General features: G+C 44.5%; 45 protein-coding genes and 3 tRNA genes. 47 read left to right on the top strand and 1 reads right to left on the bottom strand.

Annotated elements, in window-relative coordinates:
• Positions 1 to 214: 214 nt before the first annotated feature.
• From Q8R38_06935 to Q8R38_06905, 7 genes are all read left to right on the top strand, one after another.
• On the top strand, positions 215 to 5758 hold the full coding sequence (locus Q8R38_06935; protein ID MDP3791758.1) for an inositol monophosphatase family protein: 5544 nt from the start codon (positions 215 to 217) through the stop codon (positions 5756 to 5758).
• Positions 5759 to 6166: 408 nt separating this feature from the next.
• Positions 6167 to 6415 (top strand): antitoxin, encoded by a 249-nt coding sequence (locus Q8R38_06930; protein ID MDP3791757.1) that lies wholly within the window; start codon positions 6167 to 6169, stop codon positions 6413 to 6415.
• Positions 6416 to 6584: 169 nt separating this feature from the next.
• On the top strand, positions 6585 to 7157 hold the full coding sequence (locus tag Q8R38_06925; GenBank protein ID MDP3791756.1) for a TMEM165/GDT1 family protein: 573 nt from the start codon (positions 6585 to 6587) through the stop codon (positions 7155 to 7157).
• 1 nt (position 7158) lies between these two features.
• Positions 7159 to 9870: a calcium-translocating P-type ATPase, SERCA-type gene (locus tag Q8R38_06920; protein ID MDP3791755.1), complete on the top strand. Its 2712-nt coding sequence runs from the start codon at positions 7159 to 7161 to the stop codon at positions 9868 to 9870.
• Positions 9851 to 11407 carry an amino acid permease gene (locus tag Q8R38_06915; protein ID MDP3791754.1) on the top strand — a complete coding sequence of 519 codons (1557 nt, stop codon included), beginning with the start codon at positions 9851 to 9853 and terminating at the stop codon, positions 11405 to 11407. Before Q8R38_06920 ends, Q8R38_06915 begins: the two co-directional genes overlap by 20 nt.
• A gap of 34 nt (positions 11408 to 11441) precedes the next feature.
• On the top strand, positions 11442 to 12059 hold the full coding sequence (locus tag Q8R38_06910) for a MotA/TolQ/ExbB proton channel family protein (protein ID MDP3791753.1): 618 nt from the start codon (positions 11442 to 11444) through the stop codon (positions 12057 to 12059).
• Entirely contained in the window at positions 12056 to 12472 is a 417-nt protein-coding gene (locus Q8R38_06905) for a biopolymer transporter ExbD (protein ID MDP3791752.1), read from the top strand. Before Q8R38_06910 ends, Q8R38_06905 begins: the two co-directional genes overlap by 4 nt.
• 12 nt (positions 12473 to 12484) lie before the next feature.
• Here the strand turns inward: Q8R38_06905 and Q8R38_06900 are convergent, their stop codons facing one another.
• Positions 12485 to 12643: a hypothetical protein gene (locus tag Q8R38_06900; GenBank protein ID MDP3791751.1), complete on the bottom strand. Its 159-nt coding sequence runs from the start codon at positions 12641 to 12643 to the stop codon at positions 12485 to 12487.
• A gap of 161 nt (positions 12644 to 12804) precedes the next feature.
• Between Q8R38_06900 and Q8R38_06895 the strand changes: the two genes are divergently transcribed.
• The 40 genes from Q8R38_06895 to Q8R38_06700 all read left to right on the top strand — a co-directional run bounded on the left by Q8R38_06895 (position 12805) and on the right by Q8R38_06700 (position 51479).
• On the top strand, positions 12805 to 15129 hold the full coding sequence (locus Q8R38_06895) for a sodium-translocating pyrophosphatase (GenBank protein ID MDP3791750.1): 2325 nt from the start codon (positions 12805 to 12807) through the stop codon (positions 15127 to 15129).
• 439 nt (positions 15130 to 15568) lie between these two features.
• Positions 15569 to 16009, top strand: coding sequence for a MarR family transcriptional regulator (locus tag Q8R38_06890; protein ID MDP3791749.1), 441 nt, complete (start codon positions 15569 to 15571; stop codon positions 16007 to 16009).
• Between the two features lie 8 nt (positions 16010 to 16017).
• A complete protein-coding gene (locus tag Q8R38_06885) occupies positions 16018 to 17379 on the top strand; it encodes a TolC family protein (GenBank protein ID MDP3791748.1) in 1362 nt (453 codons plus the stop codon).
• Positions 17366 to 20467, top strand: coding sequence for an efflux RND transporter permease subunit (locus tag Q8R38_06880; protein MDP3791747.1), 3102 nt, complete (start codon positions 17366 to 17368; stop codon positions 20465 to 20467). The genes Q8R38_06885 and Q8R38_06880 overlap by 14 nt, the downstream gene beginning before the upstream one ends.
• A gap of 42 nt (positions 20468 to 20509) precedes the next feature.
• Entirely contained in the window at positions 20510 to 21847 is a 1338-nt protein-coding gene (gene yvcK, locus Q8R38_06875) for a uridine diphosphate-N-acetylglucosamine-binding protein YvcK (GenBank protein MDP3791746.1), read from the top strand.
• The gene (locus Q8R38_06870; GenBank protein MDP3791745.1) at positions 21844 to 23220 is read left to right on the top strand and encodes a GDP-mannose 4,6-dehydratase; all 1377 of its coding nucleotides are present in this window, start codon (positions 21844 to 21846) and stop codon (positions 23218 to 23220) included. The genes yvcK and Q8R38_06870 overlap by 4 nt, the downstream gene beginning before the upstream one ends.
• A gap of 10 nt (positions 23221 to 23230) precedes the next feature.
• Positions 23231 to 23626, top strand: a complete 396-nt coding sequence (locus tag Q8R38_06865; protein MDP3791744.1) for a response regulator — start codon at positions 23231 to 23233, stop codon at positions 23624 to 23626.
• Positions 23627 to 23657: 31 nt separating this feature from the next.
• Positions 23658 to 24482: a YaiO family outer membrane beta-barrel protein gene (locus tag Q8R38_06860; protein MDP3791743.1), complete on the top strand. Its 825-nt coding sequence runs from the start codon at positions 23658 to 23660 to the stop codon at positions 24480 to 24482.
• Positions 24483 to 25718, top strand: coding sequence for a HEAT repeat domain-containing protein (locus Q8R38_06855; GenBank protein ID MDP3791742.1), 1236 nt, complete (start codon positions 24483 to 24485; stop codon positions 25716 to 25718).
• 4 nt (positions 25719 to 25722) lie between these two features.
• Positions 25723 to 27123: a glycosyltransferase gene (locus tag Q8R38_06850; GenBank protein MDP3791741.1), complete on the top strand. Its 1401-nt coding sequence runs from the start codon at positions 25723 to 25725 to the stop codon at positions 27121 to 27123.
• Between the two features lie 109 nt (positions 27124 to 27232).
• Positions 27233 to 28669 (top strand): NADH-quinone oxidoreductase subunit L, encoded by a 1437-nt coding sequence (locus Q8R38_06845; protein MDP3791740.1) that lies wholly within the window; start codon positions 27233 to 27235, stop codon positions 28667 to 28669.
• A gap of 2 nt (positions 28670 to 28671) precedes the next feature.
• Positions 28672 to 30537 carry a proton-conducting transporter membrane subunit gene (locus Q8R38_06840; GenBank protein ID MDP3791739.1) on the top strand — a complete coding sequence of 622 codons (1866 nt, stop codon included), beginning with the start codon at positions 28672 to 28674 and terminating at the stop codon, positions 30535 to 30537.
• A gap of 3 nt (positions 30538 to 30540) precedes the next feature.
• Positions 30541 to 31962, top strand: coding sequence for a proton-conducting transporter membrane subunit (locus Q8R38_06835; GenBank protein MDP3791738.1), 1422 nt, complete (start codon positions 30541 to 30543; stop codon positions 31960 to 31962).
• Entirely contained in the window at positions 31959 to 32447 is a 489-nt protein-coding gene (locus Q8R38_06830) for a hypothetical protein (GenBank protein ID MDP3791737.1), read from the top strand. Before Q8R38_06835 ends, Q8R38_06830 begins: the two co-directional genes overlap by 4 nt.
• A complete protein-coding gene (locus Q8R38_06825; GenBank protein ID MDP3791736.1) occupies positions 32444 to 32731 on the top strand; it encodes an NADH-quinone oxidoreductase subunit K in 288 nt (95 codons plus the stop codon). The genes Q8R38_06830 and Q8R38_06825 overlap by 4 nt, the downstream gene beginning before the upstream one ends.
• A gap of 3 nt (positions 32732 to 32734) precedes the next feature.
• Positions 32735 to 33073 (top strand): hypothetical protein, encoded by a 339-nt coding sequence (locus Q8R38_06820; GenBank protein MDP3791735.1) that lies wholly within the window; start codon positions 32735 to 32737, stop codon positions 33071 to 33073.
• 60 nt (positions 33074 to 33133) lie between these two features.
• A complete protein-coding gene (gene nuoB / locus Q8R38_06815; protein ID MDP3791734.1) occupies positions 33134 to 33610 on the top strand; it encodes an NADH-quinone oxidoreductase subunit NuoB in 477 nt (158 codons plus the stop codon).
• Positions 33610 to 34065, top strand: a complete 456-nt coding sequence (locus Q8R38_06810; protein ID MDP3791733.1) for an NADH-quinone oxidoreductase subunit C — start codon at positions 33610 to 33612, stop codon at positions 34063 to 34065. Before nuoB ends, Q8R38_06810 begins: the two co-directional genes overlap by 1 nt.
• Positions 34058 to 35278 (top strand): nickel-dependent hydrogenase large subunit, encoded by a 1221-nt coding sequence (locus Q8R38_06805; protein MDP3791732.1) that lies wholly within the window; start codon positions 34058 to 34060, stop codon positions 35276 to 35278. Before Q8R38_06810 ends, Q8R38_06805 begins: the two co-directional genes overlap by 8 nt.
• Before the next feature lie 7 nt (positions 35279 to 35285).
• A complete protein-coding gene (locus Q8R38_06800; protein ID MDP3791731.1) occupies positions 35286 to 36227 on the top strand; it encodes an NADH-quinone oxidoreductase subunit H in 942 nt (313 codons plus the stop codon).
• A gap of 73 nt (positions 36228 to 36300) precedes the next feature.
• The gene (locus Q8R38_06795; protein MDP3791730.1) at positions 36301 to 36684 is read left to right on the top strand and encodes a 4Fe-4S binding protein; all 384 of its coding nucleotides are present in this window, start codon (positions 36301 to 36303) and stop codon (positions 36682 to 36684) included.
• The gene (gene hycI, locus Q8R38_06790; protein ID MDP3791729.1) at positions 36647 to 37141 is read left to right on the top strand and encodes a hydrogenase maturation peptidase HycI; all 495 of its coding nucleotides are present in this window, start codon (positions 36647 to 36649) and stop codon (positions 37139 to 37141) included. The genes Q8R38_06795 and hycI overlap by 38 nt, the downstream gene beginning before the upstream one ends.
• 1 nt (position 37142) lies before the next feature.
• Positions 37143 to 39170 carry an APC family permease gene (locus tag Q8R38_06785; protein MDP3791728.1) on the top strand — a complete coding sequence of 676 codons (2028 nt, stop codon included), beginning with the start codon at positions 37143 to 37145 and terminating at the stop codon, positions 39168 to 39170.
• Positions 39171 to 39199: 29 nt separating this feature from the next.
• Positions 39200 to 39625: an archease gene (locus tag Q8R38_06780; GenBank protein ID MDP3791727.1), complete on the top strand. Its 426-nt coding sequence runs from the start codon at positions 39200 to 39202 to the stop codon at positions 39623 to 39625.
• Between the two features lie 14 nt (positions 39626 to 39639).
• Positions 39640 to 41076 carry an RtcB family protein gene (locus Q8R38_06775; GenBank protein MDP3791726.1) on the top strand — a complete coding sequence of 479 codons (1437 nt, stop codon included), beginning with the start codon at positions 39640 to 39642 and terminating at the stop codon, positions 41074 to 41076.
• A 9-nt stretch (positions 41077 to 41085) separates the two neighbouring features.
• On the top strand, positions 41086 to 42363 hold the full coding sequence (gene serS / locus Q8R38_06770) for a serine--tRNA ligase (GenBank protein MDP3791725.1): 1278 nt from the start codon (positions 41086 to 41088) through the stop codon (positions 42361 to 42363).
• Between the two features lie 29 nt (positions 42364 to 42392).
• Positions 42393 to 43049, top strand: a complete 657-nt coding sequence (locus Q8R38_06765; GenBank protein ID MDP3791724.1) for a hypothetical protein — start codon at positions 42393 to 42395, stop codon at positions 43047 to 43049.
• A gap of 13 nt (positions 43050 to 43062) precedes the next feature.
• A tRNA-Ser gene (locus Q8R38_06760) sits at positions 43063 to 43152 on the top strand.
• A gap of 16 nt (positions 43153 to 43168) precedes the next feature.
• Positions 43169 to 43259 (top strand) — tRNA-Ser (locus Q8R38_06755).
• Between the two features lie 27 nt (positions 43260 to 43286).
• Positions 43287 to 44261 carry a magnesium/cobalt transporter CorA gene (gene corA, locus Q8R38_06750; GenBank protein MDP3791723.1) on the top strand — a complete coding sequence of 325 codons (975 nt, stop codon included), beginning with the start codon at positions 43287 to 43289 and terminating at the stop codon, positions 44259 to 44261.
• Entirely contained in the window at positions 44262 to 45482 is a 1221-nt protein-coding gene (locus tag Q8R38_06745; protein ID MDP3791722.1) for a glycoside hydrolase family 5 protein, read from the top strand.
• Positions 45483 to 45531: 49 nt separating this feature from the next.
• Positions 45532 to 45619 (top strand) — tRNA-Ser (locus tag Q8R38_06740).
• Between the two features lie 186 nt (positions 45620 to 45805).
• Positions 45806 to 46480, top strand: a complete 675-nt coding sequence (locus Q8R38_06735; protein MDP3791721.1) for a hypothetical protein — start codon at positions 45806 to 45808, stop codon at positions 46478 to 46480.
• Between the two features lie 11 nt (positions 46481 to 46491).
• The gene (locus tag Q8R38_06730) at positions 46492 to 46650 is read left to right on the top strand and encodes a hypothetical protein (protein MDP3791720.1); all 159 of its coding nucleotides are present in this window, start codon (positions 46492 to 46494) and stop codon (positions 46648 to 46650) included.
• Positions 46637 to 47785: a phospholipase D-like domain-containing protein gene (locus Q8R38_06725; GenBank protein MDP3791719.1), complete on the top strand. Its 1149-nt coding sequence runs from the start codon at positions 46637 to 46639 to the stop codon at positions 47783 to 47785. Before Q8R38_06730 ends, Q8R38_06725 begins: the two co-directional genes overlap by 14 nt.
• A 91-nt stretch (positions 47786 to 47876) precedes the next feature.
• A complete protein-coding gene (locus Q8R38_06720; protein MDP3791718.1) occupies positions 47877 to 49319 on the top strand; it encodes a multiheme c-type cytochrome in 1443 nt (480 codons plus the stop codon).
• 38 nt (positions 49320 to 49357) lie between these two features.
• On the top strand, positions 49358 to 49906 hold the full coding sequence (locus Q8R38_06715; GenBank protein ID MDP3791717.1) for an HPP family protein: 549 nt from the start codon (positions 49358 to 49360) through the stop codon (positions 49904 to 49906).
• A gap of 49 nt (positions 49907 to 49955) precedes the next feature.
• On the top strand, positions 49956 to 50180 hold the full coding sequence (locus Q8R38_06710; protein ID MDP3791716.1) for a translation initiation factor: 225 nt from the start codon (positions 49956 to 49958) through the stop codon (positions 50178 to 50180).
• A gap of 174 nt (positions 50181 to 50354) precedes the next feature.
• Positions 50355 to 50873 carry an ORF6N domain-containing protein gene (locus tag Q8R38_06705; GenBank protein MDP3791715.1) on the top strand — a complete coding sequence of 173 codons (519 nt, stop codon included), beginning with the start codon at positions 50355 to 50357 and terminating at the stop codon, positions 50871 to 50873.
• Between the two features lie 24 nt (positions 50874 to 50897).
• On the top strand, positions 50898 to 51479 hold the full coding sequence (locus Q8R38_06700; GenBank protein MDP3791714.1) for a flavin reductase family protein: 582 nt from the start codon (positions 50898 to 50900) through the stop codon (positions 51477 to 51479).
• Positions 51480 to 51622 lie beyond the last annotated feature (143 nt).

Raw genomic sequence — 51622 nt, 5'->3', positions numbered from 1 at the left:
TTCTTTCGTAAACTATAGACTACACCGCTATCATTCATATCAGCACCTCCAATCAACTGCAATTATACACTATTATTATAAACGACTAAAAAACACAACTAAAAACTTCGATTCCAGTCACCACGAGTGGGAAACAATACATAAATATTAAGTAATAAAAAAGTAAGTTATTTAATCTTGCCCTGTATTTAGTGCGTGATATACTGTGTGTACTATGGTTGGATATAGAAAGAGATATAGCATTTTATTAAAGCCTATAGCAATGGTCTTGGTATGCCTATTTTACGCCAGCACAGTCGTTTTGGCTGATTCAGACATCCTCGCTCCTCTTGCCGGCAATCCAAAAGTCTACAAAGAAATGCACAATTTGATGGAAGAACGACTTGCCTCACATCAAGAACCTATCGATGAATTCATAAAGCAAAATTCCGGCAGAGCCAAAAGTCTCTCGGCTATCCCATATCTTGAAGAAGAATTTATGCGCTCTATAAATGCTTGTGGCGCTAATAGTATGCTCACTAGGCTTAAAACAACCCTTGCTTCCGCTGGCGGGAAGGTTCAAATAATATTCGTAAAAAATGAAAATGAACTGCCGATATTTGATGGACAAAAAGCATGGGGCCACGCAGGCACCTATGTTACCGTGTTCGCCTTAGAAAGTGAAAAAGATTCAAAAGAAGGAAGGAAGAAAATAATCGGCCGCTTACTTCATGAAATAAGGGCGCGGTCAACAAGGGCGAAGGAATTATTTGATGAGGAATTTAAAGGGCAAAAATTAACTACCGAGGAAGAAATAATCGCTTTTATAATATCGATGCGAGAAAGATTTGAAAAAGACAATCTCCAAATACAGCAACAAATAGAACAGAGCAATAATATCACAAACCAATCTTTAGCTAACGAATTTGCAAGCCTTACTTTTGCCATGCATCCAGATGTAATGAATAGAGATTATGCGATGGCACAAGAACCACAAAATACGGGGAGTCTTGCTCTTGAATTAGAGGAGCTCATTGCACATAAAACATCGAGCGATCTTTGGCGGCTAGCATTGAAAGATGGAAAAACGCATCCGGATTACAAGGATATTCTCGATATTTTGATTAAAGAATTATCCAACGATTTTGTATTCACGGAAGCTGAAATATCTGAAACAAGAAGAGAAGCCGAGGCATTAAAAGCTATTTCATCAGATGTAATATGGGGAATTCTTAGAAACAGGCTACATTTGGGTAATAGAAGACTAATAAGAAGGCGTAGCCAAGAAGACATTCAGCCAGAAAAATACGTTATTGCGCTGGGCATTCTTTTTAAAGAAGGCAGGGAATCGCCAAAGGCAAAGCCTTTCATTGAAAATATTATTCAGGGTATTTTCCGTGATAGTAATTTTGAAAATAATTTAATGTTAACAAAACCCAGCCAGTCTTATCGCATAAGGGGAGATCGATCAACCGCATCTTGGCCTATGGCTTATCTTTACAAAAGCAATGATTCAATATTCGCCAAGACTACAAGGCTAGGAGAGGGCAGATTAGTAGAATCACAAGCCCCGGGAGCCAAAGAAAAAATAGATAAAGCGCTTGGTATTATTGAGTGGTGGGTAGCCAAGAGAAAAGCCGATGGATTGACAGATGAGCTAAATACTTTCGTTGATAAGATCGGGTGGCTTAAAAGCCTGATTACTATAGTGGAAGTCGATTCTCCTATGCCGATTCTATTTGTAGATAGTCAAAATCAAGTCGCACGTCCCATCGGCATTGGTCGCTCACGATTAGTGGTGTATATTCCAAAACTCTTTTTGCAGGATTTTGATCTAGATAGTCCAGAGGATATGAATGAATTAGCAGCTAATTTGCTCCATAGACTAGAATGGAATTATAAGAACTATGTATTAATGGAAGAGAAAAAAGACGAGGCGACCATCCATGCTATCCTTGGAAATCATTCACAGCAATTTACTCAAACAAATAGATATGGACTTATAGCTCCTGAAAAAATCCGGAAAAGATTATCTCGTTTAGTTAGTTTATCCTTGGCCGTAGAATCAATGACGCTTATGCCTAAAATCCTCGATTTATATTCAGAAATTCAAAAAGATATATATACGATGGAAAGAAATTATCCTGATGTTTATACTCCTACGGTAGCAATAAGAGATAGCAGAATGCCATTACGAGAAATCGAAAAGAAGCTCAGGCTATTAGGTGGTTATTTTGATATCTTAGGAGCTCAAGATGTTTCAAATGTATTTTTTGCGGAAAGCGTAAACTGTATCCGACTCATTCAAAAGAATGACAGTGGCGTATTACCGGTTGGCTTACAATGGGACTTGGTAATATCAGATTTGAGGGAAGGAAATACAGATAAGTTTTTAGAAAATCTTAGAATGTTTTTGACAGGCGAAAACTTTCCAATAAGTCCCGAATTAAGTCAAACTGGCGCACAAGAGCAGCTTGAGTTTTTAAAAATTAGTGCCATGTTTGTCATTGGAGATTTTCGAAGAGAGATTGATAGGGTTTTTCGATCGCTACTATCCATTGAGAGTGACGAAGCAAAAAGATCAGTGATTCGCGACGCCCATTCAAAAGCAATTGCTTTAATCGATGCCTTTGAAAAGAAGCAGCAAGGTGTCCGTCCAGCGAAGGAAAGGAATGCTGAAATCCTGGGCCTAGACCTTGCCAAAGTTGAAGAGCTAACCAAGAAAAATGCAAAAACGAATTATGGAGCAACTGTTGTGGCTGGACATCCTATAACTGGGACATCTGGAAACATTCTTACGAGGTGGAGAGAAGAGATCCTCGCTGTTACTAACGGTAAATTTAGAATTAATAGCGATTTTTCGCATGCGACTGTGGGAGCTATGTTAAGGTCTCAAGATCAGCCTGTTAAGGAAGAGAATTTGTCAAAGGTTGATTTTGAAAAAGTTATTCAGGCCATTGAAATGGCTCAAGGTTACAAAATACATTTTAAGAAAGTTGCCTTTAGTGATGGATGCGAAGGTAACATCATTTTAGTAGGGGAGGTAGAAGGAGGCGGGTTAAGTCATCTTCAAAAGTCTTTCATGGAAGCAGGATTTGATCTGAAGTGGAAAGTTCCGGAAGCAGGAAAGGCCGCTAAAGTATTTGTTACCTTGGGGCAAATTAATGTGAATACGCTATCGGCTCTTAATGAAGAAGAAACGCAAAATCTGAAGCAATGGGTGAAAGAACATTCCGAGATAAAAGAACCAATGATCTTTGAGGTGAATGAGGTCAGACTCGCGCTTTACACCCAACGAATGTTGGAATTTACGGTTGCGCCAGATATTCATTTTGTATTGGGTAGCAAGTCCTCTATAAGTAAAGACGAACTTAAACAAGCAATTCTTAATGCGTTCAATCATCATAGCCGATTTGAAAATCTTAAGCAATGTAGCTGGTATGGAATCTTGACAGACATTGATTACTCGCTGACAGATGAAAACCGAATTGTTCCTGATGAGGCAATATCAAATATAGCAAAAAAATTGAAAGGACGGGTTCGCATTGGATTTACCACCTCCCGTGCTTATGAAATTAATCCAAGTCTTAGAAGATTTAATGCTTCAGGGAAGCAAGTCGGTGGTGCCAGAGATGTAAAAGAAGTGGTCGATAGAATTCGAGCAGCCTTAGGAGTTGACCAATGGGCCTTGAATTATATAGATGTTTTCCCCGAAGATTCTAGTTATGGATTTAATGTAGGCAACCCAAACATTATTTATGATTTTGGTGCTTCATCTCCAGTTGGATCGGCAGAATCTCAGCAGGCTTTTTATCAAACTATTTTCCCGATATTAAATGATTACTATCGAGATAAATATCAGGTGCGTTATCAAGATCTTGCTGCTATTATCTTCAAGTCGCGAACAATAACAGTTCAGATCCCACGTGCTAATGAAGTAGGATTAGACAAGGTCTTTATATCCCATTTGGAATCGCAGATTTTATCTTTCTTTACGTCTAGAAAAATTGAAGTAGAATTTTCTTGGTCGGGCGAGAGCATTGAAATTAAGCCAAAAGGTGCTAATAAGGGCCTCTCTATTCAAAAATTTGGTGAATTACTGGAAGGAAAGCCTTTCATTACGCTAGATGACCAAGGTCAAACAGGTGGAAATGGTGAAATACTGATTAATCGCGAAGGAGGAATTTCGTTGGACCGATTTGATACTGATAATCCACATGTGGTTGCTGCATCTTTGCTCTCAGGACAAAAAGGCGTAGGTGCGTGGTTGTTTGCGGTTAATCAATTAAAATTTTTAGCTTCTAATGAAAGTGCGCGTTTAACACCGCAAACCAGGTCTCGCGAAAAATTGCCTTCCGAGGTGATGGAAAAACTTGCTACAGCGATGCCAGTAATGAAAAAAACAATGCTAGATGTAGGAATGATTATAAATAAGTGGCGTGTTCAAGCTAACGTCAAGGTTAAATATAAGCCTGGGCAAGAATCTGCCAATCAATCAGTTGTTACTGAAGCTGATTTTGAAGTCCAGACTTATATTTTAGATCAATTAGAGAAACAATTAGGCTTCCCTTTTCGAGTTATAGCAGAGGAAACCGAAGGAAATTTAGGGAAAAGAATTGAAAGTATTAATCAAAGAAATCATAATTCACCATTTGAGATAGTTATTGATCCTATCGATGGTACCCGTCAGTTTATTAATCCTGCCAGTAATTATTTTGGGAGTGTCCTTTCATTAATATATCATGGTGATGTGATTGCAGCATTTTTTATTGCTCCAGAACAAGTTATTAGTGGTAAGAAAGGCGCTATCTTTGAGGCTTCTGAATTAGAGAACGGGTTCTTTGTTTCTGAAATTCGAGAAGGAGCCGCTTTTAATAGGAAACAAATAAGCTTTGATCAATCCGAAAATAATTTTAATGGGCGCACGGTGCTAGTCTATAGAGACATTACTGGATCGTTGAATATTGAAGGCTTGAAGTTAGATCGTATTGGTAAGTCATCAGGTATGGCCTTATCTATGGTTGCAATGGGAGGAAGAGAAAATCCAATGGCTTATGTTGATGCAAAACGTCCTATCTGGGATGTTTCAGCAGGTGCTTATTTTGTTGAAAAATCAGGAGGAGTAGCTGTTAAAATTAACGGGGAAAATATATTACCTTTCAGATCGGAAACTTTAAAAGATAACCAAGTTTTAGAAATAGTTGCTGGGCATCCAAAAGTCGTAGGACAGCTTTTACCCGGTACGCAATCATTAGCCACGGCCGTAAGAAAAGCCGTAGAAATACTTCCACAGGAGTGGCATGAGAATAATTCAAAAGTTGCCGATTTTGTCGCGGAGTTATTGCACCTTCTACAAATAGAGAATGTTATTGAGCAAGACAAGGCAACATTCATTTTTTCGGAACAAGTTACATTTGACAATGGATTAGGAGTGCTCCTACCAAAGCTGGTAAAATCCGGCATGAGAGTCGCTGTAATAGCTACCAATGATAGGCAAAGGGCATTAATAGATGAGTTAAATCAAGGTAAGCCAGAGAATGAAAGAATATTCTACGCTGACACAATCGCTGATATAAGAACTAAGGTTCATACGGCAAGATACTATTATTTCAAGGTCAACGGTGACCCTGTTACTGACTTACAAGGCGTTACTACTTTCGACATAACTGAAATAGTTAAAAAGATAATAGATGCTCTCGGCAAAGTTTGCGGTATAGTCGAGCGTGAAAGAATTGAACTTCTCCACGAAGCGGCACATAAGTTTGCAGAAGCCGCATAATTTCTTATTGTTCTGAAAAAGACATAAATGTCCGGCCTTACAAGCCGGACATTTTTTAAGCACACATGCATGTCCGGGTAGCTCTCTAAAATAAACCTCTCTTACTTTTCTCTTGACTTAAAGCAATTTTGTAATACAATATGTATATACAAATGAAACAACTTCAATGGAATACTCTTAAGAGCGAAAGACTGAAACGAACGCGAGGCGTTTCGTTTGAAGAAATTATCGCTTCTAAGCTAATTGATATACGTAAGCATTCCACAAAGGAAAATCAAAAGATACTTATTTATCAGCACAAAGGCTATTTATGGGCTGTGCCGTATGTTACAGAAGGAGAAACAATATTTTTAAAAACAATATATCCAAGTAGAAAATTAATGAAACTTTACAAGAAGGGGAGGCATTATGAGAAAGATTAAATTAACCAGAGAAGAGCAGGCCATCGAAGATAGTCTTGAGCATTTTGTTCCGGTAGAGAAGCAAGAATATGAGCAGATCATTAATGCTATAGCCGCAAGGAAGAAGGACGCGGTTTTAAACATCCGTGTAAATAGTCATGACCTTGTGAATATCAAACATAAAGCACGGCAATTGGGTATTAGATATCAGACGTTTATATCCGAAGTCATCCATCGGATCGCTCAGGCGAACTAGTGGGCCTCTCCAAAACAAGCTTTTGTCACTTAGCGTATTATATAAAGGCATAAATCAGCCCCTCAACAAAAACAAGAAATCCCGAAGTGAAATTCGGGATTTTTTGTTCCATATACTCTTGTAATAAATTCCCTTAAATGATAAAATAGCCGTCAATAAGGACATATTTATGACGGCATTTGTAGCATCTTTCATGCTTGTGCTTTTGGCGGAGATGGGCGACAAGACACAGCTTCTTGCGATGGCCTTCGCTGCCAAATACAGTATACAAAAAGTACTCATCGCGATATTTCTGGCAACCCTTCTGTGTAATGCGATAGCGGTTATTGCCGGCCAGATCCTGATCACGATCGTGCCTATAAAAGTCATCTCCCTTATCGCGGCGCTATCTTTCATAATATTCGGGCTATGGACTCTTAAGAAAGATAAAATTAAGGATGAGGATAAGAAGCGTTCCGGTCTTGGGCCGATTGCTACGGTCGGGATAGCCTTCCTTCTTGCCGAGATGGGTGACAAAACACAGCTTGCAACTATGAGTCTTTCAATCAAGTATAGAGATATGTTTAGTGTATTGATGGGAGCGACACTCGCGATGTTAGCCGCAAATATTATAGGAATAATCGTTGGTTCAGTGATGCGTAAACATGTGCCTGAAAAAGCTATTAAATGGTTTTCCGCGATAGTTTTTATATTGTTCGGCATTATCAGCGCGTACAGAGTCTTAATCCAGGAAGGCGCTTAATATGAGTATCGAAACAAAATTCTACAATATAACTTATCAGGAAGCAGCCGAAGTATTAAAAAGTAACTTTAGCGCAGGCCTTAGCGTCGCTGAAGCCAAGAAACGCTTATCTGATTTCGGCCCTAACCAGCTTCTTGAAAAAAAAGGCGTAGGGCCTTTTGCTATATTTTTAGAGCAATTTCAGGATTTCATCATCTGGATACTGATAGGGGCGGCCTTGGTTTCCGGATTTCTTCAGGAATGGGTAGACGCTTTTGCTATAGTAGCCATAGTCATATTGAATGCCATACTCGGCTTTATTCAGGAGTATCGCGCTGAAAAATCGTTGGCCGCGCTGAAAAAACTGTCGAGCCCTTCCTCTAAAGTCATTCGCGATGGTCAGCATGGCGTTATCCCTTCTTCAGAGCTGGTTTCCGGCGACCTTATAGAATTAGAAGCCGGGGACAGTGTTCCCGCGGACAGCCGTCTTATGTGGGCGACGGCCAATTTCAGCGTACAGGAAGCAAGCCTTACCGGAGAATCCACCCCTGTAGTAAAAACGATACATGTTTTAAATGAAAAGGAAGTACCGCTTGGCGATAGAGCCAATATGGTATATATGGGAACCTCGATATCGTCCGGCAAGGCAAGGGCGCTGGTTGCTTATACGGGCATGCGTACAGAATTGGGTAAGATAGCGGGCATGGTGCAGGGTGCCGCGCGGGAGACAACACCATTACAGAAAAAACTGGAAGAGTTTGGCAAGTGGATAGTGTTTTTATGCTTCGCGCTTGTTGGTTTTGTATTCCTGCTGGAATGGCTGCGCGGCGGCAAAATAATAGATGTATTTTTAACTGCTGTGAGCTTGGCCGTAGCGGCGATACCGGAAGGATTGCCGGCGGTGGTAACAATAGCGCTTGCGATGGGTGTCCACAGGATGGTTAAAAGACACGCTCTTATCAGAAAACTGCCCTCGGTAGAGACCTTAGGCTGTGCCACGGTAATATGTTCAGATAAGACGGGCACTCTTACAAAAAATGAGATGACCGTGCAAAAAGCATACACGCTTGGGAAACTGTTCGATATAACAGGCATAGGGTATGAGCCCAAAGGTAATATCATTTTTGACAAAAGAGAAGTGAAGATCTCTGAATATCGTGAATTGGAAATGTTACTGCGTTGTGGAGTGCTTTGTAACGGAGCCTCGCTTAATCAAAGCGAAGGCACATATAAAATTGTGGGCGATCCTACCGAAGGAGCGCTTTTAACCGCCGCGGCCAAGGCCGATATGTGGAAAGAGCGTCTTGAAAAAGAATTTTCCTTTGTTGATGAGATCCCATTTGATTCTGAACGCAAAAAAATGACGATGATCCGCAAGTCAGGCGGCGGGCTGGCCGCTTTTGTTAAAGGTGCTCCCGATATATTATTGGATGATTGTGCCGGTATAGAAGAGAACGGATTGTCCAGAAGGCTGACAGAACAGGATAAGACTATCATTCGTAATATGAATAATGAGCTGGCGAGCCAGGCGATGCGCGTGCTTGCGGTAGGTTACAGAAAATTGGACGGTATTCCGGATAAATTTGACTCACAAAGCATAGAGAGCGGCCTTACATTTGTCGGCCTCTTCGCTATGATAGATCCCCCGCGCGATGAAGTAAAAAAAGCCATACATGAATGTAAGACAGCGGGAATAAAGGCAGTGATGATAACAGGCGATCATAAAAATACAGCGGTCGCTATCGCAAAACAACTTGGGATCTTTGACGAAAGGCCCATAGCTTTAAGCGGCGAGGAGCTCGACAAATTAAGTGACGACGCTCTATATGAAAAAGTGAAGAGCATCTCTGTTTATGCCCGCGTATCTTCGGAGCATAAGCTAAGAGTTGTGCGCGCCTGGCGCAGGCACGGCGATATTGTCGCGATGACAGGAGACGGTGTTAATGACGCGCCGGCCGTCAAAGAAGCGGATATAGGCGTTGCGATGGGCATAACAGGAACAGATGTTACCAAAGAAGTCTCCGATATGGTAGTGACGGATGATAATTTTGCTTCGATAGTTTCGGCTGTCGAAGAGGGCAGGGGCATCTATGATAATATAAAAAAGTTTATCCATTATCTTCTTTCCTGTAACGCGGGTGAGATACTTGTGATGTTTACAGCTTCTATTATCGGTCTTCCGGTACCGCTATTACCTATACATATATTATGGGTAAATCTTGTTACCGACGGCCTTCCTGCTTTGGCGCTGGGGGTAGATCCGGTCGATCCAAAGATAATGCAGAAGCCTCCGCGCAAGAGCACCGAGGCTGTAGTTACCAAAGAGAAGGCGGTTTTGATATTGGGCCAGGGTTCGTTCATTGCATTTTGCAGTTTAGCCGCGTTTGCTTTTGTGTTGTTTATAGAAAAAGGGAGCATAGAGCGCTCAAGGACCGCGGCATTCATAGTGTTGTCCTGCAGTCAGTTATTCCATTCTTTTAATTGTAGAAGTATGACGGTCTCCATTTTTAAACTGGGGGTTTTTACAAACAAGAAACTTATATTGGCGGCATTTATCTCATTCCTGCTGCAGATGGCGGCAGTCTATGTGCCTATCTTGCAGAAGGTATTTAAGACGGAACCGCTGGGGCTGTTGGACTGGACCCTTGTCATAGTTATTTCATCATTTCCATTATGGGCAATGGAGATATGGAAATTTGCTATGGATAAAAATCATGAAACATCTTACAAATAAATTATTCAAAATAAAATCTCTTACTTCAATATTAGCCGAGACGCATGACCCTAAGACGAGGCTAAAGAGGGCTCTTAGCGCTTTTGATCTCGTACTGTTGGGCATGGGCGCTATAATAGGCGCGGGTATCTTCGCGACCGTCGGAACGGCGGCCGCAGGAGACGCGTTGCGGCCGGGCGCCGGGCCGGCGCTAATATTATCATTTGGCATTACGGCTATAGCGTGCACGTTTGCCGCGCTCTGCTACGCGGAATTGGCCGCGCTGGTTCCGATATCCGGAAGCGCATATACATATTCTTACGCCACATTTGGAGAGTTAGTGGCGTGGATAATAGGCTGGGATCTGATGATTGAGTATGGCGTCGGGGCAATAGCTGTCGCTATAAGTTGGTCGGGATATTTTGTCGGATTCTTAAAAGGTTTTGGCATTATACTGCCGGCGTGGTCTACGATAGATTTTAGGACAGCGTTAAAGGGTTTCGAAAAGGCATCGGCTCTGTTATGTCAGGGGGTGCCTTTTGAACAACTGGACCCCGGGCTACAGCGCACATGGCAGGCTGTGCATAACGCGCCCATATTTTTAGGAGTGCCCGTCATTTGCAACATACCGGCCTTCCTGATAGTAATATCACTTATGGCGCTTTTAGTCAGAGGCATCAAGGAGAGCTCCAGATTTAACGAGATCATAGTAGCGGTCAAGCTTATCGTCTTGGCATTTTTTGTTCTTGTAGGAGTGTTCTACGTAAAACCTCAAAATTGGATCCCATTTGCCCCTAACGGTTTTGCTGGGATAAAAGCGGGCGCGGCTATAGTATTCTTCGCGTACATAGGATTCGACGCGGTATCGACCGCGGCCGAGGAGACGAAAAATCCGAAACGCGACCTACCTATAGGTATTATTGGATCTCTGCTCGTTTGTACGGTAATCTATATGATCGTCGCGGGCGTATTTACAGGGTTAATACCGTTTAATACATTGAAAGATACACTGGCACACGAAAAGGCCGAGCCGCTTACGCTTGCTATGCAGCATATAAAATTAAATTGGGCGGCAGGCATCATAGCGTTCGGATCTGTCGCGGCGCATATAGCGGTATTGCTGGTACTGCTTATGGGCCAGGCAAGAATATTCTTTTCGATGTCGCGCGACGGGCTTTTGCCCAAGGTCTTTTCTCATGTCCATCCGAAATTCAAGACACCGCATGTCACGACGATGCTCACCGGCGCTGTAGTGGCGTGCTTTGCCGCGTTTACCAATATTGAGGAGATGGTCGATCTTACAAATATAGGGACGCTTTTTGCGTTTACCTTGGTCTGTTTTGGAGTTATAATATTGCGGGTAAAAGAGCCCCACAAGCACCGCGCGTTTAAAGTTCCGCTAAATCCTATTACGCCGTTATTGGGTGTTGCCGCGTGTATATTTCTTATGACGGGATTGCCGGGTGTGACATGGATCAGGTTTATTATATGGCTTATTGTGGGGTTGATAGTATATTTCACTTACGGTATAAGAAATAGTGAGCTTCATAAATCATAAAGTTTGCCTTATGGTGGACAAAGGAGAATAATAGATGACAGCGATCCAATTAATAATGGCGGGCGGGGTTACGATATATATTCTTATATTCTGCTCGGTATTATCTATAGCCATTATAATAGAGCGGTATATGTATTATCGCTCAAGATCCAGAATAAAACGCGCGGACCTTATGGCGCGAGTAAAGAAAGAGCTTGAAAAAAACGATCTTGAAGCCGCTTTGAAGATATGCGACAAAAAAAATACACCGTTTTCAAATGTTGTCCACGCGGGATTGAGTTTCGCCAAGCATACCGAAAAAGAGATATCAAATAATATGGAACGCACCATAGTAGTAGAGACCAATCTACTCGAGAAGCGCACGACAGTAGTTGGCACAATAGGAAGCATAGCGGTTTATATAGGGCTTTTCGGGACGGTATTGGGAATAATGAGAGCGTTTGGCGATATAGCTACAGCCGGCGCGGGTGGCATAAATGTGGTAATGAACGGTATATCGGAGTCGCTTGTGTGCACAGCGGCAGGCCTGTGTGTAGCAGTGCCTGCGGTCGTGGCATACAACTACTTTATCAAAAGAATAGATAATTTTATCACAGACATGGAATTGTGCGCATCCGAGACCATGGACCTGGTTAAGGTTAAAGCAAAATGAATGTGCGTCTGAGAAAACCCAGGGCAATAGCTGAAATAAATATAACACCTTTTACAGACGTCATACTTGTGCTCTTGATAATATTTATGATAACGACGCCTTTGATCGTTCAGACGAGCATAAAAGTAAACCTGCCAAATGCCAGGAGCGCGAAAACTTCCGACGTGTCAAATCAGGTGGATATAACGGTAAGCAGCAAGAGTATCATATATCTCGACGGCAATCTGATAACAAAAGAAGACCTAAAAGATAAGATGACAGCCCTGTACAAGAATAACCCGTCTCTTAAGGTGGTGCTTTTTTCGGATAGGCTCGCTCGTTTTAAGGATGTGGTGGCTGTGCTGGATATAATGAATGAGTTGGGTATTAAGAGCCTTAATATCGCGGCAAAAGCCGATTTTGCGGGTAAATAAAAGATAAATAGATTATATAAGCTTGCGTATTTTCTTCAGGGATTCGACAAATACTATTATGACAAGAGCTAGCATTATTGCGGAAAGGATAGCGTTTAAATTACCCTGGAAGGTATGCCTCGGCAGGTAGTTACCTATAATATTTTCTATTCCCGCCCAGACGGTTGTCATTCTCTCTATTTCCCGCGATGAACCTCTATAAGGGGTTGACAAATATAAGCAGCCATATTATAATCATTAACCAAGCTAAGAGACTAAGGTGTCTTCTGGCGATATTTGCTAGAGGGCATTTTTTGTTTGCAATAATATAGAAAAGGAGAGCAGTCATCATGATGTATGGGCTTAGTTTTTTTGAAATGGTCGCAATTTGGAGTGTTTTAGGAGTTTCCCTTTTGGGACTTCTTTACGCTCTCTTACTTCGCCACCAGATTTTGCGCGAAGATAAGGGCAGCGCAAAGATGCAGGAAGTATGGAATGCTATCCGCGAGGGCGCGAACGCGTACTTGCAGAAGCAGCTTAAGACGATACTTCCTCTTATAGGAGTCCTGGTATTTGCACTATTCTATTCTGTCTATATAGTTCCGCCATCATCGGAGGCCATGCAGAGGTTTGCAGGACAATCCGAATCGACAGTTCGTCTCATCATAGGATTAGGCAGGGCCGTAGCGTTTGTCATGGGCGCTATCTTTTCGCTACTCGTAGGGCAGCTCGGAATGCGTATGGCGGTTCAGGCAAACGTGCGCGTAGCGCATGCCGCGAAGACCTCGTTTAACACAGCGCTAAAAATAGCTTATCGCGCGGGAACTATCACAGGCATGCTTACCGATGGGCTCGGCTTATTCGGCGGCACAATAATATTTATAATATTCGGTATCGCGGCTCCCGATGCGCTATTAGGATTCGGATTCGGAGGAACATTACTTGCTCTATTTATGAGAGTCGGCGGCGGTATATATACCAAAGCGGCTGACGTAGGGGCCGACCTCGTAGGAAAAGTCGAAGCAGGTATTCCTGAAGATGATCCGAGAAACCCGGCGGTAGTAGCCGACTTAGTCGGAGACAACGTAGGTGATTGCGCGGGTATGGCAGCGGACATATTTGAATCATACGAAGTCACTATTGTAGCAGGTCTTATATTAGGATTGGCCTTATACCATATAACTCATCGCCTTGAATGGATAGTATATCCATTGCTTGTGCGCGGCATAGGAGTCCTGTGCTCTATAATAGGCACATACGCGGTTAAGGGAGATTCTTTAGGGACAAAGAGCGGCAACGCTATGAAGGCTATATTCAAAGGATATCTAACTTCTGCCGTAATATCGGTAGGCCTATTCGGCGCGCTCGCCTTCTTCTATATGACACAGATACCCGGTGGTTGGTGGAGGCCGTTTGCAGCGACAACTCTCGGAGTTTTATTGGCTATCGCTATAGACCGTCTGACAGAATATTTCACCGGCACGCACTATAAGCCTGTCAAAGAGATCAGTAAATCCACTCAGACAGGTCCGGCTACTACGATCCTCTCCGGATTGGCGGTAGGATATGAATCAAGTGTTTGGGCGGCTCTCGTAATAGCAGCGACGATATTTGGCTCGATATTGATATTCGGTACCATACCCAATATAACAAGCGTAGAGAAGGTCACATACGTCCTTTATGGCGTAGCAATGACCGGCATAGGTATGTTGACACTGACAGGCAACAACGTGGCGATGGATTCGTTCGGGCCCATCTCCGACAATGCTAATGGTATCGGCGAAATGGCATGGCACGGGGAGAATGGTCAGGACGTTAAGTCTGCTCGCAAGATCATGTCGGACCTCGACGCGGTAGGCAACACTACAAAAGCTATAACAAAAGGAGTTGCGATAGGTTCTGCGGTTATCGCGGCGGTGTCACTATTCGGTTCATATATGGTTGACGTCAGTAAAGTTCAGGCAGCGATGGGAGTGCCGTTGGCGGATCAGTTAAGTTCAGTCGGTATCCGCGTCTCCGTGCCTCAAGTATTTGTAGGCATGCTGATAGGTGGCGCTATACCGTGGTTGTTTTCATCGTTCTCTATACAGGCGGTCAGCAGGGCCGCCTCGCTGATAGTTTTGGAAGTGCGCCGTCAGTTTAAACTTGGCGTTCTTGAAGGAAAAGTCAAACCTGATTACAAACAAGCGGTGGCGATATCTACTACGGCAGCGCAGAAAGAGCTGGTAAGTCTTGCGCTTATATGTGTACTTTCGCCAATACTTGTAGGCCTGGTGCTTCAGGTCGAAGCGCTCGGAGGGTTTCTGGCGGGTATAATACTTTCGGGCCAGCTTCTCGCGGTATTCATGTCAAACGCCGGGGGAGCATGGGACAATGCAAAGAAGACGATAGAAGACGAGGTCAAGGATCTTGTGGCGAATACGGGCAAGGGTTCGGAAAGGCATAAGGCCAGTGTAGTAGGTGATACGGTTGGAGATCCTTTAAAGGATACGGCAGGCCCGGCCCTTAACCCGATGATAAAAGTCGTAAATTTGGTTTCCGTCATAATCGCGCCTATAGTAGTTCAGTATAATAAACTTGGCGTTACAGGCTGGATCATAGTGGCTGCGTTATGCGCGGTCGTGGTGTGGTCGATATTAAAGAGTAAAAGGCCGGCCAAGCAGATGGTAGCGGCGTAACAGATACAGCAGCACAGTTTCAAATCTTTAAAAGGGGGAGACGCAAGTTTCCCCCTTTTATTTTTACATCCGCTTCTTCTCGTAAGCGCCCCCCGAGGGATGGGGTACTTCGCGGGAACGCTTACTTTTCCCCTGCGAGGAAAAGTAAGCTCGGACTCATTGCTCGCTCTCCCGCCAAATAATGTAGAATAGCCCTATTATGTTATGCGGTAGCCTTGTTTTTAAAGGTATTTGGCGGGAACCATGCCCGCTCGCAATTCGTACGTCCCGCTCAATACCCCATCCCTCGGGGGATCCCTTCAATATGTGAGAAAATTTGACCCTTCGACAAAAGCTCAGGGTCAATCCCGAGCGAAGTCGAGGAATTGACAAATGCGCGGAGGTATGATATAGTTAACTATATTAACTATTAATAGAGCTTAATATTAGGAGGCTTAATATGACGGACATTAATCTCGCTGAATTTGCCGACAAGGTAACCGAGAATATGGCGGCCATCTGGAGAGATTTCTTAAAACAACAGACAGGCCAGTTCTATAAGGTAAAAGTAACTTTGCCGCAGCTTGCCATAATGGAGCTCATTCATAAGAGCGGTGAGTTAAATATGTCGGATATGGCGCGTTCCATGAATGTGACGACTGCCGCGATGACAGGTATAGTAGACAGGCTTGTGAGGGAAGGCTATGTTGCCAGGATCTCTGTGCCTAATGACAGGCGCGTGATAATGGTGAAGCTTACAGCAAAGGGCGACAAGACGATAAAGAACGTTATTGAACATAAGCGCCAGATGGTCATAAAGATATTTGCCGTGTTATCAAACACCGAAAGAGAAGATTATTTAAAGATATTAACCCGTATAAGGGAAGGCTTGAGCGCATAAAGTCATATATGAACAAGATGTTAAACAGATTTATTATAATTCTACTTGTATTAATCCTGGCTACCCCCGTTTCTTTTGCCAAAGATGTGCCTATTGTTTTGAATAGCATCGAGACGGATAAGGAAGCGAAAGAGATAACAATTAATCCCTCGATGCCTTTGAGCCTGGCGGATTGCTACCAGCTTGCGCTGAAGCAGAGTGAAGTGATAGCCATCAGCGCCGACGCAATAAAGGTGGCAGAGGCGAGGTTTTTGCAGGCCCTTTCTATCATGATGCCTTACATTTCATTTCAATCGACCGACCTGCAGGAGGCAACACCTAATAATACCGGTTCAACACTTAGTACTTTAAAGCCCGCTAAATTTTCCGAGCGCCAATTTCAAATAACACAAACACTCTTCTCGGGCTTCAAGGCGCTTGCCGCGATGTCCGGAAGCGGCCTTGAAAAAAAACAACGTACCTCGGAGAAGATCCGCGCCCAACAGCTGCTCTTAGTGGACGTATCCAATTCCTTTTACCTCTATGTAGAGAAGAGAAAAGATTTGGAAGCAACTTTAAGAGTTAAAAAAGCGTTAATTGATCGTATCAAGGAGCTTAAATTAAGAGAAGGCTTGGGCAGGTCACGGCAAAGTGAAGTTGTAAACGCCAAAGCCCAGCTTTACACCGTAGAAGCGGATTTAAAAGTCGTGAAAAGCCAGGAGACGGTAGCGCGGCAGTTATTGGAATTTCTTGTCGGTATTCCCATAGATAAGGTATCCGATTCATATGAGATTCCCACATTTCTTATGCAGGAAGATTACTATGTATCCAAGTTTATAAACAGGCCCGATATCAAAGCCGCGGATTACGCGTGGCAATTCGCGGAAAAAGAACTCGATGTAGTAAATAGTGATTTTCTGCCGACAGTCAGCTGGCAGGGTAACTTTTATACACAAAGGACGGCATTCGACAAAGGCACAGATTGGGATATAATGCTTAAGATAGATGTTCCGATATTTGAGGGAACGGAAATCCTGGGTAAATCCAAGGAATATAAATTAAGGGCGCATCAGAGAGAACTGGAATATATGAGGCTGAAAAGATACGCGCCATATGATATTAAGGACTCGTATGTGAAGCTTAATACCGCGCTTGCGGTTCATGAAAATCTTAAAAAAGCTTTTCATACGGCAAAAGTAAATTATTATCTGCAGAGAAAAGATTACCAGAGGAGCCTTGTCAGCAACCTCGATGTCCTGGCGGCGATACAGACGCTGCAGGGCGCCCAGAGAAATTATATACACGCGATATATGAAGCCAAGAGACTCTATTGGCAGCTGCGCGTTTCTATGGGAGAAGATATAGTGGAGGCATTAAATGACACTATCTGACATTTCAATTAAAAATCCGGTATTCGCGTGGATGCTGATGGCGGCCTTGATAATATTCGGCTTTATAAGTTATGACCGCTTGGGTGTCGGACAGCTGCCCGATGTGGATTTTCCGGTTGTTTCGGTCAATCTGACATGGGAGGGCGCCGCACCTGAAATAATGGAAACGGATGTCGTAGATATAGTGGAAGATTCTCTCATGGGTATAGAGGGTGTGCGCGAGATATCCTCCTCGATACGGCAGGGTTCAGCGGGCATAAGTGTAGAATTTGAACTATCAAGGAATATAGACGCGGCTTTGCAAGACGTTAAGGCGAAGGTGGACCAGGCACAGCGCTCGCTTCCCAAAGACATGGACCCCGCCGTTATCAGTAAAACAAACCCGGAAGATCAGCCTATAGTTTGGCTCGCGGTTTCGTCGACCACGATGCCCACCCGCGACATAATGACATATGTCCAGGACCATCTAAAGGACCAATTTGCCACAATACCCGGCGCGGGAGATATATTTTTAGGCGGATTTGTCGAAAGAAATTTAAGGGTATGGGTCGACGCTGAAAAGCTGGACAAATATCAGCTTACCGTAAAGGATATAGTCGATGCCGTCCAGCAGGAGCACGGAGAAGTCCCCGCAGGGCGCATAGAGACGTCCGAAAAAGAATATAATGTAAGAGTTATGGGTGAGGCCGCCACAGCGAAAGAATTTGAAAATCTGTTGATACCCAAAAGAAACGGCCAGCCTATATTTAAACCATTTTATCTCAAGGATGTCGCCACTATCGAAGACGGCCTCGCTGATGTGCGGCGCATAGCGCGTTCATCCGGAAAGCCTACCGTCGGCCTTGGTATACGAAAACAGCGTGGCGCCAATGAAGTAGAAGTAGGGCATAAAGTCCTGGAACGTTTTGAAGAGATAAAAAAGACCTTACCCAAGGAGATGGAAATAGCGGTCCGTTTTAACAGGACAAAGTTCAGCGAAGACGCGATAAACGAACTTATATTTATGTTGATACTTTCGGCCATTGTCACATCTTTGGTCTGTTGGCTCTTCCTTGGCTCATGGAGCGCAACCCTAAACATATTACTTGCCATACCGACATCCGTACTCGGAACATTTATAATCCTTTATTTTTACAAGTTTACATTAAATACATTTACCGTTCTTGGCCTATCACTTGCTATAGGTATAGTCGTCGACGACGCTATCATGGTATTGGAGAATATAGTCCGATACCGGGAAAAGGGCGTCGAAAAAGTCCAGGCCGCGCGAAAAGGCGCTAATCAGATCACATTCGCGGCGCTTGCCGCGACAATAGCTTTAATAGCCATATTCCTTCCTGTCGCGTTTATGTACGGCATAATAGGTAAATTCTTTTATCAATTCGGTGTAACGATATCTGTCGCGGTCGCGCTGTCATTATTGGAAGCGTTGACTCTTGCGCCTATGAGATGCGCGCAATTTTTGGAAGTAGGGAAAAGAATTACATTTATAGGTAAAGCGGTTGACGCAAGCTTTAAGATTCTTGCCAAGATATATCATAAGGCACTCGTATATGTTTTAAGGATGAAAACGTTAACGATAGTAGTTGCCATTTTGTTCTTTATCGGCTCACTTCTTTTTGTAAAGACACTGCGTAAAGAGTTCCTTCCTTCGCAGGACCAGAGCATGTTTATGTGCCGCCTGCAGGCGCCGGTCGGTTCATCAATAATGTTTACCGACGAGCGTTTTAAACAGGCCGAAAAATTTGTCTTAAGTCGTCCGGAGGTAGAAGGATGCTTTACTGTCATCGGCGGATTTGGCGGTGGCGAGGTCAATTCAGGCATGATATTCATTACGCTTAAAAAACCTAAAGCCCGTCCAGTCGTGCCGCCTGATAGATTCAGGCTTTCGCAGGGCCAGCTTATGGCATTATTCCGCAAAGAGCTTAATAAGATACCGGATGTAAAAGCTGCTATACAAGATCTGTCATTAAGCGGTTTTTCGTCGAAACGCGGTTTTCCGATAGAATTTTCTATAAGAGGCCCTAACTGGGAAAAATTGGCCCAATATTCCGAAAAGATAATGGACAGAATGTCGAAAAGCGACCTGATGTTGGACGTAGACACAGATTATCTCGCCAAGATCCCTGAAATACGTGTGCAGCCCGACCGCGTAAAGGCCGATGAAAGAGGCGTAAATATATCTACGATAGGCAGCACCATAAATGCGTCGATTGGCGGAGAGAGGATAGCCAAATATACGAAAGACGGCAGGCGCTACGATGTAAGGATCCGTCTGATCCCGTCGCAAAGGACCACAAGCGAGGATATGAATAGGCTTTGGGTTTGGAATAACAGGGGAGAGCTCGTCCGGTTAGGCGATGTAATAGATGTTATAAGGAAACCCACACCGCTTACCATAACAAGGCGCAACAGAGAAAGGGCTATATCTGTCTTCGCTAACGTCGCAACAGGCAAGTCCCAGGCCGATGCGCTTAAAGAAGTAGAAAAAATAGCCAAAGAGATATTACCCGAAGGATATCGCGCGGTTTTGAGCGGCAGCGCGCAGACATTTAAAGAGTCTTTTTCAAGCCTGCTGCTGGCGTTCTGGCTTGGCATCCTGATAGCCTACATGGTCCTTGCTTCACAGTTTAATAGTTACCTGCATCCGTTTTCAGTGCTCTTGGCGCTTCCATTCAGTATATCGGGTGCCCTCATCGCTTTATGGATGTTCGGTCAGTCGTTGAATATTTACAGTATTATAGGAATAATACTTTTAATGGGTATCGTAAAAAAGAATTCCATACTTTTGGTTGATTTTACCAACCAACAGCGCGAAAACGGCCTTGATGTAAACGGCGCGCTGCTTACCGCGTGCCCGATAAGGCTGCGCCCCATACTGATGACAAGTATTTCCACTATTGCGGCTGCGATCCCGCCGGCAATGGCTATAGGGCCGGGCGCGGAGACGCGCATACCCATGGCGCTGGCAGTCATAGGCGGCGTCATAGTGTCAACTTTCCTTACCCTTTTTGTAGTCCCGTGCGCGTATAGCCTATTTTCAAAGGTCGAGCGCAAAAGGTATAAAAAAATTAACTTCGAAGATTAGGTTGTATGATATAATACGCTCCTGTAGGGAGGGGGCCGTATCGTGTACAAAAAATTCCTGCTTATAGGCTCAGAGAACTTTGTCGATGAAATCAAACCTGCTTTATCCGAACTTGCCCTTGAAATCGAAATAGCGCAAGATTATCAAGAGATAGTATCTGTACTACGCAAAAAAAGCATAGATATAGTGCTTTTCGACGCAGACCATTACCCTTTAAAATCCAGTTCCCTGCAAAAAATCTTCAAACTTCTAAAACAGTCAAAAAAAGAGTTTGTAGTCTTTTCGGGCATAAAAAATATTTCCACTGTTCTAAAAGCCGGTGAAATAGGATCGTCAGATTACATATTAAAACCCTATAATTTCCGTGAGTTAAGCCTTCGGTTAACGGCAATACTTAATCATAGAAAAAAGATCGTTTGTCTGGGTGGAGGCACGGGCTTATTCAATCTTTTAATGGGACTAAAAAATTTGCCGGACGTGCTACCCATTTCAGTAGTCAGCACTACGGACGATGGCGGTTCATCGGGCAAGCTAAGGGAATCATTCGGGGTGCTGCCTCCGGGAGATGTGAGGCGCTCACTTGTCGCTCTTTCCACCGCGCCGGAAGCCATGAATGATATAATGACATATCGGTTTACAGAAGGAGGATGTTTTGTCGGGCACTCTTTAGGCAACTTATTATTAACGGCGCTTACAAAAATAAAAGGTTCCATGTCACTGGCAGTAAGCGGTCTTAGCGATATACTGAATATACAGGGTATAGTGCTTCCGGTAGCTATAACAAAATCAAAACTATGCGCTTTGTTCGAAGACGGGACCGTGATAAAAGGAGAGAGTAATATTGACCTGGGTAAGGGAAGGCCGCCGGATTTACGCATAAAAAAATGCTGGCACGAGCCGCCCCCGAAATGCAATCCTAATTCCTTCGCGTCTATTATTAACGCCGACATTGTTATAATGGGGCCTGGAGATCTTTATACCAGTGTTATAACAAATCTTCTTATAGGCGATATCCGGCAGGCTGTCACAGGAACAAAATCTAAAAAATTCTATATATGCAATATCATGACAAAGCCGGGTGAAACTTCTGATTTTACCGCTTTGGACCATATAAAAGAAATCGTGAAATATTTGAAACAGGATTGCCTCGATTATGTTATAATTTCAGATAACAGTTCCCTTTCAAAAGGGGCGCTTTTAAGATATTCCAGAAAAAAGCAATTCCCTGTTCAGGTGGGCGACATCTCTGAAATTAAAAGGATCACAAACGCAAAAATTATAATAGCGGATGTTGCGCACGAAACAGAGCTGATTCGTCACGACAACCAAAAAATAGCCGATTGTTTAATAAAAATAATAAGACAGGAGCATCTAAAATGAGTCAGGATCATATACTCATTGTAGACGATGAAAAATTTGTGGTAGACTTAATCTCAACCAGGCTTGCGGCCGAAGGTTTTAAAGTTTCTGGCGCAAACAGCGGTGAAGAAGCCCTTAACTTTTTAAAGACCGATAAACCGGACCTGGTGATTTTGGACTGTCTTATGCCAGGCATGGACGGGTATGAGGTTTTACGAAGGATGCGCGCCGATAAGAAGAATATGGACCTGCCGGTAATAATGCTTACAGCTAACTTAAAGCATTCCGACAAGGTTAAGGGCCTGGAGATGGGCCTGGATGACCACATGACAAAGCCTTATGAGGGCAAGGAGCTTGTTGCCAGGATAAACGCCGTTCTCAAAAGGGCAAAGGCTTCAACCAGGATAGTAAAGAATATTTTGGTTACCGGAGGCGCAGGTTTCATCGGTTCGGCACTTGTCAGAAAGCTTCTGGATAAAAAGTACAATGTTGCCGTCATAGATGATTTTTCTTCCGGCAGCCTTGAAAATTTAAAAGGTACGCTTGATAATAAGAATTTTCATCTTATAACTGGCTCTATAACCGATGAAACAATAATAGGCAAGGCAGTTGAAGAGTGCGATCTTATATATCATCTTGCGGCAACGGTGGGAGTAAAAAACGTTGTCGACAAACCCCTTGAAACCATCATATACGACACCATAGGGACTTCGATAGTTTTGAAATATGCGTCCGCAAGAGGCGTCAAGACATTGATTACATCTACATCAGAAGTATATGGAAAGTCGAAAAAGTATCCTTTCAAAGAAGGCGACGATGTTGTTATAGGGCCTCCGGACATAAATAGGTGGAGTTATGCATGCTCAAAATTGCTGGATGAGTTTTTTGCTATAGGGTACTATAAGGAGAGGGGCCTTCCGATTACAATAGTAAGGTTGTTCAATGTCGTCGGGCCGGGCCAGGTTGGCAGCTATGGCATGGTCATGCCGCGCTTCTTCAAATTCGCGCTTAAGAATGAACCCATACCGGTTTATGGCGACGGAAAGCAGGTTCGATGCTTCACTTATGTGGATGATGCCATAGATATAATCATAAAACTGGCAGGCCTCGACGCCGCGAACGGCGAAGTAATAAATTTAGGGGCCCATAATGAAATATCCATCAAGGATCTGGCGCAGGAAATAAAGAAGATTACGAAAAGTTCGTCGAAAATAGTCTTTGAGCCATACCGGAAATATTACGGTGCGAGTTTCCAGGATATAAAAAAGAGGGTACCCGACCTCGCCAAATTGAAGAGAATATCCGGAACTGTGCCGAAGACAACACTAAAGGAGATATTGGAAAAGATGAATCTATATTTTAAAGAGAATCCCGCCGAACTGGACAGGATTTAAGGAGTTTATTATGGCAAAGAAAAAAATATTGGTAGTAGATGACGAAATAGATTTTACCGAACTGATGAAACTCAGGCTCGAAGCAAGCGGCTACGATGTGATAATCTTGAATAGCGGCGAAGATGCCCTGAATACGGTAAAGACGGATAAGCCCGACGCAGTACTTTTGGACATAATGATGCCCGGCACAGACGGGATCGCAGTATTAAAACAAATCCGCGCACTTGATGCAAAACTTCCGGTATTCATGGTTACGGCTTTTTCCAATGAAGAGAGGATAAAATTGGCGGGAAAATTAAACGCCACGGGTTTTATAGTAAAGTCACGCCAGGATATTTCCGAAGAGATCAAAAATATAACGCGCGCGATAGAAATAGCCGATAAATACAGGGAAAAACGTGGTTAGATTGCTTCGTTGGCCTAAGGGCCTCTTCGCAATGGCGATATCTTTTTTAGTGGCGTGCTCTTCTGCTCACGCCGCTGAACAGGCCGATGTAGAGCAGCTGGTACAGAAACTAACCCCGCCGCTTGCTGTGACGGCAGCGAAAGAACCGGGGAAAGACAGTTGGTATTACGATGCCTATTACGAACCCGGCGACGTGCTTCAGGGCACAAAGAGGGGGCATTGGAATGAACTTGACTATACCTTCGGCTATACTCGCAAAAATATCACAGGCTACATGTTTATTTCTCAACAGGAGAGGTTTGATAATAAAAACAATGCGGCAAGTCTGGGCGCATATATAAATATGGATAAGGACCAATATGCGCATTTTGAAGGCGGCTTGGGTTGGGGCGGCAAGATGTTCTTATATCAATTGCAATCCATAGTCGAGTACGGTCACCGGATTTATGAAAATCTTTTCGGCCAAGTAGGCTATACATATCGTCTTTACAGAGGTCTGGGCGACGATACGCATCTGGTTACACCCGGCCTCATTTATTATTTTGGTGACAGCTACTTAAGCGCGAATTATGGCGCCAGCTACATGGAGAGCCACGATACCGCCTCTATCGGTGTATTCAAGGGCGATTTTGCGATAACTAAATTTTTACGCTGGAACTGCGGCATAGCTTTCGGCGGCAGATTGTACGATATAAACGGGTCCGATGCCGCCGATGAACAGGGGTACATACTCTTTACGGGGATTAGCATTAATTTATATAAAGGTATAAGCTGCAGGTTTGGGTACACTTACGGGACAGAAGACCCGAAATTTATAAAGCGCTCCATATATTACGCCGTATCGGCAAAGTTCTAAATGTATAATTATTATACTGATGTAGTTTGGCAGGTTAACATAGCGCTGTTCGCGATAATAGCGCTTACGTATATAGTTATACTCTTTACCATATTTTTCAAGGACCTTTTGTGGCAAAGGCGCCGCCGCGCCATCCTTGACTTAAAAAATAATATCTACGAAATAGTACTCGCCAATAAGGAAGCATCAAGCGCTGTCTGTTTGCCCTCAATTAGCGATATAACGCCGCAACAATACATAGATATCGAAACAAATAGAAACATAGATACCACATTTTTTAATGAAACAGAACAAAGATTCTTCAGGAATTGTTTTATAAAACCGGATAATATTGCCGCTCTGGAAAATATCATAACGAAGTCAGGGAATAAGTGGAAGAAGATAGAAGCGATGCTCTGTCTTGGATATACGCAGACAGCGACGTCCGTAGCTCTGCTTAAAAAGCTTATATACAGCAAGGACAAGGATATAGGGTATTTTTCGATGATTTCACTCGGGCAAATAAAAACGCCTGAATCTGCCGGGGTGCTGTTAGATCTTTTAAAGAAGGATCCGGCGAGCGGATATAAGATCATCTCTATACTTGAAGATTTCCCCAAAGAGATAGCCGATGATATTGCCGGATTGATAGATTATCACGATCCCAAAGTAAGATTATTTGCGCTTACCTTATTATCAAAGTTCGTTTCGTCCGCTCATATCAAGAAATTGGAAAAACTTGCGCATGATCAGTCTGCTCAAGTGCGCGCCGCTGCCTGTGATTGCCTGCGCCAGACCCGGAACATCGAAGCAAGACCGGCGCTTGTGGCGCGTCTTAAGGATGATAACTGGCTGGTGAGAAGCCGCGCGGTCCTCGCGTTGTCCAAGGTCATGGAGGACGCGGCCATACCCCAGGTGATAGGGCTTATTAACGATGCGTCATGGTCGGTGGTCGAGACGGTTAAGACCGTGATGACGGAACATATAAAGGCCTCGCTGCCGTATATAGAAAAATTTCTTGCCGGTGAAGACGAAGTGCCGAAAAAATATTCGGTTCTTGCCCTGCAGAATTCCGGCTATCTGGCAGAGTTATTAAATGAAGTAGTGTCAGGCAAAGCGAAAGATGCCGAAGTGCGGCTGTTACAGGGCGTGGTCAGATCAAGGGCCCACGCCGGGCTCGACGCGGTTTTGAGTGAACTCCAGCCTGAAGCGCGGACAAAGGCCCTTGAAATTTTGATGAAAATGGAAAAGGTATGACCTTATGATTCCTAAGATTATTTATACCGTATTTATCGCCTCAATCGGATACTTTTTGATCCTTACGGTTTATTACATATTTCTCGCCCTCGTCGGCTCCATCGAAGAAATGAAAAGAGCGCTGCAGGGCGAAGATGAGAATTATTCGTTATTTTATCTTTCCCCTCTAAAGCTTCCGGTCTCCATAGTGGTGCCCGTTCACAACGAGGAAGACTGGATAGCCGATTCCTTAAAATCATTTCTTAGCCTGAATTACCCCGAATTCGAGATCATTCTTGTAAACGACGGATCTACGGATAAGACTCTGGATATTATGGATGGGATACTTAAACTCATTCCGACAGATTCTATGTATATAAAACATTACAAAGACGGTAGGGTCCGCGGGATACTAAAGAGCAAGCTGTGTCCCAATGTTACGGTTATAGACAAGGACGCGGGGAATAAAAAAGCGGGCGCTGTCAATGCGGGCCTAAATCTGGCCAAATATGATTATATATGTGTTGTCGATGCCGATACCATACTTGAGAGGGATGCGTTGTTGACCGTCATGGCGCAAATCGGGAAAGAACCTGATAAGATCATAGGCGCGGGGAGCTCTTTCGGCCTGGTAAATGGATTTAAGATAAAAGACGGGATGGTTGTCGATCATAGTTTTTCTTACAATCCGCTTATCGCCTACCAGAATATAGAGTATATGCGCTCATTTATAGGCAATCGTCTGGCATGGTCGAGATACAATGCTATGCCCAATGTCGCCGGCGGATTTGGTGTATGGCGCAAGGATGTGTTATATGAACTTGGAGGATTTTCCGCCGAGTTTACATGCGAAGATATAGAGCTGACATTCAGAGCCCACGATTATATAGTTAAGAATAGAGAAAAAGGGTACAAGATAATAATGTTGCCTTACTATGTGGGATGGACAGAAGGGCCCGGTGACATAAAATCTTTGATATCTCAGCGCAATCGCTGGCAGAGAGTTGTCGATGAAACTGTGTGGAGATATAAATATATGACATTAAACCCCCGGTATGGGATGTTCGGGTTTCTTGCTATGCCATATTTTGTCCTATACGAGGTTCTCGGTGTCTTTGTCGAGATCATAAGCATAGCATTGGTAGCCGTCGGCGCTATTTTAGGCGTCCTTAATTGGAATATCTTTGCAGCTTTCTTTTTATTTATGCTTCTGTCGCAGGCATTCGTGGCGCTGCTTTCCATATTGGCTTTTGTCGAGCGGCAAAGGTTATTCCGGTTAAAATATGTAATGTACCTTGGCATACTGGCATGTATGGAGTTTTTATGGTACAGATGGATAATAAGTATAGCTAAGGTTGCGGGAACTATAGATTTTCTCAATCTGAAAAAAACATACGACCAGTATGCGCGGCAAAAACGAGCTTGATAATAATTGACAAAAAACAGATATTTGATATAATATCATCTGATTTCTAACACTAATATGTCTTCTGACGGGACGCGTTAGAAGACATTTTTGTTGTTAATGAGGCCAGATGGAATCCAATATTTTATTAGCAGTAGTCTTTGTTCCTATAGTAGGCTCGCTTTTTCTTCCCTTTATAGGGGCTATTTCCACCAGGGCAAGGAATCTGACATCTTTAGTCCTTGTGTTGGTTTCCCTGGTAGGATCATGCCTTCTTATACCCCATGTCGCGTCGGGCAATAAGGTATTGATATTAAAACCATTTCCGCTGGGGTTTAATTTTGCCCTTACAGCCGATATGCTGGCGGTATTCATGGCCATAGTCTCTTCTTTGGTAGGCGCGATAATAGTCCTGTACTCCTTCGGTTATATAAGCCACTATACCAATCAAAACGAATATTACCTTATGGTAACACTATTCCTTGGCTCTATGATGGGCATAGTATTTTCTTCCAACCTTATATTTATATATCTATTCTGGGAGATAACGGCTATCGCAAGCTGGCGTCTTATAGGCTTTTTCAGGGAGCCAAAGCATGTTTTACGGGCAGACAAAGCATTTTTAGTAACAGTATTCGGTTCGCTGGTGATGCTGGTCGGATTTATTATGATATTCCAACAGACCGGCTCATTCGACCTGGTTGTAATAAAAGAAGTTTTGCAGAATAACCCCATACCTAATATAGTGGTAATGTTCATACTGTTCGGAATACTTTCAAAATCAGCCACACTGCCTTTTCATACATGGCTTCCCGACGCAGGCGTGGCCCCATCACCAGTAACAGCGCTTCTCCACGCGGCCGTGCTTGTAAAGATAGGTGTATATGTATTCGCAAGGTTATTTATCGCCACATTTACCTTTAGCCAGGTGTGGCATATTGCGCTGCCATGGTTAGCCGCGTTGAGCGCGCTTGTATCCGCCGGCGCCGCATTGGTTGAAACTGACATGAAAAGAATCATCGCGTATTCCACTGTAAGCCAGATAGGATTTATATTCTTAGGGTTTGCGATAGGCACGCCCATAGGAGTTGCCGGTTCGTTATTATTTATATTGATGCATGGCCTGGCAAAAGGGGGATTATTCCTCTGCGCCGGTATAGTGGAACAGAATGCCAAGACCAAAGACATAAGCCAGATGGGCGGCTTTCTCAATAAGATGCCTATAACGGCGGCCTCATTTCTAATATGCGCCTTTTCTGTCATGGGGGTGCCTCCTTTTGGAGGATTCTTCTCGAAATTCATGGTCCTGGCAAGCGCTGCCGCCAGCGGGCAGGAGTGGCTCGTCGGCACTTATATATTTATAGCGCTGTTGACAATCCTTTATCTATTCAGGATATTTAATAAGATATTTTTGGGCGGGCTGCAGGGTGCTCCTGAAAAAGAAGGGTCGCCGGTAATGGTATTCAGCGTTGCCTTACTCGCGGCCTTATCGCTTATCGGCGGCGTATGTATAGCTTATCCGTCGCTTTTTGCCCAAGGCGCCATTAAACAGATGATGGGTATTTAAAAATGACGAGCAATACGGTCCTCTTACCTATATTAATACCTATCATAGGGGCGGTTCTGACGCTCGTAACGCCGAATAAGATATTACACCGCCGCGGTGTTAACACCGCGGCGGTGGGGTCTATTATTGCCCTAATAGCGACAGCCGCTACGCTTCTGACCGCCACGACATTATTCAATAAGAATATCGCTTTTTCCGTTCCGTGGGCGGGGTTTGGTTTCGAATTCTCCCTAAAATGCTATAAGTTCAGCTCCTTCATAATGCTGGCCGCGGCATTTTTTGGATTTTTAATAGCTCTCTATTCAAACGCATTCCTTAAGGACAAAAATTATGCAAAATCTTTTTACGCCTATTTTCTTATCACGCTTTCTTTCGTAAACGGAACAGTCCTTGCCGACAACCTGGTGCTGCTGCTCTTCTTCTGGGAAGGCCTGCTTGCCACTTTATTCCTGATGATCGCCATAGGCAATCCAAACGCGTTCAAGACCGCGACAAAGGCATTTGTTATAGTGGGCCTAAGCGATCTTTGTTTCATGGTAGGCGCGGCGTTGGCAGGCAAGATGGCGGGAACTTACTCAATATCGCAGATGCATATATCCTTAGCCGGCCTTGGCGGCCTGGCTTTCATATTTTTGATGATAGGGACGATCGCGAAGGCCGGGTCTATGCCTTTTCATACATGGATACCCGACGCCGCTATAGATGCGCCGCTTCCATTCATGGCATTTCTGCCGGCGGCCATAGAAAAACTGGTAGGGATATATTTTCTTACCCGCCTTTCGCTGGATATGTTCAAACTCGAGCCGCATTCATGGGTAAGCACGCTCATGATGTCCGTCGGGGCTATAACCATAATTTTGGCCGTCGCTATGGCATTGATACAGAAAGATTTCAAGAGGCTGCTTTCGTATCACGCGATAAGCCAGGTGGGTTATATGATATTAGGTATAGGCACGCTTGTACCTGCGGGTATTATAGGCGGACTCTTCCATATGCTGAATAATTCATTATACAAATGCTGCCTCTTCCTCACGGGCGGAGCGGTTGAAAAACAGACCGGCACTACAGATCTTAACAAGTTGGGCGGGTTGTGGAATAAGATGCCGGTTACATTCGCGTGTTTTGTTATAGCCGCGGTTTCGATATCCGGAGTGCCGCCATTTAACGGTTTCTTCTCCAAGGAGCTTGTGTATGACGCCGCGCTGGAGCGCGGGATGGTATTTTATCTGGCCGCGGTAGGAGGTTCCTTCCTCACAGCGGCATCATTTTTAAAGCTGGGCCATGCGGCATTTATTGATAAGCAAAGGACAAAATTGGAAGCCACTAAAGAGGCGCCGCTTTCGATGCTCGTTCCTATGGTAGTGATAGCGCTGATCTGCGTAGTGTTCGGCCTGTGGAATTCACTGCCTATTAACGGTCTTATCCAGCCGTCGGTATCGGAACACTGGCTGGAAGGTAAAACATTCGCGGGATTTCCGACAAATATCATGCTTGTGGTCGTCACCATAGTTGTGCTTATAGCAGCGCTCTTAAATCATATATACGGCGTGAAAAAAAGCGGATCGGGTTTGAGGGCCGCCGATCACATATATCATGCCCCGGTCCTTTCCAATATATATGGAAAGGCCGAAAAGAGATTCTTCGACCCCTATGATATAGGGTTAAAATTCGTAAGCGTGGTATCAAAAGTAACATGGGGCATGGACAAGGCTATAGACTGGGTCTATAACGATTTTAGCGTAAAAGTTTCATATGGCGTTTCCTTCATGGTAAGAAAAGTTCAGAACGGAAACTATGTAAGATATATAATACTGGCTGTTTCAGGCGCTGTGCTGGTAGTAGTGTTTTTAATAAAAGGAGCCGGTTAAAGAATGCCCTCATTGCTTATACTGTTGCCGCTTTTTGGGGTTATAGTGCTTAACCTGCCTCTTGGTAATATCATGAGGCGGTTGGCATTCATATTTGCTTTCGGATTATTCCTTATGCAGATAGTCCTCGCTATATTCCATTATCCGGGGATTTGGACAGATAAGCTTCAGGCGGTAGACACATTCTTTAAGGTCACTTTTGCCGTCGATCATTTGAGTTTTATAGTCATTCTTTCCATAGGCATAGTATCGCTTACCAGCCTTATGGTGGGCCGTTACACTATAGCCGATGAGGATAAAAGGTTTAATTTTATCAACCTTCTTATAATAGCCTCTCTCGGAATGTGCGGCATAGTCATGGTGCAGGACATATTCTCATTATACGTATTTTTGGAAGTAGTCGCGGTATCAGCTTTCATACTTATAGCGCTGGATAGGGAAAAAAAGGCCCTCGAGGGCGCGTTCAAATATATAGTAATGTCCGCGATAGCCACCATAATGATGCTCTCATCCATAGCGCTTATCATTTTGGTCGCCGGCGATACGTCGTTTACCGCTGTAAGGCAGGCCCTCTTAGTATCTTCCGACGCTTTTATTGTAAAACTCGCGATAGGTTTATTCATATGCGGCCTCTTTGTAAAAGGGGGGCTGGTGCCGTTTCACGGCTGGCTTCCCGACGCGTATTCGCAGGCGCCTTCGGCCGTATCGGTCTTACTTGCGGGCATAGTTACAAAGGTTTCTGGCATCTATACGCTGATAAGGCTCACCACGGCAATATTCGGTTTTACCGGGAATATTAAAGGCGTATTATTGCTTGTCGGGGTGATATCGATGCTTTTCGGCGCCTTCGCCGCTTTGACCCAGAACAATTTTAAGCGCATGCTCGCTTATTCGAGCATAAGCCAGGTGGGGTATATCCTGGCAGGGCTCGGTACCGGGATAGCTTTGGGCGTGGTAGGCGCCATATTTCATTTATTTAACCACGCGATATTTAAATCGCTTTTATTTGTAAATTCTGCGGCTGTCGAGAAAAAGACGGGCCTGGTAGATATGGATACAATGGGAGGTTTGTCGGAAAAGATGCCCGTCACGGGAGCGACTTCATTAGTTGGGTTTCTCTCGACCAGCGGGATACCTCCTTTTGCCGGTTTCTGGAGCAAATTAATGATAATAATAGCGCTATGGTTCTCGGGCCATTACGCTTACGCGGTAATAGCTATCATGGCGAGTGTTTTGACGCTCGCGTATCTGTTAACTATGCAGAGAAAAGTATTTTTCGGAAAACTTGCCGGAGCTTTTAGCGATATAAAAGAAGCGGAATTCGGTTTTGTCGCTGTGCAGGTAGTATTGGCTTTAATTACTATAGGTGTCGGGGTGTTTTTCCCGATAATATTTAACGCTTACCTTACACAATTTATAAGATGAATATAGACGGCATTCTTTTAATATCGGTTGTGCTCTCCGCCCTTTGGACGGTAATGACGAGAAGTCTTCTAAAGGCGGCTTTAGGCCTTGCTGTAACGAGCGCGATAATAGCCATAATATTATTCAGGCTCTCTTCGCCTCTTGCGGGCGTATTTGAGTTGTCTGTCTGCGCCGGCCTAATCACGGCGGTATTTATAAGCGCAATAAGCCTTATGAAGCCTCTTACGCATAAAGAGACCATAGAATTATCAAAAAAGAGGATAAAAAAATATTGGCCGCTACCCGTCATTATCATAATTGCTGGCATAGTCTTTTCAAAGGCGGTCGTTCCGACGAGCTTTCATATACTGCCTGAAGCGGTGAAACTTGGCGTGCAGGATATACTTTGGAATACACGGACGCTGGATCTGTTTGGGCAGGTGGTTATAGTGCTTGCGGGCGTATTTGGTATAGTTATTTTATTCAAGGAGAGCAATAAAAAATGATCGCGGTAATAATAATGTTATTCATCGCAGGGCTGTATTGCGTTCTCGTTACGCGCAACTTAATGAGAGTCCTCATAGGCCTGGAACTGCTCACAAAGGCCGTGACGCTTCTTTTGATACTGATGGGTTACGCGACGGGCCGCGAAGCGCTTGCGCAGTCTATAGTCATAACATTGATAGTCATAGAAGTGGTTGTAATAGCGGTGATGGCGGGTGTTATATTAAGCATATACAGGCATACAGGATCGCTTGACGCCGGCAATATAAAGAGTTTAAAAGGATAAACAATGACGATAAGTTCACTTATGTTTACACCGCCGGTGGCATTCGTGGTCGTGCTGGTAACGGTGCTTCTGTGCTCATCTTTGCTATCGAGAATATCATATAAGCCGAAGACCGGCGAAGAAGCCTCGACAAAAGCATACGCGTGCGGCGAGGATATGCCGACGAGCATGATACAGCCCGATTACAGCGCGTTCTTTCCGTTCGCGTTTTTGTTTACGATACTACACGTGGTGGCGCTGGTAGTTACAACCGTGCCGGCGCAGACAGCCGGTTCATTCGCGATGGCGCTTATATATGTGGCGGGCGCGATAACGGCTCTATTTATTCTTTTCAGGAGGTAGCAGAAAGTTGGAGACGCTTTCTAACTCAATCGGGAGACGCTTTCCGAGCCAATCGGGAAAGTGCCCCCCAACAAAAATATTATGAGCGTAATAACAAAACTGGTAAACTGGTCAAGATTAAAATCGCCGTGGCTTTTGCATTTCAATACGGGTGCCTGCAACGCGTGCGATATAGAGATAGTGGCTGCCCTGACACCCAGGTATGACATCGAGCGTTTCGGCGCGCAGCTGAAAGGCACGCCCAGGCACGCGGATATAATTATGTGCTCCGGGCCTGTCACCAGAAAGATAGCGCCCCGCTTAAAGCGCATATGGTGCCAGATGCCCGAACCGAAATTTGTAGTTGTCGTGGGGACTTGCGCCTGTTCAGGCGGAGTTTTTGACGGCTGTTATAATGTCGAGTCTGGCATAGACGCGGTATTGCCGGTAGCCGCTTATATCCCGGGCTGCCCGGCAAGCCCCAAGGCGATAATCGACGGCGTCGTTAAGTTGTTATCGAGCCTGGAAGAAAAAGAACGCGCGCAGAAGAAAAAATAATGCCGACAAAAAAAGAAGAAAGAATACAAAGCGACCTGATATCCAAATTCGCGTTCCTGGGAGACAAGGTAAAAGTCCAGAGAGAGCGCAGGATCTTTGCCGATGTCCCTGCGGCGAATTTTAGAGATGTTCTTGATTACGCCGTGAAAGAATTGGATTTTGAATTTCTCTGCACAATGACAGGATCTGATGAAGGGGACAACCTGGGTTTTATGTATCATCTTGCAAGGCAGGATGGAGGGATGTTAAGCCTTAAGATAACCGTGCCTAAAGGAAAAGGAAGCATAAAGACCATTACGGATTGCTTCAAAGGCGCTGATATATATGAAAGAGAAGTTATAGATCTATTAGGCGCTAAAGTAGAGGGCCTTCCCGAGGGGAAGCGGTATCCGCTTCCCGATGATTGGCCGGAAGGCGAGTATCCTCTAAGGAAGGACTGGAAAAAACATGCATAAAGTAATGATACCCATAGGCCCGCAGCATCCGGCGCTAAAAGAGCCGGAGAGTTTCCTTATTGCCTTAAAAGGCGAAAAGATAACGGATTTTGTCGCAAGGCTCGGATATAATCATCGCGGTATAGAAAAGGCATGCGAGGAGAGAACCTATATACAGGATATATATTTGACGGAGCGCATATGCGGCATATGTTCGCATGTCCACTCCACAACATTTGTTCAGGCCGTAGAAGAGATAGCGGGCCTGGTAATGCCGAAAAGGGCGCTTTATATAAGGACGATCGTCGGCGAACTTGAAAGAGTGCATAGCCATCTGTTATGGCTCGGCGTTGCCGCTCATGAGATAGGATTTGATACGCTTTTGATGTACACCTGGCGTGACAGGGAAATAGTTATGGATATTCTCGCGTCAGTCACGGGTAATCGCGTCAATTACGGTATAAATGCTATCGGCGGTGTGAGGCGCGACATTTCGCCCGATCAGGTTGCAGATATACTGGCGGGGCTAAAGAAGCTTGAAGAGAGGACAAAATATTATATAGAGGTAGCCACTACCGAAACGACTATCATAAAGCGCCTGTCGGGGGTAGGTGTATTATCGAAAAAAGATACACTTTCCTTAGGCGCGGTCGGTCCTACGGCGCGCGCTTCGGGAGTAGACAGAGACACCAGGCGCGACGACCCTTACGCGGCATATAGCGAACTGGATTTTAAAGTTATTACGGATAACCACTGCGATGTTTATGGCAGAACGCTGGTACGCTGCGGGGAGCTGATGGAGTCTTATAAGATAATCCGCCAGGCACTCAAAAATATTCCGGAAGGCCCTATTTTGGTAAAAGCGCCAAGGAAGATTCCGGCGGGAGAAGCAGTTAGCCGGTATGAAGCTCCAAGAGGCGAGTGCATGCACTACGTTAAATCTAACGGTACCGAAAAGCCTGAAAGAGTAAAAGTCCGAGCTCCGACTTTGGCTAACGTGCAGTGCGTCGCAAAGATGCTCGAAGATAGACAGCTTGCCGACTTGCCTATAGTAATAGCGGCCATAGATCCATGTTTTTCATGCACCGACAGGCTTGTGGGTGTAAGAGAAAAAGGTTCTAAGAAAAAGACAATGAAATGGGACGAATTGCGGGAATACGGTATCCACTGGTATCAGCACCAGGGGATAGATTTCACTTCGTTGAATAAAAAATTTAATAAAAGGATGAAATAACCAAAAGATGGCAGCAGCTTTATTTCAACTTCTGGTATTTCCGGGGATTTTCTTCTTAAGCGTATTCGCGTTGGCGGCTGAATATTTTGACAGGAAGCTGCATGCTCGCTTACAGAATAGAGTCGGCCCGCCGTGGTTCCAGCCGCTGGCGGATTTTATAAAACTTGCCTCGAAAGAAAATATAATACCGGAAGACGCAAATCCCAGAATGTTTAAGATGATGCCCGTATTCGCGATCACTTCTACTATAACAGCCTTCTTTTATATACCTTTATGGAATCACACGGGATTGTTTTCCTTTACAGGCGATCTTGTCGTAGTTTTATATCTTTTAACCATACCTACCCTGACATTCTTTTTAGGCGGCTGGTATTCGACTTCATTGTATTCAAAGATCGGTGCGGTGCGTTCGATAACCCAGCTTTTCGCGTACGAGGTTCCTCTCTTTATCAGCATGCTATCACCCGCTCTATTAGCTAACACATGGTCATTAAAAGAGATGGCTGTATTTTATACCGCCCATCCGTGGTATTGGACATTCAATCTTTTAGGATTTTTCGTATCGCTGGCAGCGATGCTGGGTAAATTGGAAAAAGTCCCGTTCGATATCGCTGAAGCGGAGACAGAAATAGTGGCCGGGACTTTTACGGAATATAGCGGCAGGCTTTTGGCGCTCTTCCGTCTGGGCATAGATATAGAAGCCATTGTCGGCGCCTCACTTCTGGCCGCGGTATTTTTACCGTTTGGGTTTACATTGCCGCCAGTTTTAGCGTTTATAGTTTATCTGGCAAAAGTTTTGTTTATCATAGCGCTTATGACCCTTGCGCGCACCGTCTTCGCGCGTTTAAGAATAGACCAGATGATGCAGCTTTGCTGGAAATATATAGCGCCGCTGGCATTTGTGCAGCTTCTGACCGTCCTGATTATTAAAGGAGTATTTTTAAGATGACCCTTCGGCGCAGCCAAATTATTTTAGACAGATTTGCTCAGGGTCATGGTGAGCGACTGGAAGGAGTCGAACCATGATAAGGCCGGGCAAGATGATAAAGCAGGTCCTAGAGTCGATATTCAAAAAACCTGCCACGACAAAATATCCTTTTGTAAAAAAAGCGCCTATAAAAAATTTACGGGGCCGGCTCAAATTCTATCCTGAAAGATGCATAGGTTGTAAATTTTGCATGAAGGACTGCCCTTCGAACGCGATCTCGATAACGAAGACCCCCGAAGGCAAATTTGAATGCGAAATAGATCTCGCCAAATGCATATATTGCGCCCAATGCGTGGACTCATGTCCCAAAAAAGCATTGGAAGCCACATCCGATTTTGAACTTGCCTCGCTCGACAGGGCAAAGTTAAAGGTGAAGATGCGTGCAAAGCCTGACGAAGGAACTCCAGGCGCGCCTTAAGGGCGCGAAAAGGATAGCCGTACTGGGTGTTGGCTCAGAATTCAGGGCCGATGACGCCGCAGGCATGCTTGTTGCGGAAAATATTCATAAAAAATCCAAGAATAACCGGCTCAAGGTATTTTTAGGCGCTACTGCTCCGGAAAATCTTACCGGTGAAATAAAGCGGTACAAGCCGACCCATCTTATAGTAGTAGACACCGCGGATCTTAAAGAAAAGCCCGGGGCGGTACTTTTGCTTGAGACGGAAGATTTAGGTGAAGGTGTTTCGTTCTCGACGCACAAACTTCCGGCCAAGGTCATGATGGATTATTTTATCCAGTCAATAAAATGCAGGATAATATTTATAGGGATACAGCCAAAAAATATCAGTTTTGGCAAGCCGGCATCGAAAGAGGTAAAGGCTTCGGTAAAAGGCGTTTCGAGTGCTATAATAGACGCAGTGAAGGATAAGGCATAGGATGGAAAAACTTTCTTTATTCAAGCGCGTAAAAAATATTGTATTGGGCAAGGCCCATAATCTTCGCGATCCGCGCATTTTTCATAAACTTTCCCTGATAGCGTTCTTCGCGTGGGTGGGCCTGGGCGCTGACGGATTATCGAGCTCCTGTTACGGTCCCGAAGAAGCGTTCCGCACGCTCGGCAGCCACGCTCACCTCGGAGTGTTCGTTGCTTTAGCCACAGCGATAACGGTATTTGTGATCGCGTCAAGTTATTCGCATATTATAGAGCTCTTTCCCTCCGGCGGCGGAGGATACTTAGTCGCCAGCAAGCTTCTCTCACCGTCCTTAGGCATGGTATCGGGGTGCGCTCTTCTTATAGACTACGTTCTCACTATAACAATATCGGTGGCCAGCGGCGCCGACGCTATATTCAGCTTTCTGCCTATAAATCTTTACTATCTTAAATTGCCGCTTGCGGTCTTGGCGCTGTTTCTGCTTATCGTGCTGAACATGAGAGGCGTAAAAGATTCTGTGATGCCGCTTATTCCGGTATTTATGATATTTTTAATTACGCACGTATTCATTATAGTTTATGGATTTGTAAAACATTCTTCGGATTTCGGGATGTTGGCCGGCAATATAGCCTCGGATGTCCAGAAGACACAGCTGGAGCTGGGTACATTAGGGATGTTCTTGCTGATAATGCGCGCTTACAGTATGGGTGCCGGAACCTACACAGGTATCGAAGCCGTAAGCAATGGGCTGCCCATTTTAAGAGAGCCCAGGGTGGAGACCGGCAAGAAGACGATGAGGTATATGGCGATATCCCTGGCATTTGTGGCCGCGGGATTAATGCTGGGGTATCTGTTCTTCAGAGTAAGCCATCAGCCGGGTAAAACATTTAACGCTATTCTTCTTGAGAATGTTGTTGCCGGATGGGGCAATAGTAATCTCGGGTATATCTTTATTTTAGTTACGCTTATTTCAGAAGCGGCGCTGCTATTTGTCGCGGCACAGGCGGGGTTTCTCGACGGGCCGCGCGTACTGGCCAACATGGCGAAGGACAGATGGTTTCCGTTCCAGTTTGCCCTGATGAGCGAACGTTTTGTCATTAAAAACGGCATACTCATCATGGGGATATCGGCTTTTGCGGTAATGCTCTTGAGTAAAGGCTCGGTAAAATTACTCGTAGTTCTTTACAGTATAAACGTTTTTATCACATTCTTTCTCTCACAGCTTGGCATGGTGCGCCACTGGTGGAAAGAAAGGAAGAAGGTAAAAAATTGGTTTAAAAAGATAACCATAAACGGCCTGGGCCTGATGCTAACGGCTTTTATTTTGGCAAGTGTCGTCATAATAAAGTTTCACGAAGGTGGCTGGATAACCCTTCTTATAACCGGCGCCCTGGCCGGTGTCGCCATAATGATAAAGCGCTACTATTATAGGACACAGAAACAGCTTATGCATCTCGATAGGCTCGCCCATGTTACCGAGATTACCAAGCAGGAGACCGCCCAAAAAGTTGCGAGGGGTGAAAACGGCAAGCCAAAATTTGATCCCGACTCCAAAATAGCCGTAATACTTGTAAGCGGTTTTAACGGCATGGGGCTGCACACGCTTTTCAATGTGGTAAGGCTTTTTGGCGATGATTTTAAGAATTTCTTCTTCATGGAAGCCGGCATGGTGGACGCCGGTAACTTTAAAGGCGCTGAAGAGATGGAAGCGCTTGACCTGCATGTGCGGGAAGAGTTAAGCCATTATGTTGGTTTCATGGAGCGGCAGGGGTTCTATGCCAGGTCATTCCATACAACAGGTATAGATGTTTCCGAAGAGATTTCAAAACTTGCCCAGAATATATTTAATGACTATCCTCAGAGCGTATTCTTCGGCGGCCAGATAGTATTCCCCGAAGATACATTCTTTTCCAAGCTTCTTTATAACCATACCACATTCGCGGTGCAAAGAAGGCTTCACCAGTACGGCATTCCATTCATAATAATGCCGATAAGAATAGGTGACGCCAAACTACCCGCTTCCATTGCTTAAACCCATATTTTGTGATAAAATCCGTTTTTATGCAGCCTCTAAAGCGATACGAGCAGTTTTCGCATACAGCTGATATCGGCGTAAGGGTTTTTGGCAGGACCTTAAAAGAACTCTTCGAAAACGCCGCGTTCGCGATGTTCGATATTATAGCCGACCTCCAGGGACTCAAAGGCGAAATAATACAGCAAGTGGAGCTTACCGCGCCAAATCACGAAGAGCTTCTCATATCCTGGCTCGACGAACTTCTATATAATTTTTATACCAAGCACGTAATATTTTATGATTTTAAAGTTCTGGAACTTTCGCCGGATCTTATTAGGGCAAAAGCCTTTGGCCGCGCGGTTAGTGACAATAGAAACAGACTCAAGACCGAGATAGAAGCGGCCACTTATTACAACTTAAAGATTATCAAGACAGACGACTACTATGAGGTCGATATTATTTTTGACGTTTGATTGGAAGGCCTGTTATGCTGGAAAGAATAGACGAATATAGATGGCGCATACCAAAAAGCTACAAGACAGGCATGCGTGTTGACGGCATTATCTATGCGAGTGCCGCCATGATCGACGATATCAGCCGCGATAAAGCGGCGGACCAGGTCGCCAATGTAGCGATGTTGCCGGGTATAGTCAAACATTCGCTCGCGATGCCCGACATCCACTGGGGCTATGGATTTTGTATCGGCGGCGTCGCGGCAACCGATATAGACGCAGGCGGCGTTATATCGCCCGGAGGAGTTGGTTTCGACATAAATTGCGGCGTGAGGCTCGTCAGGACGAATTTAAAAGAAAGTGAAGTAAAGCCTAAGTTAAAAGAGCTCGTTTACGCTCTCTATAATGATATACCCGCGGGCGTGGGTTCGAAAGGCGACATAAGGGTAAGCGCTAATGAAGAGAGAAAACTCTTAGTCGAGGGCTCGAAATGGGTGGTAGAGCATGGGTATGGCAGGCAGGAAGATCTCGAATATACCGAAGAGCATGGAGCTGTAAAGGGCGCGAACCCGGATAATGTTTCATCGAGGGCATACGAGCGCGGGAAGAACCAGTCCGGCACTCTTGGTTCGGGCAACCATTTTCTCGAAATTCAGGTTGTCGACGAGGTTTACGACGAAGATACGGCCCAGGTATTCGGTATAGAAAAAGGTCATGTTACGATGATGATACACTCGGGCTCGCGCGGCCTTGGCTATCAGGTCTGCGATGAGTATTCAAGAGATTTCATAAGGTGTCTTTCTAAATATAATATCAGCGTCCCCGACAGGCAGCTTGCGTGCGCTCCGGTGAATTCGGAAGAAGGGAAGGCGTATTTAGGCGCGATGCGCTGCGCGGCCAATTATGCCTGGGCGAACAGACAGTGTTTAATGCATCTTGCCAGATTAGCGTTTGAGAAGGTATTTCAAATGAGCCCTAAAGATCTTGGAATGGATCTGGTATATGATGTCGCGCACAATATAGCGAAAATAGAAAAATATAATGTTGACGGCATTGAGAAGATGCTCTGTGTTCACCGAAAGGGCGCCACGCGGGCATTCGGGCCGGGCCATTCGGAATTACCCGCAAAATATAAGAAGACGGGCCAGCCCGTAATAATACCGGGTGATATGGGAAGAAATTCATATCTATTGGCGGGAACGAAAAAAGCCGAGGAGACATTTTATTCTACATGTCACGGTGCAGGCAGGAGGCTTTCGCGCTCTGCTGCCATAAAGGCATGCCGCGGAAGATCTATATCGCGCGAACTCGAAAATAAAGGTATAATAGTCATGTCCAGCGGAAGGGAAACACTCGCGGAAGAAGCGCCCGAAGCTTATAAAGACGTAAACGATGTAGTGGGTGTTGTGGCGGGGGCCGGGGTATCGAAAAAAGTTTGCCGCATGCGGCCGCTTGGAGTGATCAAAGGGTAAGGAGAAATAATGTTAGATTTAAAATTCATACGTGACAATAAAGAGCTGGTAAAAGAGGGTATAAAAAATCGCGGCTATAAGCTCGATATCGATGAGCTTTTAAAACTTGATGAAGAGCACAGAAAGATGCTGGCCCAGGTCGAGGAATTGCGCTCTAAGAGAAACAAGGCCAATGATGAAATAGCCGCCGCTATGAAGGCAAAAAGAAACGCAAAAGAGATTATAGAGAGCATGAAGCCAGTTTCCCAAAAAATAGCAGATTTAGAGTCAAAAGTGGAGGAATTTAACCAAAAAATAGACAAAATTAAGTATATAATCCCAAATATACCCGATAAATCACTACCTGTAGGCGGCCCAGAGAACAATAAAATCGTCAGGTCTTGGGGTAAAAATCCCACTTTTGAGTTTAATCCTAAAAACCATATTGATCTTGCCGAATCCCTCGATATTATATGCTTTGGCACCGCGGCCAAGATAACAGGGTCAAACTTTATCCTCTACAAGGGTCTTGGCGCGAGACTTGAAAGAGCGCTCATAAACTTTATGCTCGATATGCATACAAAGAAACACGGTTATACCGAGATATTACCGCCGTTTCTGGTAAACAGGCGCAGCATGACAGGCACCGGGCAGCTCCCAAAATTAGAGGAAGATATGTACCGGCTAAAAGATGAGGATCTATTTTTAATCCCCACTGCTGAAGTGCCGGTAACTAATATTCATTCCGGCGAAGTTTTAGAAGAAAGCCAGCTGCCGATACGATATGCGGCCTACTCTGCCTGCTTTAGGCGTGAAGCAGGTTCTTACGGCAAGGATACGAGGGGACTTATCAGGATCCATCAATTTGATAAAGTCGAGCTCGTAAAATTCGCGAAACCGGAAACCTCATTCGATGAACTCGAGAAATTATTGAATGACGCCGAAGATGTCCTGCAGGCCTTAAAGTTACCTTACAGGGTCGTAATGCTTGCCACGGGCGATATATCGTTTGCGGCGGCCAAATGCTACGACATAGAACTTTATGCCGCGGGCACGGACGCTTATCTTGAGGTCTCAAGCTGTTCCTGCTTTACAGACTTCCAGGCGCGCCGCGCTAATATACGTTACCGCGACAGTAAAACGAAGAAGACAAATTTTGTGCATACATTAAACGGTTCAGGTGTGGCGCTCGCCCGTCTTGTAGTGGCGATATTGGAAAATTATCAGAATAAGGACGGAAGCGTAAATATCCCCGAAGCTCTTGTCCCGTATATGGACGGTATAAATGTCATTGCGAAGGCGCTTTAGCGCCTGAAGCAATCTCGGTTTAGGGCTAAATGATAAAACTTATAATCAAATTCGTAATCGGCGTACTCGCGATACCCGTCGCTTACGCCGCCACAAAGGCGTTCTACGATAATTTTATCCTGATAAATGAAGTTGCCGCCAACCTGCGCTATTTTGTCTGGGGCATAGTATCTTATTCCATACTGCACCTTTTATTCTACAAGCCGGCATATCTTTATGTGTTAGGCCATGAGGCCGTACACGCCGGCGTGGCATGGCTATTCGGCGGTAAGATAAAGTCTTTCAAAGTTTCAGAAGAGGGAGGCTCCGTCGGGACCACTAAATCCAACTTTATAATAGAACTCGCCCCGTACTTTTTTCCTATATATACGATCATCATAACGATAATATATTTTGTGGTATCGCAATCTTACCCTATCAACGGCGCGATATTCCTGTTTCTCATAGGCTTTACTCTGGCGTTCCACATAATTTCGACGGTAGAGATAATGAAGGTAAAACAACCTGATATAGTAAAGTCGGGATATGTCTTCTCGATAGCTATAGTCTATATAGTAAATATTATTGTGATGTCGATGATATTCGGGCTCACCTTTCCGGGATTTACGATAGGTAAATTTTTCCTTGATTTATGGAGCCAAACACAATATATTTACGTAGCGGTAATAAAGCAGTTGTTCTTTTAATTTTGTAATTCTCGGAGGAATGGCAGAGTGGTTGATCGCGGCAGCCTTGAAAGCTGTTGTGGACGTAAGTCCACCGTGGGTTCGAATCCTACTTCCTCCGCCAGTATTAATACGTGCACGGAGAGGTGGCCGAGTTGGTTGATGGTGCACGCCTCGAAAGCGTGTTATCCTTTACGGGATACGAGAGTTCGAATCTCTCCCTCTCCGCCATGTTTTGCTTGATAGGAGCATTATATTATGTACGAGTCATTCTATTATCATCCCGATAAGGGCTTAAAATCCGAATTGTCAGCGCAGGAAATATCAGAGGCGCTCAAGGACGAGCGTTCGCTTGTCTGGGTAGACATGCTCGATATAGACGATACCGACATAGATTTCCTTACGGAGGTATTTAATCTCCACCCACTTACCGTAGAAGATTTTATTATGCCTAACGCCCGGCCAAAGATAGAAAAATTCAAAGACTATTTCTTCCTGATAATGTTTTCCCTCGAATCAAACGGTACCAATGGAAACGAGAAAGTGAAGACCGCGGAGCTGGACTGCTGTTTAGGAAAAAATTTTCTTATTACCTTTCATAATTGCCCGCTTAGCTCTATAGCGGTATGTAAAGAACGCACCAAGAAACAGTCGCCGATGATGATGCATGGAGCGGATATGCTTCTTTACTCCATCCTCGATTCATGCGTAGATAGCTATTTCCCTATCGTCCAGAAATTCGACAATTCTGTGGACGCGATGACCGATGAGCTATTCAAGGAGCCCAATCAGGAGGTCCTCAAAAAGATATATTATCTTAAGAATGAGATCATGTACCTAAGGCGCACCATAGGCCCGCAGACAGATGTCATATCCAGCGTTACCCGCGGAGATTTTGAGCTTATCTCTCCGGCGAACGTCATATATTTCAGAAATATATACGATAACCTGGTAAGGTTAAACGACCTTATAGGCACATCGCGCGACGTTATTACCGGCGCCATGGAAGCGTATACATCGCTTGTGTCTAACCGGCTTAACGAAGTAATGAAGACTCTTACCATCATAGCTACCATAATGATGCCCCTTACTCTCGTGGCAAGTATTTACGGGATGAATTTTAAGCACATGCCGGAGTTGAACAGTAAATTCGGTTATCCGGTCGTCCTTGCCATTATGATGACGATCACAGTTACGATGCTTATATATTTTAAACGCAGAAAGTGGTTATAAATGACAAAAAAGCTGCCGCTCTTGAAGGTAAGCGGAACGCGAATAGTTGACGACTCCGGCAAAGAAGTCCTCTTAAAGGGTGTAAACCTCGGCGGCTGGCTGATGATGGAAGGCTACATGTTCGGCGGGCGCAATACACCCGAGCATGATTTTAGATCTTCTTTCGCTATTGCCCTGGGCAAGCCCGCGCTCGAAGATCTCATTACATCTTTCCGCGATACTTTTATCCAGGAGTCTGACTTTAAGACGATAAAGAGCTGGGGGGCCAACTGTATCAGGCTGCCGTTTAATTACAGGTTGATAGAGTTTGAGGATCGCCCGTACAGCTTGAATGAAGAAGGTTTAAAATATCTGGATAGGGCAGTCCAGTGGTGTGAGAAGTACGGGCTATATTGCATACTCGACCTTCACGCCGCGCCCGGCGCGCAGAACTGCGATTGGCATTCCGATTCCTACGGGAAAGCGGAATTATTTGATAATGAACAGAACAAGGACCGCTACTTAAGGTTATGGTTCTTCCTTGCTGACCGCTACAGGGATTGTTCCAACGTAGCGGGCTACGATATATTGAACGAGCCCGTTGTAAGCTTCGTCGAAGAGCCTAAGGTGCGCTCCCTATACGAAGCTGCCACTACCGAAATAAGAAGCACCGACAAGAAACATATACTATTTTTGGAGGGCAATATGTGGGCGCAGCGGCTTGAGTTTTTGGGCAAGCCCAAAGATAATAATACCGCCTATAGCATACACAATTACGCGCCGTTAAATTTTACGCACCACTTCGAACAGGGCCTGCATTACCCGGGTAAGGTCTATGGTATAGTATGGAACCAAAACAGATTCGATATGATGGCAAAGGCCTACCATGAATTCGCGAAGAAGGTTAGCGTGCCTTTGTATCTGGGCGAATTCGGCGTCCATGCGCGTGATGGTTTCTACGGCGAGGCCCAGTGGGTGGACGATATGATAGCCGCCTGCGTAAAATATCGGTTCAGTTGGACATACTGGAATTATAAGACGGTAGCGAATTTAGCCTATCCCGACGGTATTTATAGATATGTGGGTAATCCCGCATGGGTCAATCGTCAGGGCCCTGTAGCGGGCTGGGAGACATTCGCGTCGCAGTGGCCAAAGGAAAAAGGCAGTATGGTCTATTCCTGGCGCACAGAGAATTTCACCCGCAACGATAAGATATTGTCGGTATTGAAAAAGCATTTTTAATATATGGCAAGAGTCAACAGCTTAGTATAGATTTTTAGTAAATTTATGCGGAGAGGTACGAAAGCGGCTTACTCGGCGCGCTTGGAGAGCGCGTGTACCGAAAGGTACCGAGGGTTCGAATCCCTCCCTCTCCGCCAATTTTTTAAAAAGCAAATACACATATAGGCGACAAGGGGGGTGACAAGGGGACGATCCAGAAAGTAAAGGGCATAAAGGGGACGGTTCTATTTTTCGGAAATGAGCGGCGGGCGTTCTGAAATTACTGAAATCAGAACGGTCCCCTTTTACCTTCGCAGGAATATATTTGAGACTGGGATAAATAAATGATAGCACTATGGTATTTGGTCTTATTTACGATTTTAGCAGCAGCTTGGCTGGTGATCCTTCTTATTATTACTGGCTTGATTCGTCTTTTTATATTTGGGTGGAGCGCAAAACCCGAAAATGTTATTAGCGATATATCAGTGCTTAAAAAGGGCGATATTATTCTTACAGGAAAAGCGAGTCTTGCCGATTCCTGGTATATACAGCTATCCAATGCTCTTACGCGCAAATTAAAACACCGATTTTGGACGCACGCTGCTATCTATAGAGGGAACGGCATGCTTTGGGAGGCACAGCCGGAAGGTATTATAGAGAAAGATATCAATATATATTTAAAGAATGGTTATCTAATACGGGCATTTCGGCATAAATACATACAGGATAACGATGTTATAGATAAAGTATTAAAATTTTGCGAAGAGCAAAAAGGTTTTAAATACGGTTGGGGAGGGTTGATATTCTATGTTGTTTCCACATTTGTGCCCATCAGTTTTAATTTTATATTTGAGAATAAAATAGTCGACGAATGGTGCCATATGGATAAGGCATATTTTTGCTCAGAACTTATTGTAGACGCATTTGATGAAGCTGGACATCCGGTATCTCCCTATGATGGCTGGCGCGTAAAACCATCAGATTTCATAAGTAACCCGGTTTTAGAAATCATAAAATAAAAGGAGTATGTATGCCAGATGGCGGATTCGTGGTAAAAATCAACGGAAAAGAAGTATTCAGATGTTATGCGGTTGCATTTGATTATGATGAATGGCAGTATACGATCAATAATAAAGAAACAAAAAAGCTACCCGAAGATACCGAGAGTATAGCTATTGAAATCGAATAAACTGCAATTAGTCATATTTTTCATCATCCTTACTTTATGCCTACCCGTATTTGCTGCTGATCAAGCGAGCGAATTCTATCCCGCCAAGGTTAAAGATATATCCGACAGGGCATACGAGCCAGCAGTTATACAATTGCTTGATAGTGCTAAAGAATCTATCATCATGTCTCTTTATATATTTAATCCTCCTGAGACCGGCCCGGTCCGGCTTTTGATGAAGGATCTGGAAGAGGCTCTCTCTAGAGGTGTCAGCGTGGAGATATATATCAATACCAAGCCTGGGCATGGTATGCCGTCAAGCGAGGAAATAGACCGCATCTTTCTGCCTATTACTGAAAAAGGCGCACGTATTTATAAAGTCACACCATACTATCTTTTGCATGACAAACTTATCATAGTGGATGGCCGCTATGTTGTGGATGGTAGCACGAACTGGAGCATTGCCGCATTAAAAAGTAATTACGAATCTGCCGTATTAATAGATTCTCCGGAACTTGCAAAAACGAAACTCTTGCGCTTGAGGCGCTTTCTTCTGGAAGGCGATAAAAAAGATCCAAAGCCGCGGCCTGATAGGCCAGTGCCACTTGAATCATTACCGAAAGACGCTATTGTCAGTGTTAGCGCAAAACTTTTGAACAATCACGATTGTTTTTCAACCATGCTTGAGCGCATGGCTGACCGCGCCATGGATATGTATCTTCTGCTTCTGGCTGAATCGTCCCGCCTCGGTGAGAACAGCTTTTTTATTTCACTCGAAGACATAGCTATTAGCTTGGGCATGGACCACCAATTGAAGGATGCGGACCTTAGGCGGCAGATGATAAAAGTGCTGGAGACGCTGCAGGATAGATATAAGCTTTTGAACGCGAATTTCAGTTACGGCAAAGACGCCTGGATAGAGCTTAAAGAGATACCGGGCGCGACTTTTAAAATGACGGGGGATTTTTTCGATCCTAAGAACCTTGTCTCAAAGAGCCAACCGGCTAAGTTTGTGCTGCTTGTAAAAGCACTACTGGAAGCGGAAGGCAAATCTATAGAATCTGCTTCAGTTCCAGATCTAGCAAGAAGATTCGGCGTGAGCCAATTTTCTCTGCGCAAAGGGCTTAGAGAAATTGGACAAAGTGCTATTGAATAAGTCAAAAATAGCGTATAATATTACCAAAATCTACGCACCGCCAGTTTTTTAAAAAGCAAATCCACATAGCGGAATCAAAGGAGGTCTTCCGATGAAAAAAACTCTCTTTGCGGTTATTATCTTATCCGTGCTACCTCATGTATCTTTGGCAAATGCCGGTATGGTGCCAGAAACGATCTCTAGAGAATCCAAGGAGTGTATCGCCTGCCATAAGGAACAGACGCCGGCGATTGTGGAGCAATGGGGTGCCAGCAAACATTTTCGGGCGAATGTCAGTTGTTACGAATGCCATCAGGCCAAGACAGGGGACCCGGACGCGTACGAACATAACGGGGTCATGATAGCAACGATAGTTTCACCTCAGGATTGCGCCCGTTGCCACAGCGAAGAAGTCAAAGAATTTGTCAGCTCACATCACTCGAAGGCCGCGCGAATTCTGGGTTCCCAGGATAACCGGTTGGCTGAAGTGGTAGAGGGGAATCGCGGATTTAAGACGGAAGGATTTCCCGATGGAGTTTCCTCTGCGGTAGTGAATGGTTGTTGGCAGTGCCATGGCTCTGAGGTTAAGGTATTAAAGGACGGTAAACTGGATCCGGCGACTTGGCCCAATACGGGCATAGGCCGCATAAACCCCGACGGTTCGGAAGGATCCTGCAGTGCATGCCATTCGAGGCATAAATTTTCTGTGGAACAAGCTCGGAATCCGGAAAATTGCGGCAAATGCCACATGGGGCCGGATCATCCTCAGATTGAGATTTACGAAGAATCCAAACACGGCGTCGCATTTTACGCGAACAAGCATAAGATGAATTTGGACAACGAGAAGTGGGTTCTCGGAGAAGACTATAACGCGGCGCCTACTTGCGCTACGTGTCATATGAGTGCCACCCCCTCTCAGGGCGTGACCCATGATGTCGGGATGAGGATCAGTTGGAACAATAGGCCTGCTGTCTCTATAAGGCCTGAAGTCGCCGACGCTAACATGGGCCTTCCGGGAAAGGATATTGGCTGGAAGGCACGGCGCAAGAATATGAAGGATGTTTGCTTGAACTGTCACGGTGACCCTTTTGTCGAGAGTTTTTATACACAGTATGACAGTTTGATCGAACTATATCATGAAAAATTCGCCAAACCAGGGCAGGCCCTGATGGAGGCCGCCAAACCGCTCATTAAACCGGTACCTTTTGGAAACAGAATAGATTTTATCTGGTACGAAATTTGGCATCACGAAGGTCGACGCGCGCGTCATGGCGCCTCGATGATGGGGCCGGATTATACCCACTGGCACGGGACATATGAAGTCGCGAAGAATTTTTACGCCGAATTTATCCCGGAGCTTGAAACTTTAGCGGATGAGAATCTTAAGTCATCGGATCCCAGAAAAGTCGAAGCGGCGAAGGCCTTAAAAGTGAAGATCGATGAGGTTTTGAATTCGGATAACCATAAATGGTTCATCGACAAGATGGATCCCGAAGAAGACGCGCGGCGGAAAAAAGAACAAGAGAGCTTTCAGAAGCGTTATCAGGTAAAATAATAAATAACTGCTAAAAGATGAAGACAATGGCAGGAAAAATGAGAAACTATTTTTTGAGAATGAAGGGAACTGGAAAGTGCCCTCCCCGGAAGCCGTTGAGTAAAATTGCATGGTCATGGATCGGCGCATTCATCGGGATTTATGCTATTGCAATATGTGGAAAATACTTAAAGCTGTCACCCATAGAAAGTTCATTCCTAATTGGATCTTTTGGGGCTTCTGCTGTTCTTGTTTATGGAGCTCCTTCGGCAGAGTTCTCCCAACCCAGGAATCTTATAGGTGGCCATGTCTTATCTGCGATTGTCGGCGTTACTGTTTTTATATTAGCAGGCAACGATCCTATCATGGCCGGTCCCATGGCAGTATCAGTGGCAATAGTGGCGATGCACTTAACACGCACTTTGCACCCTCCCGGAGGAGCTACCGCATTGATTGCGATAATTGGAGGAGAAAAAATTCATTCCCTTGGTTATCGGTATGTATTTTTTCCAGTTCTCGTTGGCGCCTTAATAATGTTGATCGTTGCATTATTGATAAATAATCTGTCGACCAATCCCAAGAGACATTATCCCGTATACTGGTTTTAGATTGTTTTGGAAGTGGTTTTAATGGATTTTTGTATGATATAATTACCCCATGGGAAGTTCGCCAACACCAAAAATCCGATTAGAAAAAAGATCCGGTAAAGCTGTCACGGTCATCGCGGGCCTCCACACCTATGGATCCAAGAGGCTGGAGACTATTGCAAGGGAGCTTAAATCGACATTTGCCACAGGAGGAACAGTCAAAAGCGGCATAATCGAGATCCAGGGCGACAAAGTCGCGGCAGTCAAAGTCTGGTTCATCAAGAAATTAGGGTAAAGGTAAGCCCACAACAAGCAATCCATTCATACATAACTGCAAGTAAATCAGCCGGTTGTAAAAATTTCTGTAAACTATTTTAAAATAAATTGCAACAATTTTGGCACTTTTTACGTCTTATATGATAGGAGGATTGTGTTATAACTTGTAATCACCTAAAAAACAGGAGGCAATATGGAGGGAATAATACCTCAAGATGTTATAGAGAATAAGATAAATCTTATTCGGGGCCATAAAGTTATGCTAAGTGCTCATTTGGCAAAGCTTTATGGGGTAGAAGCGAAAGTACTTATTCAAGCGGTCAAAAGAAACATGGATAGATTCCCGGAAGATTTTATGTTTCAACTAACAGAAGATGAATACAAAATCTTGAAGTCACAATTTGTGACTTCAAGTTGGGGCGGCATCAGGCGTGCTAATCCGTATGCATTTACGGAACAAGGCGTTGCTATGTTATCCAGCGTTCTTAATAGCAAGAGAGCTATTCAAGTTAATATTGCTATAATGCGCGCATTCGTTAAATTAAGACAGATCTTATCGACGCATAAAGAGTTAGTCTATAAACTCAATGAGCTTGAAAGAAAGTTTGAAAAACACGACGTAGAAATTCAATCTATATTCGAAGTTATCAGGCAACTTATGGCTCCGCCGTCGGAACCACCGAAGCGCAGGATAGGATTTAAACAGGATTGACAAAATTCATGATATAATTACCTCATGAAGATGACCAACGAAAAGATCGAGGGGAGGATGATGAAGAAAAAGATACCATTGGAGATAGCATACCGCCTTATAGGGCCGGGCCCGGTTGTTTTGGTAAGCTCACTTTTTAAGAAAAAGGCCGGCATAACGCCCATAGCCTGGAATATGCCTATTTCCGACGATCCTCCGATAATAGCTCTTGAAATATGGGAGAAACACTTTATATATAAGGCTATTCTTGAGACGGGCGATTTTGTTGTCAATGTACCTTCAAGCGATATGGCTGAAGTAGTGCGTAAGCTCGGGAGCGTTTCAGGCGCAGGGGTAGATAAGTTTAAAGAATATGGGCTGGTTAAAGAAGAGAGTAAGAAGATAAAATCCCCCCGGCTAAAATCAGCCATAGGCGTGTTGGAATGTAAGCTTCGTAGAGATAAGGCCCTACTTAAGAAGTACAACATAGTGCTCGGTGACGTCGTGTATGCAGAAGCCCAAAGCGGCATTTTTACCGACAGATGGTGCCCTGAGAAAGCGGGGCCGAAGATCATCCATCACCTGGGCGGCAAGATATTCAGTGTCCCCGATAGCCGTATTATTTAAGATGTCCAATTTCCCAGTCGAGGTAGATTAGAATAGAGACACCTCTTGCGTAACGAACCTCCTGTAGTTTCGTAAAGTTTAGTATTTTATCTCGATAATGTTAGACTTCTCGCGTATGTCAAAGAACGCGTGCCCCGGGAACT

The sequence above is a fragment of the Candidatus Omnitrophota bacterium genome, assembly GCA_030695905.1.
Classification (GTDB): Bacteria; Omnitrophota; Gorgyraeia; order 2-01-FULL-45-10; family 2-01-FULL-45-10; genus CAZHPY01.
This window is presented reverse-complemented; position numbering and strand designations above follow the sequence as displayed.

Coding starts and splice junctions, on each gene's coding strand:
- Q8R38_06935 (MDP3791758.1), top strand. CDS start 215: ATGGTTGGATATAGAAAGAGATATAGCATTTTATTAAAGCCTATAGCA.
- Q8R38_06930 (MDP3791757.1), top strand. CDS start 6,167: ATGAGAAAGATTAAATTAACCAGAGAAGAGCAGGCCATCGAAGATAGT.
- Q8R38_06925 (MDP3791756.1), top strand. CDS start 6,585: ATGACGGCATTTGTAGCATCTTTCATGCTTGTGCTTTTGGCGGAGATG.
- Q8R38_06920 (MDP3791755.1), top strand. CDS start 7,159: ATGAGTATCGAAACAAAATTCTACAATATAACTTATCAGGAAGCAGCC.
- Q8R38_06915 (MDP3791754.1), top strand. CDS start 9,851: ATGAAACATCTTACAAATAAATTATTCAAAATAAAATCTCTTACTTCA.
- Q8R38_06910 (MDP3791753.1), top strand. CDS start 11,442: ATGACAGCGATCCAATTAATAATGGCGGGCGGGGTTACGATATATATT.
- Q8R38_06905 (MDP3791752.1), top strand. CDS start 12,056: ATGAATGTGCGTCTGAGAAAACCCAGGGCAATAGCTGAAATAAATATA.
- Q8R38_06900 (MDP3791751.1), bottom strand. CDS start 12,643: ATGACAACCGTCTGGGCGGGAATAGAAAATATTATAGGTAACTACCTG.
- Q8R38_06895 (MDP3791750.1), top strand. CDS start 12,805: ATGTATGGGCTTAGTTTTTTTGAAATGGTCGCAATTTGGAGTGTTTTA.
- Q8R38_06890 (MDP3791749.1), top strand. CDS start 15,569: ATGACGGACATTAATCTCGCTGAATTTGCCGACAAGGTAACCGAGAAT.
- Q8R38_06885 (MDP3791748.1), top strand. CDS start 16,018: ATGAACAAGATGTTAAACAGATTTATTATAATTCTACTTGTATTAATC.
- Q8R38_06880 (MDP3791747.1), top strand. CDS start 17,366: ATGACACTATCTGACATTTCAATTAAAAATCCGGTATTCGCGTGGATG.
- Q8R38_06870 (MDP3791745.1), top strand. CDS start 21,844: ATGAGTCAGGATCATATACTCATTGTAGACGATGAAAAATTTGTGGTA.
- Q8R38_06865 (MDP3791744.1), top strand. CDS start 23,231: ATGGCAAAGAAAAAAATATTGGTAGTAGATGACGAAATAGATTTTACC.
- Q8R38_06860 (MDP3791743.1), top strand. CDS start 23,658: ATGGCGATATCTTTTTTAGTGGCGTGCTCTTCTGCTCACGCCGCTGAA.
- Q8R38_06855 (MDP3791742.1), top strand. CDS start 24,483: ATGTATAATTATTATACTGATGTAGTTTGGCAGGTTAACATAGCGCTG.
- Q8R38_06850 (MDP3791741.1), top strand. CDS start 25,723: ATGATTCCTAAGATTATTTATACCGTATTTATCGCCTCAATCGGATAC.
- Q8R38_06845 (MDP3791740.1), top strand. CDS start 27,233: ATGGAATCCAATATTTTATTAGCAGTAGTCTTTGTTCCTATAGTAGGC.
- Q8R38_06840 (MDP3791739.1), top strand. CDS start 28,672: ATGACGAGCAATACGGTCCTCTTACCTATATTAATACCTATCATAGGG.
- Q8R38_06835 (MDP3791738.1), top strand. CDS start 30,541: ATGCCCTCATTGCTTATACTGTTGCCGCTTTTTGGGGTTATAGTGCTT.
- Q8R38_06830 (MDP3791737.1), top strand. CDS start 31,959: ATGAATATAGACGGCATTCTTTTAATATCGGTTGTGCTCTCCGCCCTT.
- Q8R38_06825 (MDP3791736.1), top strand. CDS start 32,444: ATGATCGCGGTAATAATAATGTTATTCATCGCAGGGCTGTATTGCGTT.
- Q8R38_06820 (MDP3791735.1), top strand. CDS start 32,735: ATGACGATAAGTTCACTTATGTTTACACCGCCGGTGGCATTCGTGGTC.
- Q8R38_06810 (MDP3791733.1), top strand. CDS start 33,610: ATGCCGACAAAAAAAGAAGAAAGAATACAAAGCGACCTGATATCCAAA.
- Q8R38_06805 (MDP3791732.1), top strand. CDS start 34,058: ATGCATAAAGTAATGATACCCATAGGCCCGCAGCATCCGGCGCTAAAA.
- Q8R38_06800 (MDP3791731.1), top strand. CDS start 35,286: ATGGCAGCAGCTTTATTTCAACTTCTGGTATTTCCGGGGATTTTCTTC.
- Q8R38_06795 (MDP3791730.1), top strand. CDS start 36,301: ATGATAAGGCCGGGCAAGATGATAAAGCAGGTCCTAGAGTCGATATTC.
- Q8R38_06785 (MDP3791728.1), top strand. CDS start 37,143: ATGGAAAAACTTTCTTTATTCAAGCGCGTAAAAAATATTGTATTGGGC.
- Q8R38_06780 (MDP3791727.1), top strand. CDS start 39,200: ATGCAGCCTCTAAAGCGATACGAGCAGTTTTCGCATACAGCTGATATC.
- Q8R38_06775 (MDP3791726.1), top strand. CDS start 39,640: ATGCTGGAAAGAATAGACGAATATAGATGGCGCATACCAAAAAGCTAC.
- serS (MDP3791725.1), top strand. CDS start 41,086: ATGTTAGATTTAAAATTCATACGTGACAATAAAGAGCTGGTAAAAGAG.
- Q8R38_06765 (MDP3791724.1), top strand. CDS start 42,393: ATGATAAAACTTATAATCAAATTCGTAATCGGCGTACTCGCGATACCC.
- corA (MDP3791723.1), top strand. CDS start 43,287: ATGTACGAGTCATTCTATTATCATCCCGATAAGGGCTTAAAATCCGAA.
- Q8R38_06745 (MDP3791722.1), top strand. CDS start 44,262: ATGACAAAAAAGCTGCCGCTCTTGAAGGTAAGCGGAACGCGAATAGTT.
- Q8R38_06735 (MDP3791721.1), top strand. CDS start 45,806: ATGATAGCACTATGGTATTTGGTCTTATTTACGATTTTAGCAGCAGCT.
- Q8R38_06730 (MDP3791720.1), top strand. CDS start 46,492: ATGCCAGATGGCGGATTCGTGGTAAAAATCAACGGAAAAGAAGTATTC.
- Q8R38_06720 (MDP3791718.1), top strand. CDS start 47,877: ATGAAAAAAACTCTCTTTGCGGTTATTATCTTATCCGTGCTACCTCAT.
- Q8R38_06715 (MDP3791717.1), top strand. CDS start 49,358: ATGAGAAACTATTTTTTGAGAATGAAGGGAACTGGAAAGTGCCCTCCC.
- Q8R38_06710 (MDP3791716.1), top strand. CDS start 49,956: ATGGGAAGTTCGCCAACACCAAAAATCCGATTAGAAAAAAGATCCGGT.
- Q8R38_06705 (MDP3791715.1), top strand. CDS start 50,355: ATGGAGGGAATAATACCTCAAGATGTTATAGAGAATAAGATAAATCTT.
- Q8R38_06700 (MDP3791714.1), top strand. CDS start 50,898: ATGAAGATGACCAACGAAAAGATCGAGGGGAGGATGATGAAGAAAAAG.